This window comes from Chryseobacterium pennae, assembly GCF_003385515.1.
In the GTDB taxonomy this organism is placed as follows: domain Bacteria; phylum Bacteroidota; class Bacteroidia; order Flavobacteriales; family Weeksellaceae; genus Chryseobacterium; species Chryseobacterium pennae.
In genome coordinates this window covers 115,203-172,873 of sequence record NZ_QNVT01000001.1, presented here as the reverse complement: position 1 = coordinate 172,873, position 57,671 = coordinate 115,203, and the positions used below count along the sequence as shown (strand labels likewise).

General features: G+C 36.1%; 46 protein-coding genes and 1 riboswitch (2 of these 47 cut by a window edge). Of the genes, 21 read left to right on the top strand and 25 right to left on the bottom strand.

The features are described 5' to 3' along the window. The 21 genes from DRF65_RS00800 to DRF65_RS00700 form a co-directional block, all read right to left on the bottom strand. Window positions 1-248, bottom strand: the 5' portion of a protein-coding gene (locus DRF65_RS00800; protein WP_115968061.1) for a glycosyltransferase family 2 protein. Its footprint begins 688 nt before the window's first position; only the first 248 of its 936 coding nucleotides appear in the window; its start codon is at window positions 246-248; its stop codon lies off the left edge, out of view. A 2-nt stretch (window positions 249-250) separates the two neighbouring features. Next, the gene (locus DRF65_RS00795; RefSeq protein WP_115968059.1) at window positions 251-1,189 is read right to left on the bottom strand and encodes a glycosyltransferase family 2 protein; all 939 of its coding nucleotides are present in this window, start codon (window positions 1,187-1,189) and stop codon (window positions 251-253) included. Then, window positions 1,189-2,985, bottom strand: a complete 1,797-nt coding sequence (gene asnB, locus DRF65_RS00790) for an asparagine synthase (glutamine-hydrolyzing) (RefSeq protein WP_115968057.1) — start codon at window positions 2,983-2,985, stop codon at window positions 1,189-1,191. The genes DRF65_RS00795 and asnB overlap by 1 nt, the downstream gene beginning before the upstream one ends. 46 nt (window positions 2,986-3,031) lie before the next feature. After that, the gene (locus DRF65_RS00785; protein WP_115968055.1) at window positions 3,032-3,955 is read right to left on the bottom strand and encodes a glycosyltransferase family 2 protein; all 924 of its coding nucleotides are present in this window, start codon (window positions 3,953-3,955) and stop codon (window positions 3,032-3,034) included. A 226-nt stretch (window positions 3,956-4,181) separates the two neighbouring features. Then, complete coding sequence (locus DRF65_RS00780; RefSeq protein ID WP_115968054.1) at window positions 4,182-5,144, bottom strand: glycosyltransferase family protein; 963 nt, start codon at window positions 5,142-5,144, stop codon at window positions 4,182-4,184. 10 nt (window positions 5,145-5,154) lie between these two features. Next, window positions 5,155-5,943, bottom strand: a complete 789-nt coding sequence (locus DRF65_RS00775) for a glycosyltransferase family 2 protein (protein ID WP_123947250.1) — start codon at window positions 5,941-5,943, stop codon at window positions 5,155-5,157. A 4-nt stretch (window positions 5,944-5,947) separates the two neighbouring features. Next, window positions 5,948-7,102 carry a glycosyltransferase family protein gene (locus DRF65_RS00770; RefSeq protein ID WP_115968050.1) on the bottom strand — a complete coding sequence of 385 codons (1,155 nt, stop codon included), beginning with the start codon at window positions 7,100-7,102 and terminating at the stop codon, window positions 5,948-5,950. A gap of 10 nt (window positions 7,103-7,112) precedes the next feature. Then, a complete protein-coding gene (locus DRF65_RS00765) occupies window positions 7,113-8,054 on the bottom strand; it encodes a glycosyltransferase family 2 protein (protein ID WP_115968048.1) in 942 nt (313 codons plus the stop codon). 1 nt (window position 8,055) lies between these two features. Further along, entirely contained in the window at window positions 8,056-8,724 is a 669-nt protein-coding gene (locus tag DRF65_RS00760) for an NAD-dependent epimerase/dehydratase family protein (RefSeq protein ID WP_115968047.1), read from the bottom strand. A gap of 135 nt (window positions 8,725-8,859) precedes the next feature. After that, a complete protein-coding gene (locus DRF65_RS00755) occupies window positions 8,860-9,666 on the bottom strand; it encodes a glycosyltransferase family 2 protein (protein ID WP_115968045.1) in 807 nt (268 codons plus the stop codon). 3 nt (window positions 9,667-9,669) lie between these two features. Next, a complete protein-coding gene (locus DRF65_RS00750) occupies window positions 9,670-10,566 on the bottom strand; it encodes a glycosyltransferase family 2 protein (RefSeq protein ID WP_115968044.1) in 897 nt (298 codons plus the stop codon). Further along, window positions 10,567-11,667: a DegT/DnrJ/EryC1/StrS family aminotransferase gene (locus DRF65_RS00745; protein WP_115968042.1), complete on the bottom strand. Its 1,101-nt coding sequence runs from the start codon at window positions 11,665-11,667 to the stop codon at window positions 10,567-10,569. After that, window positions 11,651-12,121, bottom strand: coding sequence for an acyltransferase (locus DRF65_RS00740; RefSeq protein WP_115968041.1), 471 nt, complete (start codon window positions 12,119-12,121; stop codon window positions 11,651-11,653). The genes DRF65_RS00745 and DRF65_RS00740 overlap by 17 nt, the downstream gene beginning before the upstream one ends. Next, complete coding sequence (locus DRF65_RS00735) at window positions 12,118-12,516, bottom strand: sugar 3,4-ketoisomerase (RefSeq protein ID WP_115968039.1); 399 nt, start codon at window positions 12,514-12,516, stop codon at window positions 12,118-12,120. Before DRF65_RS00735 ends, DRF65_RS00740 begins: the two co-directional genes overlap by 4 nt. A 22-nt stretch (window positions 12,517-12,538) precedes the next feature. Further along, window positions 12,539-13,516, bottom strand: coding sequence for a hypothetical protein (locus DRF65_RS00730; RefSeq protein ID WP_115968038.1), 978 nt, complete (start codon window positions 13,514-13,516; stop codon window positions 12,539-12,541). A gap of 33 nt (window positions 13,517-13,549) precedes the next feature. Next, window positions 13,550-14,800, bottom strand: coding sequence for an ABC transporter ATP-binding protein (locus DRF65_RS00725; protein ID WP_115968036.1), 1,251 nt, complete (start codon window positions 14,798-14,800; stop codon window positions 13,550-13,552). 38 nt (window positions 14,801-14,838) lie between these two features. Then, entirely contained in the window at window positions 14,839-15,687 is an 849-nt protein-coding gene (locus DRF65_RS00720; protein ID WP_115968034.1) for an ABC transporter permease, read from the bottom strand. A 175-nt stretch (window positions 15,688-15,862) separates the two neighbouring features. Then, complete coding sequence (rfbA, locus tag DRF65_RS00715; RefSeq protein WP_115968032.1) at window positions 15,863-16,723, bottom strand: glucose-1-phosphate thymidylyltransferase RfbA; 861 nt, start codon at window positions 16,721-16,723, stop codon at window positions 15,863-15,865. A 1-nt stretch (window position 16,724) separates the two neighbouring features. Beyond that, complete coding sequence (locus DRF65_RS00710) at window positions 16,725-17,186, bottom strand: DUF2059 domain-containing protein (RefSeq protein WP_115968030.1); 462 nt, start codon at window positions 17,184-17,186, stop codon at window positions 16,725-16,727. A gap of 1 nt (window position 17,187) precedes the next feature. Next, on the bottom strand, window positions 17,188-18,267 hold the full coding sequence (rfbB, locus tag DRF65_RS00705) for a dTDP-glucose 4,6-dehydratase (RefSeq protein ID WP_115968029.1): 1,080 nt from the start codon (window positions 18,265-18,267) through the stop codon (window positions 17,188-17,190). A gap of 4 nt (window positions 18,268-18,271) precedes the next feature. Next, window positions 18,272-19,585 carry a UDP-glucose dehydrogenase family protein gene (locus tag DRF65_RS00700; RefSeq protein ID WP_115968027.1) on the bottom strand — a complete coding sequence of 438 codons (1,314 nt, stop codon included), beginning with the start codon at window positions 19,583-19,585 and terminating at the stop codon, window positions 18,272-18,274. A 215-nt stretch (window positions 19,586-19,800) separates the two neighbouring features. On the opposite strand from DRF65_RS00700, the gene rimP reads away from it, so the two are divergent. The 11 genes from rimP (at window position 19,801) to pckA (ending at window position 38,431) form a co-directional block, all read left to right on the top strand. Beyond that, a complete protein-coding gene (rimP, locus tag DRF65_RS00695; protein ID WP_115968026.1) occupies window positions 19,801-20,268 on the top strand; it encodes a ribosome assembly cofactor RimP in 468 nt (155 codons plus the stop codon). 17 nt (window positions 20,269-20,285) lie between these two features. Continuing rightward, a complete protein-coding gene (gene nusA, locus DRF65_RS00690; protein ID WP_089734773.1) occupies window positions 20,286-21,521 on the top strand; it encodes a transcription termination factor NusA in 1,236 nt (411 codons plus the stop codon). Between the two features lie 77 nt (window positions 21,522-21,598). Then, window positions 21,599-24,559 carry a translation initiation factor IF-2 gene (infB, locus tag DRF65_RS00685; protein WP_115968024.1) on the top strand — a complete coding sequence of 987 codons (2,961 nt, stop codon included), beginning with the start codon at window positions 21,599-21,601 and terminating at the stop codon, window positions 24,557-24,559. Window positions 24,560-25,138: 579 nt separating this feature from the next. After that, the gene (locus tag DRF65_RS00680; RefSeq protein ID WP_115968023.1) at window positions 25,139-28,003 is read left to right on the top strand and encodes a SusC/RagA family TonB-linked outer membrane protein; all 2,865 of its coding nucleotides are present in this window, start codon (window positions 25,139-25,141) and stop codon (window positions 28,001-28,003) included. Between the two features lie 11 nt (window positions 28,004-28,014). Then, entirely contained in the window at window positions 28,015-29,202 is a 1,188-nt protein-coding gene (locus tag DRF65_RS00675; RefSeq protein WP_115968021.1) for a RagB/SusD family nutrient uptake outer membrane protein, read from the top strand. 105 nt (window positions 29,203-29,307) lie between these two features. Next, window positions 29,308-31,245, top strand: coding sequence for a putative porin (locus tag DRF65_RS00670; protein ID WP_115968020.1), 1,938 nt, complete (start codon window positions 29,308-29,310; stop codon window positions 31,243-31,245). 12 nt (window positions 31,246-31,257) lie between these two features. Further along, window positions 31,258-32,844, top strand: coding sequence for a bacillithiol biosynthesis cysteine-adding enzyme BshC (gene bshC / locus DRF65_RS00665; protein WP_115968018.1), 1,587 nt, complete (start codon window positions 31,258-31,260; stop codon window positions 32,842-32,844). 38 nt (window positions 32,845-32,882) lie between these two features. Further along, window positions 32,883-34,823, top strand: coding sequence for a LysM peptidoglycan-binding domain-containing protein (locus DRF65_RS00660; protein WP_228438424.1), 1,941 nt, complete (start codon window positions 32,883-32,885; stop codon window positions 34,821-34,823). A 71-nt stretch (window positions 34,824-34,894) separates the two neighbouring features. Further along, entirely contained in the window at window positions 34,895-35,770 is an 876-nt protein-coding gene (fabD, locus tag DRF65_RS00655) for an ACP S-malonyltransferase (RefSeq protein ID WP_115968015.1), read from the top strand. Window positions 35,771-35,781: 11 nt separating this feature from the next. Next, window positions 35,782-36,687: a GYDIA family GHMP kinase gene (locus DRF65_RS00650; RefSeq protein ID WP_115968014.1), complete on the top strand. Its 906-nt coding sequence runs from the start codon at window positions 35,782-35,784 to the stop codon at window positions 36,685-36,687. Between the two features lie 127 nt (window positions 36,688-36,814). Beyond that, on the top strand, window positions 36,815-38,431 hold the full coding sequence (gene pckA / locus DRF65_RS00645; RefSeq protein WP_115968012.1) for a phosphoenolpyruvate carboxykinase (ATP): 1,617 nt from the start codon (window positions 36,815-36,817) through the stop codon (window positions 38,429-38,431). A gap of 45 nt (window positions 38,432-38,476) precedes the next feature. Here the strand turns inward: pckA and DRF65_RS00640 are convergent, their stop codons facing one another. Together DRF65_RS00640 and DRF65_RS00635 are read right to left on the bottom strand one after the other, a co-directional pair. Continuing rightward, on the bottom strand, window positions 38,477-38,917 hold the full coding sequence (locus tag DRF65_RS00640) for a hypothetical protein (protein WP_123947249.1): 441 nt from the start codon (window positions 38,915-38,917) through the stop codon (window positions 38,477-38,479). 19 nt (window positions 38,918-38,936) lie between these two features. Beyond that, window positions 38,937-39,344, bottom strand: a complete 408-nt coding sequence (locus tag DRF65_RS00635) for a type II 3-dehydroquinate dehydratase (protein ID WP_115968009.1) — start codon at window positions 39,342-39,344, stop codon at window positions 38,937-38,939. Window positions 39,345-39,643: 299 nt separating this feature from the next. Between DRF65_RS00635 and DRF65_RS00630 the strand changes: the two genes are divergently transcribed. From DRF65_RS00630 to DRF65_RS00620, 3 genes are all read left to right on the top strand, one after another. Next, window positions 39,644-41,056, top strand: coding sequence for a hypothetical protein (locus DRF65_RS00630; RefSeq protein WP_115968007.1), 1,413 nt, complete (start codon window positions 39,644-39,646; stop codon window positions 41,054-41,056). Between the two features lie 610 nt (window positions 41,057-41,666). Then, a riboswitch (SAM riboswitch) is annotated at window positions 41,667-41,763 on the top strand. 83 nt (window positions 41,764-41,846) lie between these two features. After that, a complete protein-coding gene (locus DRF65_RS00625) occupies window positions 41,847-44,783 on the top strand; it encodes a SusC/RagA family TonB-linked outer membrane protein (protein WP_115968006.1) in 2,937 nt (978 codons plus the stop codon). Window positions 44,784-44,801: 18 nt separating this feature from the next. After that, on the top strand, window positions 44,802-46,295 hold the full coding sequence (locus DRF65_RS00620; RefSeq protein WP_115968004.1) for a RagB/SusD family nutrient uptake outer membrane protein: 1,494 nt from the start codon (window positions 44,802-44,804) through the stop codon (window positions 46,293-46,295). A 134-nt stretch (window positions 46,296-46,429) separates the two neighbouring features. Here DRF65_RS00620 and DRF65_RS00615 read toward each other — a convergent pair whose 3' ends face one another. Both DRF65_RS00615 and DRF65_RS00610 read right to left on the bottom strand, forming a co-directional pair. Then, complete coding sequence (locus DRF65_RS00615; protein ID WP_115968002.1) at window positions 46,430-46,867, bottom strand: hypothetical protein; 438 nt, start codon at window positions 46,865-46,867, stop codon at window positions 46,430-46,432. A 59-nt stretch (window positions 46,868-46,926) separates the two neighbouring features. Then, the gene (locus DRF65_RS00610; protein WP_123947248.1) at window positions 46,927-47,283 is read right to left on the bottom strand and encodes a hypothetical protein; all 357 of its coding nucleotides are present in this window, start codon (window positions 47,281-47,283) and stop codon (window positions 46,927-46,929) included. Window positions 47,284-47,607: 324 nt separating this feature from the next. Between DRF65_RS00610 and DRF65_RS00605 the strand changes: the two genes are divergently transcribed. The 7 genes from DRF65_RS00605 to DRF65_RS00575 form a co-directional block, all read left to right on the top strand. After that, window positions 47,608-47,931: a DUF6660 family protein gene (locus DRF65_RS00605; protein ID WP_115967998.1), complete on the top strand. Its 324-nt coding sequence runs from the start codon at window positions 47,608-47,610 to the stop codon at window positions 47,929-47,931. A 137-nt stretch (window positions 47,932-48,068) separates the two neighbouring features. Then, complete coding sequence (locus DRF65_RS00600; protein WP_115967996.1) at window positions 48,069-52,430, top strand: CusA/CzcA family heavy metal efflux RND transporter; 4,362 nt, start codon at window positions 48,069-48,071, stop codon at window positions 52,428-52,430. A gap of 91 nt (window positions 52,431-52,521) precedes the next feature. After that, entirely contained in the window at window positions 52,522-53,760 is a 1,239-nt protein-coding gene (locus DRF65_RS00595) for an efflux RND transporter periplasmic adaptor subunit (protein WP_115968633.1), read from the top strand. A 141-nt stretch (window positions 53,761-53,901) separates the two neighbouring features. Further along, window positions 53,902-54,783 carry a bestrophin family protein gene (locus DRF65_RS00590; RefSeq protein WP_115967994.1) on the top strand — a complete coding sequence of 294 codons (882 nt, stop codon included), beginning with the start codon at window positions 53,902-53,904 and terminating at the stop codon, window positions 54,781-54,783. 18 nt (window positions 54,784-54,801) lie between these two features. Then, window positions 54,802-55,707: a cation diffusion facilitator family transporter gene (locus DRF65_RS00585; protein WP_115967992.1), complete on the top strand. Its 906-nt coding sequence runs from the start codon at window positions 54,802-54,804 to the stop codon at window positions 55,705-55,707. 18 nt (window positions 55,708-55,725) lie between these two features. Continuing rightward, window positions 55,726-56,145 (top strand): Fur family transcriptional regulator, encoded by a 420-nt coding sequence (locus DRF65_RS00580; RefSeq protein ID WP_115967991.1) that lies wholly within the window; start codon window positions 55,726-55,728, stop codon window positions 56,143-56,145. 44 nt (window positions 56,146-56,189) lie between these two features. Continuing rightward, window positions 56,190-57,671: the 5' portion of a heavy metal translocating P-type ATPase gene (locus DRF65_RS00575; protein ID WP_115967989.1), read on the top strand. It continues 513 nt past the right edge of the window; the window shows 1,482 of its 1,995 coding nt (coding positions 1-1,482); the start codon lies at window positions 56,190-56,192; the stop codon falls past the right edge of the window.

Below are 57,671 nucleotides of genomic sequence, written 5' to 3'. Positions count from 1 at the left end.
CCGGTTGCTTTTTCTATACCCAGATTTCTGCTGGCTCCTGCACCATGATTGCCCAAGTCAGGATGTTGGAAAAGCTTTACCCGCTCATCTTTTTGAACTAACTCATGACAGACCTGAAGCGCGTTATCCGGAGATTGATCTTCCACCAAAATGACTTCATAGACATCACTAAGCTGTAAAGCTGATTCTACGGCTTTTGATACATATTTCTCTGCATTGTATACAGGTATAATTACTGAAATCTTCATGTTCATCTATTGTAGTAAGTGAAACGGTATTTAGTTTTTAATATTTCCGGGTTTTTAAGGACTTCTCCTAAAATAGTACAGTATTTGATAAAACCTTTCTTTAAAGACAGATCAAATGATTTATACATTAGATAGATTCTTTTTCTGGGTTCTGCGGGAATCTGATTGGAAATAGCCCATTGATTAAGAGATTGCCATAAAAGAAACTGTCTCTGATTATATTGTGGTGAATATTTTACAATTTTAGTGATCCTGTTATTATCATGAACACCTCTCATAGCAACAGCTTCTGTGATGTTCCCTGTTTTTAAGTGACAGTGATAAGCCAGTTTAATGATAAAGTCTGAATCCTGATGCACACGAAGCTCTTTATTGAATCGTATTTGATGAGGTTCCAGAGAAGCTTTTCTAATAGTAAGTGAATTGAGATGAAAAGATGTACCGAAGGTTTTAGTTGAAAGACTCAGCAGTCCTTTAAACACTTCTTCACCCTCAGCAGGGTAATTAACTGTGCTCAGAGAGATTTCTTTAAATTTAGACTGAAACTCTTCTTTCCCTTTTTCTGTTAAATATTCTGTGCCAATAGCATTAAACACTCCGTCTATTTTTGGATCTTTGAAAAGTTTCTTTTCAGCATCAAACCTGTTAGGCAGATAGTGATCATCGGCATCCAGAAATGCAATAAAGCTTCCGGCTGCTTTTTCTATTCCAAGGTTTCTTGATGCTCCGGCTCCATGATTGCCTTTATCCGGATGTTGAAATAATTTTACTTTTGGAATTTCAGTACTCAATTGCTCACAAATTTCCAATGAGTTGTCTGTAGACAGATCCTCAATTAAAATAATTTCTTTTACTTCTTCAAACTGAACAGCAGACTGAACAGCTTTTTCAAGGAATTCAGCAGCATTGTAAACGGGAATGATAACGGATATTTCCAGCATTACAAATAGGATTTATTATTATCCGCCCATAAAGCAAGCTGTAAAAGATTCCAATGTCTTTCATCCTTATCAAGGAAATTCTGAGCTGCTTTAAAATCAATAAAATTAAATACCTTATGATTAGGATCTTTTAGCAGATCATTTGAAAAATTCATCAGATTCTCCTCAGCAAACCAGCTTTTTACTCCAAGGCCAAACCCTTGTTTATGACGTTTCCTGATAGTTTCTGTCCAATAAGAGCCCATGGCTTCACGAAGGATAATTTTATCATTATTGTCATTGAGTTTCAACTGATCCGGTAATTGAATACAGAATTCTGCAAAGTCCAGATCCAGGAATGGGGTTCTTACTTCCAAAGAATTAGCCATGGCCATTCTGTCGGATTTTACCATCATATTGGCCGGGACATAATTTTCAAGATCTACTCTCATAATATCATTCAGAGAATCTGCATCAGGAGTAAAACTATAAGTCTGCAGATAATCGGAAGAAACCCCGAGAAGGTCACGTTCTTTCTTATTGAAGGCATTTCTTACATCATTCAGGTGGAAATCCATAATAGATGAAAACTCTATATTTTTCCTTGTAAGGAATGAAGTTGGTTTTATTTGCTGATATAGTTTTAACCCAAACTGAGCAATGATGTTCTTATAACTGAAATGTTTCTTTAATTTATTTTCAACGGTATAGAAGTGGTATCCCCCAAACAATTCATCTCCTACATCTCCGGATAATACAACCGTAAGATTCTTTTTTGCCGCTCTGCATATCTCATAATGAGGGATAAAAGAGGCATCTGCAAAAGGTTCATCAAAAAACGGGGATATTTTTAAAAGTGAGGTAACGAGATCAGATTTCTTCTCGTGAACCTCAATGTGATTGGTTTTATATTTGTCGGCAATTTCCTTTGCATATTTAAGCTCGTTGTCTTTATGATCATATCCGAAGCTGATAGTAGTCTGATGAGGCAAAAATTCATCTACCAGAGCTACAACAGAGGAAGAGTCTAAACCTCCACTCAGAAAACTTCCTACTTCTACATCTGCTATAAGCTGCTTTTTAACTGCATTTTTCAACAGATGAAGAAATTCTTCCTTAGCATCAGAAAGGCTTATAACCCTGTCTTTTGCCGGTAAACTGTAATAGCGTGAAATTGTAAATTTTCCGTCTTTCCAGATTAGTTGATGGGCGGGTGGAAGTGTATAAATATTACTGTAAATACTCTGATGAGAACTTACATATCCATATTGAAGATAATGGGAGAGTGCCTGTGAACTTACCTTAGGCTGAATAAGCCCTGAAGCTAATATTGCTTTGATTTCTGAAGCAAAAATAAATTCATTGTTTTTACCGATAGCATAATAAAAGGGTTTCTCTCCAAAGCGGTCTCTTGCACAGAATAGCTGTTGTTTTTGTTCATCCCAAATGGCAAATGCAAACATTCCGGGAAGATCATGAATGAGGTTTTCCTGTTTTCTCTGATACATGGCAAGAATGACTTCTGTATCAGAACCTCCGTGATAAGGATATTCTGCATAGTGTTTTTTGATATCCTGATAACCGTAGATTTCACCATTGAGAACAATACATTCATTTTTGGTATTGGAGAACATAGGCTGCTTCCCATTGTCAGAAAGATCTATGATAGAAAGCCGGCGGTGGCCTAATGCGGCATTTTCATAAAATTCATAGTGAGAAGAATCCGGACCACGGTGGACCAATGAATCTGTCATTTTTCGGATTTCTTCCTGGTAATTTCTGGCATTACTGCTTATAATTCCCGCTATTCCACACATAATATTTTATTTTTCATCATTAATTTTCACTTTTTGTACAGCTAATTTACGATAGATTCAGAAAACTGGAACCTGGTTGTGTCAATTGATTTCGTAAGCTGTTTATCTTTTCACTATCTCTGTTTATTTTTTTATACTTCAGAGACAATTCTTTGTACTTGCTGATGTTTCCTGTTATCAGGTTTTTAAGCATACTTTGTTTTAATGCTTTTTTCTCCTGGTTCAAACCGTTGGGAAGGCCCGGATTCAGCGTATTGATTTCGATACGAACATCTTCGTATTTGGTAAAATCTATTTTGTGAAGCAGCTGTACACCATCATGAACTACTTTACTGCGGGGAACCAGCAGGACTTTCTTTTGATGGAAATGAACCCTGTTCACATATTCATCATCTTCTCCGTAATGGAAAAAATAAGGGTTGAAACCTCCTATCGTTTCTATGGTTTTCTTTGGCAGCAACCAGTGTGCGGCATTTACAAAGTGAATTTCGTAATAGGGTTTTAAAGTCTGGAAATACAGATCCGAGATCATCCTGGTTTTTTCGTAATTCTTGGCGATATACTGATCTAGGAAGATGTCAAGGTATTTTTCAGAACCATCCACATGAATAGGGCTTATAATGCCAATTTCATCTTTGTTGGGGTAGCTGTTATATACTTCAAGCATTTTTTCCATGCTGTTTTCATAAAGCCATGCATCCTGATTCATCAGGTAGAAAAAATCGGCACCATTTTTATAAGCTTTTTCAATACCGATATTATTGGCTTTCCCAAATCCAAGATTGGAATCGGATTGAGTGAGATCTACTTCCGGAAAATGAGTTTTTATATATTCCTGGGTTCCGTCCGTAGATCCGTTGTCTATTACAAAGCACTTTACTGGAACAGAAGATTTTCTCAGGCTGGTAAAGCACCGTTCTGCCCATTTCATGGCGTTATAGGTAACAATGATAATATGAATCTCAGACATTTTTTATTTTAATATTATTTGAGGACTGATGAAGCGCGCATATTTTACAGCAAATTCGTGATTCTAAAATACAAAAAATAGTAGAGTTGTTTATGAAACTTGTCAAACAGCAGGAAAAGTTAACATTCCAAATACAATATATTCAAGCTTAATATGAGTAAGTTTATTGAGGGTTGCACATAAGGTTGCCAAGAGCTCTCTTCGTTTGAATCCTCTATCCTGATAATTAATCAATAAATACTTTTTTAAAAGTATCCATCACCGGATGGGGAAGGAACTTTTCATAAAGTTCTTTTGCGGATAAGGTGAGGTCTGCATCCAGAATAATATCCTGCAGTTCTTTACTGTCATTATAATAATAAGCCTGATCCTGTAAATGTGTGATATGAGCTTTTTCCGGAGGGTTGGCAAAAGCGATCACAGGTTTTCCCATAATGACAAACTCAGCTACGGTAATTCCGAAGGTTTCCCCTCTTTCACGGGCATGAAGTAAAGCATTACAGGTATTGATGAATTTCTGCTTCATGATAATATCTGAACTTGGCGGAAGAAATATAATGTTTGAAGGAACGGATTTCCACCACTTCTTTTTAATGAACGGATCTACGCCCATAAAAATGAAATAGATATCCTTATATTTTGATGCAATTTTTTCAATGGTCTTTTGGGCAAAAAGAATATTAAAGCTGATATGACCGCCATAATATCCAAAAACTTTTGCATTTGGAGGAATATTGAATTCTGCTCTCAAATCTTCATTGGTTTGGGAATCAAAATTTACCATATGAGGGACATAAGGATATTTTGAACCCGTCATTTCCTGGCTCAGCCATTCAGACACATAAGCATAGACATTACCATGAGGTTCAAAATGTTTGAAAACACTGTGTATTACAGATTTACATTCCTTGGTATCTATACCATCGATATTACCGTTTTTAATAGCATAAAAAAGGTCTATATTCTGTTCACGGATCAGCTGGTCTACCTCGCTGAAGTCTGAATAGCCGTGTACGCGGAACCTTTTTTCAAATTTTTCAACACCCAGCGGATGGTTGGTCTTTGAGTTTTTATTGTATACAATGATAGACTCATTTCCCAGATATCTCTCATTGAAATCTGCGTAATCATATACTGCTATGGAAGTCCCCCTGTAATTGAGTTCATCCTCATGGAAAAGAATTTTCATCTTGCTTGTGTTATTTAAATATTTTTTTCAATCTCCCTATTATTTTCTGAATAATCGTTTTCTTCGGATATTTGGTAAGATCATTATGTTTAAAAAGTCCTTCTCCCTGTGCAATCCTGAAGCTCTGCTTTACCCACCATGCCGCAATATTTCTTTCCAGTGAAGCTGTTTCTCCTGAGAAAGGAATAATGGTCTCAAGCAAGAAACTTTTTCTTACAAGGTAAGGATTATTAGTCCAATTTGCCCATCGAGAGGTGGTCACAAAATATTCTCCCTGCTTTTGTATCTTGTCCGGAAATTCTGAGGCCGGATCAAGCCAGTGCAGAGATTCCAGAAGATGAGGTGAAGTACACTCATGCCAGTCATCATAGTAATCAAGCTCATTTCCTTTATGTCTGATTGAAATAAGAGGATAACCTGGTGTATTCCTGCTTCGGTAGCGAACTACATCAAAACCATTGTCTAGCATCTCCAGTCCACTTTTGAGACGTGAAAATGCGGTTTCCTTATTTTCAACAAGTTCAAAATCATGCTCCAGAAAAAGAATATTTTCACAAACTGCATTTTCTGCCAGTGTTTTCATCCCTTTTCCAATCCCGATATTATCTTTTAATCCTATATATCTGATATTGTACTGATCTGCCAGCTTTTTGTCAGATTCACTTATTTCCTGAAAAAGAATGACAATATCATCAACCATGTTCAGAAGGCCATACTTCTGATAGGATTTCAATGTGTTTCTCAATGTTTTCCCTGTTTTCCAGGAAAGAATGCAAATGCTGATAGGGAGTGATTTCAAAGGATTAATTTTTATTTACTACATTATTCATCAGTTCGATTACTTTCTTTGTATAACTTTCCCACGTTTGATCTTTTACCAGTTCATGTGCTCTTAAACATAGTTTCGTATACCCGTCATCGTTCATCATAAGAATTGTTCGGATACTGTCTACAATATCATTTACTTCAGTGTTTTGAAGATAGATGCCGAAATCATTTTTCTTTCCATAATCTAAAGCAAAAGCTTCATAAGGTTTTATAATGATAGGGGTGTAGTAAAACATACATTCAATTGTACTGGAGTAGGCAGCCCAAATTTCGGATGGATTTACCAAAATTTTTGCATTCGTAATAAGATCATAGTATTGGATATTCTGTTCCGGATCTCCCTTATCCAAATATTCATAACAAATTATATTTCGATCTGTATCTTGTAACAACAATCTATCTTTAGGAATATTAATAATATTTAAAGTTAAATTGGGGAAATCTTTCTGTAAAATTCTAACTGCTTCTACCAACTTTCTTGCCCCTAATAAATATTTCATCGATCCGATAAGCAGCAGTTGTTCTGAATTTTTTTTCTTATTTAGAATTTCTTGAACAGTAGGTTTATTAAAGTTGATATCATTAACAACATTACTGCCGAGGTGATGTACTTGTTTACCATGGCGCTCAGAAATTATTTTTTGTGCATCTTTAAAAAGTGAAACTACTAATTCGGAATTGTTGAATGCTTCATGTTGATATTTGATAAACCATTTTTCAAAGAAGTAGGGTTTCCTCTTTAAGCGATCTAAGATCACCATGTCATAACTCCAATCGTGAAATAATAGCGAAGGTGTGTTGTTGAACTTATTATAAAAATCGAAAGTCAATAAAATAACAAAATAAAGATCCGGATTGTTTTTTACAACCTTCTTGATTTTTTTATAAGCTAATATCCTTGCAATAGGAGTTTTAATAAATTCATATTGATGATTCGGAAAAAATCGGGATAAAATTCTTCCCGGGTATTTATTCCATAATGTTTCGTATTTCGTTGAGGGTGATAGATCTACACGCAGGAGTTCATATCCCTGCATTTTTAAATTTTCAGAAAAAAGGAATGGCACATTAGACCAGGCTTTTGGAGAATTTGAATCTCCGTAACAAACAAAAAGAATTTTTTTACTCATTTAGAAATTTTTAGATATTTAAAAATGGGTGTGAAGAGTTGATGATTTTTTGGCGATGCTCATGAATTTCCTGTAAGCGAGGTAAAAAATAGTTATTCATTTCACGTTGCTCAATACGTTCTTTTGTATAACCTTTTAATGCGAATTTATAAAAATCCCATAATAACTGCTTTTTTATTTTTATTGGATCAAATTCAAGGGCAGGATTCATAAATTCGGTTTGTTTTTGTAACCTCAATGAAAGCCATTTTTCTTTATAAGCGTCTTCGGGATTTTGAAAAACTTTATGCTGTTTAGTATCATGAACTACAAGGCTATCCGGACAAATTATAACTTTCTTTTTATTATAAACAACACGGTTTAAATAGTCATAGTCTTCACCATAATGGAAATAAAACGGATTAAACCCACCAACGGTTTCAATGGTAGACTTAGGTAATAACCAATGTGCAGCGTTTACAAAATCTATTTCGTACCATTTACTTAGCTGTTTTAAAAATAGGTCAGAAATTAAGCGGTTTGTTTTGGCATATTTTCCCAGATAATTTTCAAAATGGGAATCTAATTTTTTTTCACTTCCGTCTAAATGCATCGGACTTAAGATACCAAGTTGCTCTTTGTTGGGATAATCACGATAAACTTCCAGCAATTTTTCAATACTGTCCGGGAAAATCCATGCATCCTGATTCATCAGATAAAAAAAATCGGCTCCTTCTTTATAAGCTTTTTCAATACCAATATTATTGGCTTTACCAAAACCTAGATTTTCCGAAGACTGAATAAAATCAACTTCAGGAAAGTTTATTTTAATATAGCCCTGAGTACCATCCGTAGAACCGTTATCAATAACGATTGTCTGTACGGGAATATTGGACTTTCGTAAACTGGTAAAACATCTTTCTGCCCATTTCATGGCATTGTAAGTAACAATAATTACATAAAAATTAGCCATCTTAAATATACTTTCTGGTTAATGTTTCTAAATAGCTTTCCGGGGTTTTACCGGAGAAAAAAGTCGTGATATCTTCATCAAAATCCACTTTATAGAAATCACCTTCATCAGCTTCGTTATAAAGTCCTTTTTTATCTGTTTCTTTTTCAATAGCACTGATGATTTCCTTTAAATCATAATAATAGGGAAAGGAGAAATTGATAGTTTTATTATGGGAATGCAGACCATGAGATTCTACAAATCTGGAGATATCTTCAATGTCTAAAAGAAGTCTTCTGGCTTTCAGATGCAGGGTAAATTCATTATGGTTTGTAATCTGAGTCTTCAGAAAGTTGAAAAGTGTGTTGGGATTTCCGCCCTTTCCTACAATATTGCCTATTCGCAGGATGAGGTAATGGTCAACATTATTTTCTATATACGCTTCAATTTCTTTTTTATGAATGACATAGGGGCTGTTCTGCTTTGACTGATCGTGGATGCTGAGGGTAGAAAAATAGATGAGTTTCTTTTCTCTGTTATCTCCATACACCGTTTTTAAAAGAGAAAATTCTCTTTCAAATTCTGATGCGCTTGTCTCCAGGGAATTGGATACTCCTGAAGCAAAAAAAACTATATCTTGTCTGTCATAAGATTTTACAGCATTTGCTATAATACCGTTGCCAATAATCATACCTTAGTTGTTTCATTAATTGTGTTATAGGGGAACAATATTCCATATCTGAAAAAAAATCATTTCATTCAGATACTCAAATATATGAATAGTATTTCATTTTGTTGAGGTAACCGGTCTTCTCTCCCTTTTTTCTCATCGGTTGAAAAGATTAAAAATTTTATTTGCCCAAACATATCTCTTACTGTTGAGGATGTTTTTTAAATGCTGGTTATTATCGTAGAGCTTCTCAAAACTACCGAGTTCCTTTGTGAAGAACTCAATGTGTTTTTTGTATACAATATTGTGGGTTACCATTTTTTTCATGTCTCCGTTGTCTGAGATCATGTCTTTTATCATAGAGTTTTCTTTGATCCTGTAATAGAAGCAAATTTCTTTGATTTTATACACTTTACCTCCGTTTTTAAGAATGGAGATCCAGAACTCCCAATCTTCCAGACCATAGATGAGGCTGGTGTCATATCCGCCGGCTTTTTCCCAATCTGTTCTTTTAAAAAATGCAGTACAAAAAATAACATTTCTTACCGCTAAAGCCTGTGGGGTATATTCGGGCAGAATCCATTTTCCGGTTTCTGTACCAAATTTTTCAGCTTCACAGTAAATGACACTGTATCCATTGCTGAATTCTTTCTCAGCCAGTTCCAGATAGGCCGGAGATATTTTATCATCTGAGTCTAATGGTAAAATCCATTCTCCTTTTGCAACAGCTATTCCTGCATTTCTTGCGGAAGATAAACCGCCGTTTTCCTTATCAACATAATGGAAACGGGTATCCTTTTCTACCCATTTTCTGGCAAAATCTTCAGTATTGTCCGGAGAACCGTCATTGACAATAATACATTCCCAGTTCTGATAGGTTTGCTGAAGTACAGATTCAAGACATTCATCAAGATAAACAGCCTGATTGTAGCAAGGAACAATGATGGAGATTAAAGGATTCATTTTTTAGATAATTTTCTTTAAAACCTTATACAGAGAAACAGGAAGCTTCTTTTTTACAGCAAAGTCCAGTTTTTTTGAACGGAACGGATAGACATGATAGGCATTGACATATTCTTCAGGAAGTTGAGTGCCTGATTGGTATAGTTTCTGAGTAATGTAATTGATACTTCCTCTTGATACTCCTTTTTTATCAAACATCATCTGAAGCATGGCTGCTTCCATTTCAATTCTGTCAGCTTTTACTTTAGAAATATTATCGGTATGCAGTCTGTAATAAGCTAGCTTTTCCGGAATATAGGCAATTAAATACTTCTGGCTGACTTTTAGCCAACGGTAATAATCTTCGATAATAAACTGCGCATCATATTGGCCGGTTTCTCTTACGACATCAGTTCTTAATAGCACCGTTAAAGCCGCAATTCTATTTCCTTTTAAAAGTTCTTCTCTGAAAACATAAGGATCTATATTTCCCAATGCATCGTAGTCTGCAATATCCTCAATGATCTCGCTGTCGTTATTTACAGCATGAGTATGAGAAAAAGACATTCCATATTCATTTCCTGATTTTTCAAGGATGGAAACTGATTTTTCGATAGATTCGGGATGCAGAAAATCATCGGCTGCAATGATTTTGATATACTTTCCTTTGGCCAGCTCAAGGCATTCATTAAGCATGGTTGGCAGGCCTGTGTTTTGAGTATGGAAGTTTTTTTCTGCAGGGTAATTATTTTCCTGCAACCACTGTTCAAAAACTTTTACGGAATGATCCGGGGAAGCATCATCACCTACAATTAACTGAATGTTTTTGTAGGTCTGGTTTTTTATGCTGTCAAGGTTTTCTTTGATAAACTGTGAATGGTTGTAGGATACTACTACCACTGTTACTAATGGTTGTTCCATTTAAAATTCGTTTACCGCTTTAATAATTGTCTGTACTTCTTCTTCTTCCAAAACCAAGGAGATCGGAAGACTTAGAACTTCTGCATGAATTTTTTCACTGATCGGGAAAGACAGATCATTCCACTCTTTGTAAGCTTCCTGCCTGTGAGGCGGAATAGGGTAGTGAATGATGGTCTGTATGCCATGCTCTGTAAGATATGCCTGAAGCTCATCTCTTCTATGGGTTCTGATAACGAAAACATGCCATACATGCTCATTTTCATTTTCAGGATATTCAGGAAGGATGATATCAGGATGGGTGATTTCACTGATGAATCTTTTGGCAATAATTCTTCTTGCATTATTTTCATCATCAATATACTTCAGCTTGATATCTAAAACAGCAGACTGCAGCTCATCAAGTCTGGAATTTAACCCCTGATAAATGTTTACATATTTTTGGTTGGAGCCGTAGTTGGCCAATGCTCTGATTGCCTTTGCAAGCTCATCATCATTGGTGGTTACAGCCCCTGCATCTCCTAAAGCTCCCAGATTTTTTCCAGGATAAAAGCTGAATCCTGCAGCATCTCCAAGGTTTCCTGATTTTATGCCGTTCCATTCTGCTCCGATAGCCTGGGCATTGTCTTCGATGATCTTTAAATCATGTTTCTGAGCAATTTCTTTAAGCTGATCCGAGAAAACGATTCTTCCCTGAAGGTGAACAACAAGAATACCTTTGGTTTTTGGAGTGATTTTTTCTTCAATTTTAGCAATATCGATATTGTAGGTATTGATCTCCGGTTCTACCAGAACAGGAACCAATCCGTTATCAGAAACGGCCAGTATAGATGCGATATAGGTATTGGAAGGAACAAGAATTTCATCACCTTTTTTCATGATTCCCAATTCGATGTAAGCACGAAGGATCAGACGCAGTGCATCCAGTCCGTTGGCTACCCCAATCGCGTGTTTTGTTCCTATATATTGAGCTAAATGAGTTTCGAAACCTTTGGTTTTTTCTCCCAAAAGATACCATCCGGATCTGAAGGTCTGCAACAGCGCATCTTCTATTTCCTGTTGGTATTTGAGATTAACTTTTTGTAAATCAAGAAACTTTATCATTGTTATTATTCTTTAAAAATTTTGCAGGGTTTCCTACCCATATTTCATTATCAGGAACACTTTTGGTAACCACGCTTCCGGCTCCGATTAATGCATTTTCACCAATGGTAATTCCTGCTAAAACAGTAGCATTGGCACCAATAGAAGCTCCTTTTTTTACCAGTGTTTTTTCCAGTTTGAAATCTTTATTTTTAGATTTTGGGAAAAGGTCGTTGGTAAAAGTTACATTAGGCCCGATGAATACATTGTCTTCAAGGCTTACTCCATCCCAGATCTGAACACCTGGTTTTATCGTGACATTGTTTCCAATGACCACATCGTTTTCTATAAGTACCTGGCAGTTGATATTGCATCCGCTGCCAATTTCAGCCCCTTTTAAAATGACACAGAACTGCCATACGGAAGTTCCTTCCCCGATGTTTTGAGACTGTACGTCAGCTAAAGGATGTATCATTTCCTGTAGTTTTTAAAATCTTCGAAATCTCTGAAATAATCATCTTCGTCATAGAGTTCAGAAGCAAGACATAAAAGAACAGCATTGTGGCTGAATTTAATATCTCTCCAGATTAATTCCGGAATATAAAGTCCCTTGGATGGAGTATCTAAAATGAAGCTCGCCTCATTACCATCCAGATCCTGAGTGTTGAATTCTATAGTTCCCGAAACTGCAAAGATAACCTGCTGCAGCTTCTTATGCGCATGTCCTCCACGGATTACATCTTGAGGTGTAAAATAAGTCCAGTAAACTCTGTTGATGGAAAAAGGCACATTTTTCTGAGCTTCAGCCACAGTAATGTATCCCAGTTCCGGAGATCCGATCTTTAAAAAATCTATAATATGCGGAGTCATAATCATTTAATTTATATATCTATTAGGACTCGTTTTTGGTCCCTTCAATTCCATACGAATTTTGTATTTTCTTTCCATCTTCATCTAAAGCATACAGAAGTACTTTCTGGTCTCCTTTTACTACACTTACTTCAAATGGAACAATATTAACCACATCAATATGATCGGGAAGTCCAAGGTGAAGGGTATATCCTTCGATGAATTTTTCATTTAGTTCATCAACGCTGATGTTGATAGTTGGGTTAAAGGTCTCCACAGAAACCCTGTTTAAAGTAGTTCCCACCAGTTTGGTTTGCAGCGGGCTCATTCCTTTTCTGAAGAGTTTATGCTGTAATGCATGTCTGAACACGTTTTCTTCCAGCGTAATTGGGTTATGATAAGGTATTTTTTCTAAAACCTTTAACAGATGCTTGGTATTATATATTGTTCCGTCTACTGAAAAAGGATAAGACCAGTGTGTGATATTCTTATCGGCATAATAGTCCCATTCGTAATGATCGCCCTTTTTCTGAATATAATCAGGGAAACCTTCAATATTGTCACCTACATACATCCTGTAAGATGAATTTTCGGGATCTTTTTTAAATTCAGAAAGCACTTCTTCATCCAGAGATACATCTCTATAAAAAACACCATCATCGGTATTAAACATGATCAGTTCATGTTTGGTCTTTCTTAATAAATCCTGAAGCAGCCCTTTGAAGTTATCGCCCTGCTTATTCTTTAAATTTTTCTCCAGAAAGAATTTTAAATTTTTTCTGTTGGTAAGTGTTTTAAAAAAAGCAGTATCAAACCATATTTCCTTTCTTTCTTCAAAACGGATATTGGAGTGATTTTTATATTTTTCAATTAATTTTTTGTAGCCTAAATGATGATTCCCTGTGGTATGGTACAAAATCACAGTTTCATAATCATCTATTTTAATTCTTTTTAAAATAGTACTCAGCAGGTAATCTACTTGCATGGCACGGTTATATGAAAAGATTATATTTAAAAGCATGACGAATTATTTTGAAGGATGAGCACTGAAAAGTTATAACTTTTTGATTTCCGAAACAATAGCAGGAGAAATTACACCCGGTGATTTTTTGATGTCTCCAAACTGATTTCTTATTCCATTGATCTCAAAACCAAATGATTGTGTTTTGAATGCGATCTCAGAACGGTTCATTCCCCAAAACATATCAAAATAATAAGAATCCTCATTAAGTATATTGGCCGGAATATCAAAGCTGATAGAGTAACCTCCCGGTTCTCCATTTTCACTGATCATAAAGCCGTTACTCATGACAATCACTTCATGAGAGTTTTTGATATAGAAAGAAAGATCTACAGTAGCATTTTGAATCGTGCTTATAAAATCAACCTTTATTCTTACTCCTGAATTGATATTCAGTACATTTCCCTGTATAGGTGTTGCTGAATAGGCCTGAACTTTAATTCTGTCATTTCCGATTTCAAAACCATCCTTTGAGACTTCATAATGAGAGATATAGGAATTCTTACGCTGGTATTCAATAATACATTTATCTTTGTCTCCCTGCATGGCCACGGAGCCTTGATCTAATAAAATAGCACTGTTGCAAAGCTCATTAATCGCAGCCATATTGTGGCTTACAAAAAGAACTGTTCTTCCCTGTCCCTTCGTGACATCACCCATTTTTCCAAGGCATTTTTTCTGAAACTCAGAATCTCCTACTGCAAGTACTTCATCTACGATCAAAATCTCAGACTCAAGGTGTGCTGCTACAGCAAATGCCAGACGGACGTACATTCCGGAAGAATATCTTTTTACCGGAGTATCTATATATCTTTCAACTCCTGAAAAGTCTACAATTTCATCAAATTTTCGGGTAATTTCCTTTCTGGTCATCCCAAGAATAGCTCCGTTAAGATATACATTCTCACGACCTGTCATTTCAGGGTGAAAACCTGTTCCTACTTCCAGCAGGGATGCAATTCTTCCCTGAGTATAAATCTTCCCGGTTGTTGGTTTGGTTACCTTACTCAGTAATTTAAGCAAAGTAGATTTACCCGCTCCGTTTCTTCCTATGATTCCAACGGCATCTCCCTGTTCTATCTCAAAATTGATATCGCGTAAAGACCATACATATTCAGAATCTCCTTTTGTTGTTCTGTCATTGGTTTCCCCAATTTTCAAATAAGGATCTTCTTTTCCCCTTACCTTATGCCAGAATCTGTTCAGGTCATGAGATAAAGTTCCGGTACCCACCTGTCCGAGGCGGTATTGTTTTGATATATTTTCTGCTTTTAAAGCCAGCATGTTTTGATTGATTTTAAGTTAATGATAACAGTTAAATCTTATACGGTATCCATAAAGGTTTTTTCAACCTTATTAAAGATCAGTATTCCTAATACCAATAGGATAAGAATAATAACCGTACTGATTCCCAGCATTAATGGTGAGAAGTCGCCTACACCAAGCCAGGCATATTTAAAACATTCGAAAATCCCTGTAAGCGGATTATAGTATGCCAGTTTTTTGAATCCTGCCGGAAGAGAGGATACCGGATAGATCACCGGAGTGGCATACATATATAAACTGACTCCAAAGCCCAATAACATACTCAAATCTTTATATTTTGTAGTAAGAGCCGAGAATATCATTCCTACTCCTAATGCAAAAAAGGCCATCAAGATGATAAGAAAAGGAGTTGCGAGAATCCAGATATTAGGCTGCACCTTTCCCTGGCTCAGATAATAAGCCCATGCAAGAAGGAATAAGAGAAATTGCACCCCAAAACGCATCAGGTTTGAGATGACAACTGAAATTGGCGTTACCAGTCTTGGGAAATATACTTTCCCGAAAATGGTTGAATTCCCTACAAAGGTACTGGAAGTAGTCAGTAATGAAGCTGAAAAGTAATTCCAGAGAGTTACACCAGACAGATAAAATAAAATAGGGGGTGCACCATCTGTAGGAAGTTTGGCAATCGCTCCAAAAACAACCAGATAGACTATTGTTGTTAAAACCGGGTTAATAAAAAACCAGATTGGCCCCAAAATGGTTTGCTTGAAACTCGATATGAAGTCTCTTTTTACAAACATGTAAACAAGATCCTTATACCGCCATACTTCTTTGAGCTTTAAATCAAATAAAGAATGATTCGCTTCAATTGTTTCTGTCCACTTTTGCTGTGGTTCATTCATCTGTGTAAGTTTTTGCAAATTTATAATAATTAATTCTTACCGGATTTCTTAGTCTGTAAATTATTGTTTACATAAAACTAAAAAATAACAACTAATATATTGATATTTGTTATTATGTACAAAAACTATTGACTATAAAGCCAATAGTTTGCGAGGTTTATAAATGATAGGGGTATTAACGAACAAGTTGTTTTAAATACTGGCCATAACCACTTTTACCATATTTTGCAGCTGTTTCCAGTAATTTTTCTTCACTAATGAATTTATTTCTGAAAGCAATCTCTTCGATACATCCAATCTTGAAGCCTTGTCTCTTTTCAATAACACTTACAAATTCCGAAGCATCATGAAGAGAATCAAAAGTTCCCGTATCCAGCCATGCTGTACCTCTGTCCAGAACACCTACTTCAAGTTTTTCATTTTTCAGATAAACATTGTTTACGTCAGTAATTTCCAGTTCTCCTCGTGCAGAAGGTTTTATATTTTTAGCAATTTCTACTACATTATTGTCATAAAAATAAAGACCGGGTACAGCGTAGTTTGACTTTGGCTTTAAAGGTTTTTCTTCAATAGAAACGGCCTTGAAGTTGTCGTCAAATTCTACAACCCCATATCTTTCAGGGTCTGCGACATGATAAGCAAAAACGACGCCTCCATTAGGATTGGTTTTATTTTTTAACAAATTTCCCATTTCAGAACCGTAGAAGATGTTGTCTCCTAAAACAAGTGCTGCAGGATCATTGCCTATAAACTGGTCTCCCAGAATAAAGGCCTGTGCCAGACCGTCCGGACTTGGCTGTACAACGTATTCTATATTACAGCCGATCTGAGATCCATCTCCTAGTAATTTGATGAATCCTGCCTGGTCGTGTGGGGTGGTAATGATCAGAATATCCTTAATTCCTGCCAATAGCAATGTAGATAGAGGATAGTAGATCATAGGTTTGTCATAAACAGGCATCAGCTGCTTGCTTACGGCGATGGTTAGAGGGTAAAGTCTTGTTCCGGATCCTCCGGCTAATATTATTCCTTTCATTTTATTTTGTGGATTTGTCTTTTAAGATCTTATTTACTTCAATGCTGATTTCATTGTCTAGATTATGAATGATAATATCTGATGAAAATAAATACTGACTGGATTTTAAATTCGGATTTTCATCGTAAAATTTGATGAGGTTTTTCAAATTTTCTTCAGATAAATTCATGAAATCAAAATAGAGTTTGTCTTTTCTTGAGTAATTATTTCTTATTTTATCAAGGATGGTTCTCTTTTCTTCTGTATTTAAAACTTCAAAACTTTTCCCATTTTCATGGCGAATAGACTTTCGAAATAGTAATAAATTAGCTGTTTGCATTAATGAATTATTATATCCGCTAATTTCAATGAGTTCATCGATAAGTTTTTTCTGCGCTTCAGTTGGAAACTTTGTCTGAATCACAGATTGAGCATATGATGCGACAGAGAAAATGATGAAAAATAAAAAGAAATATTTTTTCATCCTAAGAATACTGGTTTTCGTAGTATTTTTGGTAATCTCCGCTAGTCACATTTTCCAGCCATTCCTTATTTTCTAGGTACCAGTCTATGGTTTTACCCAGTCCTTCTTCAAAAGTTACGGATGGTTTCCAGCCTAGATCTTTATTTAATTTATTGGCATCAATAGCATAACGTTTATCATGACCAGGTCTGTCTTTTACAAAAGTGATCAGTTTTTCAGAGTAGCCTTCAGATCTTCCCAGTTTAGCATCCATCTGCTTGATCAATTCTTTAACTAGGTCAATATTTTGCCATTCGTTGAACCCACCGATGTTATAGGTTTCTCCAGTTTTAGCGTCATTAAATATCTGATGGATAGCTCTTGCGTGATCAATTACAAATAGCCAATCTCTTGTATACTTTCCATCACCATAAATAGGTAAAGGTCTTTCGTTAATGATATTAGAGATGCAAAGCGGGATTAATTTTTCCGGGAAATGGTTCGGTCCGTAATTATTAGAACAGTTAGATACAATAAACGGCATTCCATATGTATTTCCATAGGCTCTTACTAAATGGTCAGAGGCTGCTTTTGATGCAGAATATGGAGATTGAGGATCATAAGAAGTCGTTTCAAGGAAGAATCCGGTTTCACCTAAACTTCCATATACTTCATCTGTTGAAACGTGATAGAATAGGTTTGTTCTTTTTTCATCAGGGAATCTTCCATGGGTATGGTCGGGATTCAAAGTCCAGAACTCTTTACAAAGGTTAAGAAGATTGGCTGTCCCGTTTACATTGGTATTAATAAAAGCCATAGGATCAGTGATACTTCTGTCAACATGGCTTTCTGCCGCTAAATGTACAACGGCGTCAGGATTATATTTTTCAAAAACTTCTCTTAGCTCTTCAGGTTTTGTAATATCTGCTTTTTCGAAAACATAATTAGGTTCATTTTCAATGTCCTTCAGGTTTTCCAAATTTCCGGCATACGTTAGTGCATCGAGGTTGATGATTGTAATATCCGGATTATTTTTTACAAATTCTCTTACAACATGAGAACCGATAAACCCGGCTCCCCCTGTAATGATTACATTTTTCATTTATTTATTTTGTGATTGTCTTTCTACCTATACTCTTATAATAAAATCCGTTTTGTTCAGGGATTTCAAGTGGGTACATATTCCTTCCGTCAAAAATAACTTTATTTTTCATTTTCTTTGCCATAAGGTCAAAATTAGGATTTTTGAATTCCGGCCATTCTGTAGCAATAAATAAAGCGTCTACATCTTCCAGTGCGTCATACATTCCTTTGGCATATTGGATTTTATCTCCCAGTAATTTTTGAACATTAGTTTCTGCAACTGTATCATAGGCTACAATTATTGCGCCTTTTTTTAATAAGAGGGCAATGTTGTCTAAAGAAGATGCTTCTCTGATATCATCAGTATTGGCTTTGAAGGCAAGGCCCCACATAGCGATCTTTTTACCTGCTATATTTCCGCCAAAGTATTTTTCAATTTCAGCAACAAGAATTACCTTCTGAGAAGTATTGACATTCTCTGTAGCTTCCAGAATCTGAAAATTGAAATTTTCCTGTTTCCCGGATTTAATAAGAGCTTTTACATCTTTAGGAAAACAGCTTCCTCCATATCCAATGCCTGGAAAAAGGAACCTTTGTCCAATTCTGTCATCACTTCCCATTCCTAGTCTTACCTTATCTACGTCAGCCCCTACTTTTTCACAGTAATTGGCAATTTCATTCATAAAGGTGATTTTTACAGCAAGGAATGAATTGGCCGCATATTTTGTCAGTTCAGATGATTTCTCATCCATAAAAATGATCGGAATGCCAGTGTTGGTGAATGGCTGGTAAATTTTAGCCATAATATCTTTTGCCTTATCGGAACTTGCCCCTACAACAACTCTCGAAGGATTCATAGAATCTTCAACAGCAAAACCTTCTCTTAAAAATTCAGGATTGGAAACAACATCAAAGGGAATGTCTGTTTTAGAAGAAATCGTTTCTCTTACCCTGTCTGCGGTACCTACAGGGACAGTGCTTTTGTTAACAATAACCTTATACTCGGTCATCATTTCTCCAATGTCATTCGATACTTTTAATACATAAGAAAGATCAGCTGAGCCATCTTCTCCGGGAGGAGTAGGCAATGCCAGATAAATCACTTCACTTTTATCTAAAGCTTCTTTTAAATTGGTAGTGAAAAATAATCTTTCAGACTGGATGTTTCTAAGAAACATCTCTTCAAGGTTCGGCTCATAGATGGGAACGATGCCGTTTTTCATACCTTCTACCTTTTTTTCATCAATATCAACACAGTATACTGAATTGCCAAGTTCTGCAAGGGTAGTTCCTGTAACTAATCCTACATAACCTGTTCCTACAATCGTTATATTCAAAATGTTTGTTTTTAAAATTCAAAGACAAAAATAATAAAAATACCTTCACATGCTTGTTTAATTTAATGTAAATGATTTTCGTTGTATTTACTTGATAATAAGATAATTTTGCATTTTTGGAAAAAAAGCGTATATTTGCATTGGATTTACGGAAAAAATGGGAAGGCTTCGAAAGAAAGCCTTTTTTCGTACTGTAAATCAAGATAAAAGAATGTATGGAGTTTAAAAAAAGAATTGAAGAATTATTAAATGAATTCCTTGAGACCAGAGAAGATCTTTTTCTTATTGATCTTAAGATCTCTGCAGGGGATGATGTTACAGTGATTTTAGATGGTGATAATGGAGTTTCTTTACAGGATTGTCTTGATGCAAGCCGGGCTATAGAATTCAATATGGATCGTGAAGAGCATGATTTCAGCCTTCAGGTAATGTCTGCTGGATTGAGTGAGCCATTAGTAACACCAAGACAGTTCAATAAAAACATAGGAAGAGAGATAGAAGTGATGCTGGAGGATTCTTCTAAAACTGAAGGAGAATTGTCAAAAGTGGACGATGAAAAGATTACGCTTATTCTGCGTTACCGTAAACCGAAAGATGTTGGTAAAGGGAAAGTAGATGTAGAAGAGGAGAAAGAGATTGCTTACTCTGAGATTAAAAAAGCATTAGTAGTAATTAAATTTTAAAAAAGAAAAAAGAATAGATGGATAATATAGCGTTGATTGAATCCTTTGGTGATTTTAAAGACGAAAAAGGGATCAGTAAGATTGATCTTATGGCAATTATTGAAGATTCACTGAAGACTCTTTTGAGAAAAAGATTCGATTCAGATGACCACTTTGACGTGATTGTAAACCCGGATAAAGGAGATTTTCAGATATTTTTAAATAAAACAATTGTAGAGGACGAAATGTCTGAAGATGATGATTTGGAAATTGAAATTTCTGAAGCGAAGAAGATTGACCCTACCTTCGAAGTAGGTGAGGACTTTACAATGGAAATTCCTGTTGCGCAGTTGGGAAGAAGAAATATTCTTACCCTTAAGCAGATTTTGGCTACAAAACTTCAGGAGCATAATAATGCAATGCTGTACGAACAGTTTAGAGATAAAATTGGTGAAATCGTTGTGGGTGAAATCCACCACATCCGCCACAAGCATGTGATCTTGTTGGATGATGAAGGAAACGAATTCATTTTACCAAAAGAAAACCAGATCCCATCAGATTTCTTTAAAAAGGGTGAGAATATCAGAGCTATTGTTGAGACAGTAGATTTTAAAGGTTCAAAACCGCAGATTATTATTTCCAGAACTGCACCTAAATTCCTTGAGAAATTATTAGAGCTGGAAATTCCTGAAATCCAGGATGGAACAATCATGCTGAAAAAAGTAGTGAGAATTCCTGGTGAAAAGGCGAAGATTGCAGTAGATGCTTATGATGACAGAATTGATCCTGTAGGAGCTTGTGTGGGTGTTAAAGGATCCAGAATTCATGGGGTTGTAAGAGAGTTGAGAAATGAAAACATCGATGTTATTCAGTGGTCTAAAAACCCTGAAATTTTGGTGAAGAGAGCTTTAGGAAATGTTACTGTTAACAAAATTGATATCAATGAAGATGCTAACTATGCACTAGTTTACACTCCTGTTGAAGAGATTTCTAAAGTAATCGGAAAACAAGGACAGAATATTAGACTGGCTTCTTGGTTGTCAGGATATGAAATTGATGTATACAGAGAGTCCAGCGAGGATGACGATGTTGAATTGAGAGAATTTAATGACGATATCGAGCAGTGGATTTTGGATGAGTTTAAGAAAGTAGGACTTACAACTGCAAAATCAGTATTAGATAAAGAAACTGAGAGCCTTTTAAATATGGTTGATCTTGAAGAAGAAACAATTGAAGAGGTTAAACGTATTCTGAGAGAAGAATTTGAAGATTAAGATTTAAAATAAATTTTAATAAACAGTAAAAAGGAAATACTTTAATTTTAAAAATTAAAAAACAGTAAATAATATAGATGCCAAAAATTAGATTAAATAAAGCGGTTAAGGAATTCAATATTTCGATGTCCAGATTAGTAGAGTTTTTACAATCAAAGGGTTTCGAGGTTGAAAGCAATCCTAACGCTCAATTGGAAGAATCGGCATATTCTGCATTGGAAGCTGAGTTTGCCAAAGATGGCGAACAAAGAAAAGCTTCCCATGAGGTGGTGATCACTAAAGTTCCGGAAGAAAAACTGGAAATTGAAGAGAAGAAAACCCCTGAAGTGATAAGAGCTAAAGCAAACAAACCAGAAACTAAGATTTTAGGTAAAATAGATTTAGAACCTGTTAAACCCGAAATTGAAGAAACCCCTGCTGCTCCTGTAGCGACACCGGTTGAAGAAAAGAAAGAAGAAATAGTGAAAGAAGAACCGGAAGTAAAAGCAACTCCCGAAAAGCAGGAATTTAAAGTTTTGGATAAAATTGATTTGTCTCAGATAGAATCTAGAAATAGACCAGTGAAAAAAGACAAACCAAAAATGGAGGAGAAAAAAGAAGAAACAAAACCGGTTGAACCTGTAAAAGAAACTCCAAAACCAGTGGTAGAAGAGAAAAAAATAGAAGCTCCAAAAGTGGAAGCTGAACCTGAAAATCAGGAACCTCAAAAAATTGAAACTGTTTATCAGAAACTGGACGGTCCTAAGATCGTAGGTGAAAAAATTGATTTAACTCAGTTTGCACCAAAACCAGGAGCTGGAGCAAAAAAGAAAAGAAAGAGAATTGAAAAACCAGGTGGAGGTCCAAATAACCAAGGCCAAGGTGGAAACAATCAAAACTCTGGAAATAATAACCAAGGCCAAGGTGGCCAGGGTGGAAACCGTCCGCACAATAATAATAATGGTGGTGGACAAGGTGGAAACCGCCCAGGACAAGGGGGACAAGGAAATCGTCCACAAGGTCAAGGCGGTCAAGGTGGAAACCGTTTCGGAAATAACCAAGGTGGAAACCGTCCAGGTGGCCAAGGAGGAGGTGGCTTCAAAAAAGGAGGTCAAAACAACAGACCTGGTCAAAGAGTTATGCCAGTTGAATTAACTGACGAACAAGTTAAAAACCAGATTAAAGAAACCTTAGAAAAACTTACCAACAAAGGAGGTAAATCTAAATCTGCAAAACACAGAAAGGATAAAAGAACGTACCGAAGAGAGCAGGATGAGCGTCAACAAGAATTTGAAGCACAGGACAGAACACTGAAGGTGACAGAATTTATCACAGTAGGTGAATTAGCAAGTTTAATGAACGTTTCTCCAACTGAAGTGATCTCTGCTTGTTTCTCACTTGGTGTAATGGTTACTATGAACCAAAGATTAGAAGCTGATACCTTGTTATTAGTAGCAGATGAATTTGGGTATAAAATTGAATTCTCAGATGCTGACCTTGAAGAAAGTGATGCTGAAGATGAAATTGATAACGAAGAAGATCTGGTTACTAGAGCTCCAATTGTTACTGTAATGGGACACGTTGACCATGGTAAAACATCATTACTTGATTACATTAGAAAAACAAATGTAATTGCAGGTGAATCTGGAGGAATTACCCAGCATATTGGTGCTTACAATGTTAAACTTGAAAACGGACAGAGAATTACATTCTTAGATACACCAGGTCACGAAGCATTTACAGCAATGAGAGCTAGAGGTGCTCAGATTACCGATATTGCGATTATTGTAATTGCAGCAGACGACGATGTAATGCCTCAAACGAGAGAAGCTATTTCTCACGCACAGGCAGCAGGTGTACCTATGATTATTGCATTGAATAAGGTTGATAGGCCCAATGCAAATCCTGATAATATCCGTCAGCAGCTTTCAGGGATGAATATCCTTGTAGAAGAATGGGGAGGGAATGTTCAGGCTCAGGAAATTTCTGCGAAATTTGGTAATAACATGGATATTCTATTAGAGAAAGTATTACTTCAGGCAGAAATGCTTGATCTAAAAGCTAATCCTGGTAGAAATGCTCAAGGTGTTGTTATTGAAGCTTCATTGGATAAAGGAAGAGGATATGTTGCCACTATGTTGGTGCAGGCAGGAACTCTGAAAGTTGGAGATTACGTAGTTGCTGGTAAAAATCATGGTAAAGTAAAAGCCATGCTTGATGAAAGAGGACGAAATCTTGCGGAAGCAGGGCCATCTATTCCTGTAACAATCTTAGGTTTAGATGGAGCACCTACAGCAGGTGATAAATTCCGGGTATATGCTGACGAAAGTGAGGGTAAAACCATTGCAAATAAGAGAGAACAACTTCAGAGAGAACTTTCTATCAGAACGAAAAAACATACAACGCTTGAAGAATTAGGTAGACGTATTGCTTTAGGAGAATTCAAAGAATTGAATATTATCCTTAAAGGTGACGTGGATGGTTCTGTGGAAGCACTTTCTGATCAGTTACAAAGATTATCAACAGAAGAGATCAGCGTGAAAATCCTTCACTCAGGTGTAGGACAGATCACTGAATCTGATATCAACTTAGCGGCAGCATCTGATGCAATTATCATTGGATTCAACGTAAGAGCTGGTGCTAATGCAAAAGAACTTGCAGATCGTGAGGAAATTGAAATCAGAACTTATTCTGTAATCTATAAAGCAATCGATGAAGTAAAAGAAGCAATGGAAGGAATGCTTTCTCCTGAAATTCAGGAGCAGGTAATTGGTAATGTTGAAATCCGTGAGGTATTCAAGATTTCTAAAGTTGGTTCAATTGCAGGTTGTATGGTTCTTACCGGAAAGGTAACAAGACAGTCTAAAGTACGTTTGTTAAGAGATGGCATTGTGAAATTTGACGGAGAGCTTGAAAGCTTGAAGCGTTTCAAAGACGATGTAAAAGAAGTAACAAAAGGTTACGAATGTGGTCTTAACTTAAAAGGATACAACGATATTGAAATCGGTGATATTCTTGAAGTGTACGAAGAAGTAGCTGTTAAGAAAAAGCTGAAATAATATTCAGATAAATATATAAAATAAGCCGTCTCATTGAGACGGCTTATTTTTGTTTATGTTCACTGTATCTAAATCATATTCCTTTAAACTTAGTTGATTCTTTTCGCAGAGTTTTTTTCAGGTATTTATTTTATTGCTGAATTAAAACTTGAATGTTAAAATTACAATTTTACAGATAGCAGGATTGAACTAAAGAGGAATGTTTATATGTGTTATTTATGAGACAAATAGGTAAAAATGGGTGGAATCATAGTATCTGTATACAACTTTATATGGTGCTGAAATCGATTGATTTTTTTACTTTTAAACAGCTATTTGGTTGAAAATTAGCACCATTGTAATTTAGATTAATTATAGATAATTTTTTTTTCATCGAATTATTGATTGTTAAAATGCTTTTTCAAACTATTATTTTGATTTCTGATCAATAAAAACAGGTTAATATTATGAATCATTATGTTTTGGGGAGTGTTTTCTTGTGGTATTGCAAAGAAAAACAATCTGGACGTACATATGTAATTTGCTAATGTTAATATTTATTAACATATTTGCGACTAAAATATATTAAAATTTGTTAATATGAATGTTAAACTACGTGTATTGAGCGTTGGGGCATTATTCTTTATAGGGAATGCTGTTTCTGCTCAAAAGGTTAAGAAGGATACTGCTGCCAAAGAAACTCAGATCGAAGAGGTTGTGATGGTTGGTTATGGTAAGCAGAAGAAAAGTGATGTATCAGGATCTATTACAACGGTTAAAAGTGATGTTTTACAAGACAAACCGGTTGCATCTGTTGAGTTAGCATTACAAGGAAAAGCACCTGGGGTACAAGTTGCCAACACAGGTGGTAGATCAGGAAATGAAACCAAAATCAGCATCAGGGGAAATGGGTCATTAAGTGCATCCAATAACCCACTTTACATTATTGATGGTGTCCCTCAGGAATCTTTAGGAAACCTTTCTCCAGAAGATATCAGCAGCATGGAAATCCTGAAAGATGCAGCTTCTGCAGCAATCTATGGTTCCAGAGCTTCCAATGGGGTAGTATTGGTTGAAACAAAAGGCGGTAGATATAACGGAAAACCAGCGGTTAGTTTTTCAACATCTTATGGTATTCAGGAGATTATTAAAAGACCAAGGTTGCTTAATGCTCAGCAATATAAGCAGGTACATGATGTTGCAAGACAAAATTACTTGAATGATATTGCAGCAGGTACAGCAGCACCTCCTGCTAATATGGCGACACTTACTCCAATGCCAAATACAGGGATTGATACTGATTGGATGGACTTTGTTCTAAGAACTGGATCTGTAACCAATAACCAAGTAAGTTTTACAGCTGGTGGTGAATCTTCTAAAATGTATTTCTCCGCAGGTCATATCGGACAGGAGGGGATTATCCGTGGTGATGATTTTGAAATTTCGAGAGTAAGATTAAATGTTGAACAAAAGTTCGCAGATAATTTTAAAATTGGAGTAAATTCATATTTTACTTATTCAAGTGCAAAGCCAGTAGCTGACGATAATGATACTTATCAGCCTTATTCTAATGCAATGGCTGCTCCACCAAATTTAGCTCCTTACGCTGCAAATGGTAAAATTAACAGGTTTAATTACAACAATCCATTATGGGGCTTTGAAAGACAAGTAACTGACAAATGGCAGACTGTAGGAGCAAATTTCTTTGCAATTTATAATCCTATTAAAGAAATTACTTTAAAAACGTCCTTAAGTGGAAATATTGCTTCTCGCAGATATAACAGATTTGATGCTCCAAATACAAGGAGAGGTGAGAGAGAAGGACAGCCATGGGGATATGGAGCATATCTTACTGCTAATAACAGAGATTATCTAATAGAAAATACTGCTGCTTACGATAAAGGATTCTTTGACAATAGATTGAAGGTGAATGTAATGGTTGGGCAGTCTTTCCAGAGATGGGACTATGAGGATTCTTCAGTTTATGGAGAAAACTTCGTTTCAAATGACTTACCTTGGTTATCTGCTGCTGGTATTGTTAATAAAGGAGATTCGAATATTTATTCCATGGCATTATACTCTTTCTTTGGAAGAGCTCAGGTTAGCTGGGAAAACAAATACCACTTAATGGTTTCAACAAGATATGATGGTTCTTCTAAATTCAGAGATGGATACAGATGGGGTAGCTTCCCTGCTGCGTCATTAGGATGGACAGTGTCTAACGAAGAGTTTTTCAAAGTTCCTTTCATTAATGAATTTAAGTTAAGAGCGTCTTACGGTCTTACAGGTAACCAAACTGGTATCCCTTATTCTGCAGGTATGCAGCTAATTTCTTCAGGAGAGAACCAAAACCAGGAGCCAGGTATGGCTGTTTTAACATTAAACAGCGAAACTTTAAAGTGGGAAAAAGGAAAGTCTTTTGATGCAGGTTTAGACTTGTCAATGTTCAACAAAAGAGTAAACTTAACTGTTGACTACTATAATAAAACAACTAGTGATTTGTTATATAGACTTCCAATTGGACAGGAGTCAGGATTTAGCAATAGGTTAAGTAACATTGGAACAATCAATAATAAAGGGATTGAAATCAGTGTAGATACAAAAATCATCAGAGGAGAAAAATTCAAATGGGATTTTGGAGCGAACTTCTCTTACAACAAAAACGTTGTTGAGAAAATTGGTACTAAATCAGGCCAGTTTACAACAGGATTTGTTTCTATCGTAAAAGAAGGAGAGGCTTTAGGTTCGTTCTATTTATATGATGCAGTTGGAATTGCTCAAGAACGTTACGAATATAAAGATCAGGCTGGTAATGTAACAAAAGTGGTTCAGGCTGGTGATATGATCTATAGAGATGTTAACGGAGATGGAAAAATTGATACTAATGACAGAGTCGTATTCAATGGTGGTATTGCTCCAATGTATGGAGGTCTTTCTACAACATTCACATATGATAAGTTAGATTTATCTATCAACGCACAATATTCTATTGGGAAGAAAATTTATGCTATGTACAAGCAAAAGCAGGAAGCAGGGGCTCCTACAGGATACCCTTCTTACTCTCCAAACATGGTTGCTGATCAAATGAATTATTGGACTCCTGATAATAGAGATACTAATGTACCTCGTCCTCATATGGCATCCGCTGTTGCTGCTTGGAACAATGAGCAGTCAACAAGATTCTTGGAAAATGCTGATTATTTAAGAATTACTGATATCACAATAGGATATAACTTCGATAAAACTAACCTGAAATTCATTAAATCAATGAGACTTTACGCTCAGGTAAGAAATCCATTCACATTCACTAAGTATTCAGGTGTTGACCCGGAAGCTTATTACTATGACAGATCACTTAAAGTTAACCAAAGTTTTGCTGATACTTCTAAAATTTCATCAGGAGTAGATACTAATGGTATTCCAAACGTAAAAGTGTATAGCATAGGAATGAATATTAATTTTTAATTAGAATTACAATGAAAAAGATAAGCATATTACTATTAGCACTTGGATTAACATTAAGTTCTTGTGATAACGCATTAGATATAAAATCTGAGATTGCATTGGATGCAAACTCTCCATTATCTTCAGATGATGTTGATAAATTATTGATAGGTTCATACAGTGTTGTTATGAATCCTAACACTTACGGATATTTTGCGATTATGGCTTCGGAAATTATGGCAAGAGATAACTATGATCCTGTTAAATTTCAATTCTTTCAGATTCAGTATCTTTATGATCATGCAACACCTCCGGGGGATGTAATGTTGAGTTATTTCTATAAAGATTTTTATAAGGCTATCAGTAGAGCAAATACTATTTTGAAAGTTCCTACAGCTTCTAATGCTCAAAAAGGAAAAGCAAGATATGTAAGAGCTTTAACTTACCTAAGATTATATGATTTATATGAAGGAGTTCCTTTGGTTGACGAGAACTATGATTTTAATCCAATCAAAGCTTCCTCTCCTAAAGAAGTATTAAACTTCATTATCAATGACCTGAAATATGCAAAAGATAATGTAGAATCTGCAAGTGCAACTGATATTAAAACAAGACTTAAGCCTACAAAAGAAGCTGCTATGGCTCTTCTTGCAAGAGTTTATAGAATGAATGGTGATATTGCAAGTGCAGGTGCAGAAGCAGAAGCTTTGATTAAGAGTGGTAAATTCAGTATTTCTGCCAATCCAAAGAACAATGATTCAGAAGTTATCTATAAGCTTGCAGGAAATTTAGCTGAAGGTAACGGAGTTTGGGGATGGATTATGAGCTATGATGCTAACACATGGAACTGCTTTGCTGCGTCAAAGAATCTGGTAGCGCTTTTAGGGCCAACAGATACAAGAAAGTCATTATTTGATATAGCTGAAGCTCCATCAACAGGGAATTTTATTTTCTCAAATAAATATACCAGAGCTGAAGATTCAGATCTTTTAATCTCAAGAATTCCTGAAATGTACCTTATTTCTGCAGAAGCAGGAAATACTAACAGGCTTACTGAGTTCCAGGCAGCTAGAAAATCTAGTCTTTCTCTGGATGATGAAAGAAGAGTAGAATTATCTTTCGAGTGGGTAAGATGGTCTGATCTTAAGCTTAAAGGTGAAAAGTATAAACTGCCTTTCCCTCAGGGAGCTGTAGATGCTAATGAGTTTTTAACTAACTAATCTATAGATTATATTAATATTTAACATATTATATAGAGAACCCCTGCTCACAGCAGGGGTTTTTATTTACTATTATTTCTTATTTTTGCTGAACAATAATGAATAATGAAGTATATCCTTTTCATAATCACTTTCCTCGGTTTTATTGCCAATGCACAGGTTGCTAAGGCAGAAAATACCCAACAAGATAAAAAGCCGGAAGACACTCTGGTCATAGACTCCGGGAAGAAAGATTCCTTGAAAATTTTTAAACCTACCATCAACGATTATCAGTACCAGACCCAGTTTTCAGGAAAAAAAGTTTTTGATACTGTAATGACTTTTGATAAGACTTATATCTTTTCACAATATAATAATAGAGACAACTTCGGAAGAATACAACCTGCCAATATTGGATCAGGATTTAATCCGTTGGTATTTGAGGTGAATGCTGAACAGAACTTATCTTTACTGCCTTCCAACAAAGCTTACATGATTCTTGGTGCTAACGATGTAAAATACTATGATGTAAAAACACCTACTGCAACATTTATCTATCATAATGCGATGAGAAATGGGGCAGCACTAAACTCTACCTATACTCAAAATATCGGGAAAAGATTCAATTTTGCCATTGAATATATGGGGCTTCGCTCACAAGGGCTTTACAGAAACTCCCTTGCTGCAAACAACAATACCATATTCTCCGGACATTATGTTTCCAAGAGCGGAAACTATGAACTTTTCGCTCACTACCTTCATCAGAATATCAACAATCAGGAAAGTGGAGGAATTACCGAAGACAATCTGTTTCAAAGTGGAGACAGTAATTATAAGAACAGACAAAATGCTCAGGTTAATTTAGCTTCAACCAGCTCACAATATGCCTACAGAAGATATTATCTGAGTCATCAGTTTACGCCGTTCAATGCTGAAAAATTTCCCTTCAGTATCAGACATACCATTTCCCATCAGGGTAACAAATATTATTATAACCAAAATGCTTTGGAAGAATATTGGTATAAGGCCCCTACAGATTTAGTCAATGAATTTCCTTTAACAACGAAAAAGTATTCCAGCAATCTGAGTAATGCTTTAAGCTTGGTTTTCAATAATGAAAAGTTCAGATTAGATGCCGGTGTACGTTATCAGATGATTAAACTTGGGATAAGAGATATAGTAGCTCTTAATGGGGTTCCTTTTCCTGGGGAGCTTAAAGAAAACAGAATCGGAGCTGTTGGAAACCTGCAGGTGAAACTTTGGGATAAAGTACAATTGAACTCATTCCTTGAATTCTCAAACGGAAGCCAGTTCAAAAGTTATCTGAGAACAACAAACAATCTGAAGTTTGAGCCCATAAAAGATTACTTTGTCAATGCAAAAGTAAACTTCCAAAGCGCTTATCCGTCATTCAACTATTTATTGAATACTTCGGTATATAATAATTTCAATTATTATCTTGAAAATGCCAAGAATCAATCTGTAATGGAACTTGGAGGAAGTATTAATCTGAAATGGTTTAAAACAGAACTTTTTGCCAATTACTTCAGAATCGACAATTATACCTATTTTGATAATAATGCAGCTCCAAAACAGAGTGAAAGTTCTTTGAATATTTCTCAGATCGGAGGAGATGCCACTTTCAGTTATGGTAAATTCCATTTGAATACAAGACTGCATTTCCAGAATACATTAACCAATAAGAATTTGCTTCCAATGCCAGGTTTTGTAGGGAGAGCAAACTTCTTCTATCAGACTCAGGCATTTAAAAAAGCAGCAGAAATTCAGGCAGGACTTAAGGTGTATTACTTCTCTAAATTTAATTCCAGAGAGTATTTCCCTGTTCTTAATGAGTATGTTCTTCCCGGTACAAATTCATTCTCCATTGGAGGGCAGCCTATTGCTGATCTATATATTAATATGAAGGTAAAGAAAATGTTCTTTTTCATAGAAGGACAACAAATTGGAACCTTTATTTCAAATAACAAAGCTTATGCATTTCCACATTATCCGGTATATGATTTCAGACTGAATATCGGAATTCTGTGGTATTTGTTCAACTAAAAACGATACAGGTTGAAAACAATTAATAAAATATCATTTAATGATATAGAAAGCATACCTCAATTAGTAAAAGACTTTTTGAATCAGAAGATTGAGGGTTTTGAAAACAAAACATTTTCTGTGGAGCATTTCAGCCAGCAGATCCATTTAAAAAAAGATTCCTTTTCTTCGGAACAGAGGAATATATTATCTAATGTGTTTGAAAAACAGTTGTCGGATCTCACTCTTTCTTCAAAACAGAAAGAAAATCTTGAAAATCTGAAACTACCCAATACTTTTACCATTACAACAGGACATCAGCTGAATCTGTTTTCAGGGCCGGTTTTCTTTATCTATAAAATTTTACAGACCATAAAGACCTGTACTTATCTTAAAGAATCTTTTCCGGATTTTAATTTTGTTCCGGTGTATTGGATGGCCTCTGAAGATCATGATTTTGCTGAGATCAATCATTTTAAAACAGAGAATAGTTATTATGAAACCAATGAAAAATCTGGGGGCCCTGTAGGGAGAATTCAGATTAATGATACCTATTTTATCTCTGAGTTTGAAAAAGAATTTAAGGATTCTGTTTTTGGGACAGAGTTGATCTTAATGCTCAAAGAAGCTTATAAGGAGGGAAATACTTTGACAAAAGCTATCCAGATCCTGGTAAACCGTCTTTTTTCCAATTTTGGATTATTAATGTTGGATGGAGGTTCAAAGGAATTAAAAGAGCAGATCAAAGAGGTTTTTAAAGATGAGCTGCTTCATTTCAGTTTACAGAAAACTTCGAGAGATAAAGTAGAGTTCCTGACTGAGAAATATGGAAAGGTACAGGTAAATCCCCGTGAGATTAATCTTTTTTATCTTTCCGAAACCAGAGACAGGATAGATTTTAACGGGCAGAAATATTTTGTTGTAGATACAAATATTCAGTTTACCGAAGAAGAGATCATTGCTGAACTTGAAAATCATCCGGAAAAATTCAGCCCGAATGCTTTAATGCGTCCGGTATATCAGGAAAAAGTACTTCCGAATCTGGCTTATATCGGAGGAAATGCCGAAATCATGTATTGGCTGGAACTGAAAGATTATTTCTCAAAAGTAAATATTCCTTTCCCCATCCTGATCCCAAGAAACTCTATGCTTTTCCTGAAGGAGAAAACAGTAGGAAAAATTGAAAAACTGGATCTTAAAATAGAAGATTTTTTCCAGAATTTTACAGTGATTACCAATCATAAGATTTTAAACGATAATCCTATTTTAGCATTACTGAATAAAGAAGAAGAGACTCTGGCCAACAACTTTGCAGAGCTGAAAGCTTCTGCTGAAACTACAGATAAATCCTTTGGAAATATGGTGAAAGCAGAAGAAGTGAGGCAGCTGAAATCATTTAAAAGAATGAAGAAACGTCTTCTACATGCAGAAAAAATAAAGCAGAACGAATTATTGGAAAGACTTGAAAATCTGTTTTTAGAGGTACACCCTTCTAAAACATGGCAGGAAAGAGTTTTTAACTTTAGCGTATTCTTTTCCGATGAAGGCTATCCATGGCTTGAAAATTGTTTGGAAGAGATGGTGGTTCAAGATTCCAAATTAATAATTGTTGCCATTTAATTTTAAAGAAGTATTTTTGTAAATTATAATTATCGAATATGATAAAGAGGTTTTTTATTCTATCCAGTTTATGTATGGTTTTGGGAGTTTCAGCCCAGAAATCGCACACCGTTGTACAAGGTGATAATCCTTACAACATTGCAAAGAAGTATGGAATGACTGTAGATGAATTGCTGAAACTAAACCCTAAACATAAAGATGGCAAGCTGGCTATCGGAGATGTTTTAGCCGTAAAAACAGAAAAGGCCGTAACTTCGGTTGCTCCCAAAACTGCTGTACCTGAAAAAGTAGGTACTATTGCGGGAACTTCGGTGGGTAAAATTATTTTACAGCCTAAGCAAACCATCTATGGAATTACAAAACAATACAGAATCTCTGAAACTGATTTAAGAAAACTGAATCCTGAATTGGATTCTAACATGAAAATCGGTGATGAAATCACATTACCTCTTGCCAGCATTAAAAAATATGGCGGTGATCAGCCAACAGTAACGGCAACAAAGCCTGTAGAAGCTCCTGTTGAAAAAACAGTGACAGCTACACCAACTACACCTGCTGTAGAAGGAGAAAGCTATGTGATACAGGCAAAAGATAATTATTACAGAATTACAAAACAGTTTGGAATCAGCCAACAGGACCTTTATACTTTAAATCCTGGATTGGAGGAAAAGGGATTAAAGCCTGGTGAAACCATCAAAATAAAAAGATCAAACACAGAACCTGTAGCTGAAACAACCAACCCAAAAACAAAAATGGACTCTGGGAATGAAAAATCATCAACAGCTTCCAGTAATGTGGTGGTGAGTGATGACTATGTTACCTATACAGTTCAGCAGGGAGATACCGTATTCTCCATTGTCAATAAGTTTGGAGTAAGTATTGATGAATTGATCGCTCTTAACCCGGATTTGTCAAAAGGATTAAAATCCGGAATGGTCCTGAAAATCAAAAAACAGGATCCTGTATACGTTAAGAAAAGCGGTGATGCATTAAGTGTTGTAATGATGCTTCCTTTCGGATATAGTACCAACGAAACTCAATACAGAGGAATGGCCCTTGATTTCTTAACGGGAGCTAAGCTTGCTATTGAAAGAAATGCTAGAGGAGGTCAGAAACTGGATATCAAAATTGTAGACTCTGGAAATGAAGCCTCTTTTAAAAACTCTCTTACGCAGATCAATCCTGAAAATACAGATCTTATCATCGGACCATTCTTTAAGTCCAATGTAATTGATGTGTTGGATTTTACTAAAAATCAAAAAATTCCTGTAGTAGCACCATTTGCCAACACACCGGAATTATATAATTATAACAATCTGATCATTGTTGAAACAAACAATCAGACATATGCAGATAAGATTGTAGAAGAAGTAAAAGCTGTATATTCAGATCAAAAAATATACGTAGTGGCAGATGGTAAGAAAGAAAATGCCAATTACATCAAATCAGGTCTTGAAAAAGCAGTGAAAAATCCTAATATTGTTATTGTAAACTCTCCGGCAGATATTCAGCTGGATCAGAATATGATGACAGGTCAGTCTGCTCCGGTTATTGCTGTTTTAGCGAATGATGATATGGGAGAAGCTTTCGCTAATAAAATGATTGCTCTTTCTAAAGAAGTACAGGGAGTAAAAGCTTTCAGTATGTTCTATTCTCCTGTCTTCGAAAAGAAAGTAGATGATCTGAGCCAGGCAAGTCTGGTCTATCTGATGGACAGAAAAATCAATACCGATGGTAACTTTGAAAAAGAGATTCTTGCAGCTTACAAAAGCAAATATTGCAAGACTCCTCCAAAATATGCGATCGTAGGTTTTGACGTGGTAAATGATATGTTGACAAGAGAAAATAAAAAAGGAGAAATTTTCAAACAAATGAATAAGGTGCAGACTCAGCTTGCAACAAAATTTGAGTTTGTAAAATCTAAGGCAAACGGAGCTTATGTAAACACAGGTTACAGAGTCATCAGATTAGTACCTTAGATGATATTTATCTTTGTGTAAAAGATATTGTTAACATTATAGTTATATTTGCATAATATTTAATTCAATACATGAAAGCACTTGTATTTCCAGGGCAGGGTTCTCAGTTCATAGGAATGGGAAAAGAATTGTATGATTCTAGAAAAGATATTAAAGATCTGATGGAATCTGCCAATGAAATTTTAGGTTTCGATATTCTTTCCATTATGTTTAACGGAACGGATGCGGATCTTAAGAAAACAGAGGTTACCCAGCCTTCAATTTTTATACATTCAGTAGCAGCATTAAAAGCAGTAAACGGGCTTGGAGCTGAAATGGTGGCAGGACACTCTTTAGGAGAGTTCTCAGCATTAGTAGCTAACGGCGTTTTATCTTTTGATGATGGTTTGAAATTGGTTTCAGAGAGAGCTAAGGCTATGCAGGATGCTTGTGATGCTAATCCAAGTTCAATGGCAGCTATTTTAGGTCTTGAAGATGCTAAAGTTGAAGAAATCTGTGCACAGATCAGTGGAATCGTAGTTCCGGCAAACTATAACTGCCCGGGACAGCTGGTAATTTCAGGAGAAACTTCTGCAGTAGAAGAAGCTTGTATAAAGCTGAAAGAAGCAGGGGCAAAAAGAGCTTTATTGTTACCGGTAAACGGAGCTTTCCATTCACCATTGATGCAGCCGGCTCAGGAAAGATTAGCAGCAGCTATCGAAAATACGAAATTCAGAAAAGCGACTATTCCCGTATATCAGAATATTACCACTACAGCAGTGACGAACCCTGATGAGATCAAGCAAAACCTTATTGCTCAGCTTACAGGACCTGTAAAATGGACTCAGTCTGTACAGAATATGATTAAAGACGGTGCGTCTAACTTTATAGAAGTAGGACCGGGAAAAACCCTTCAGGGATTGATCAAAAAAATTGACGGATCTGTAGAATCTAATTCTGCGATCTAATTATTAAAAATATGAGTGCGATATTTTCACCGGGCAAGCTTATGCTTACTTCAGAATATTTCGCAATCGACGGAGCTCTTGTCTTAGCGGTACCTACCAGGCTGGGACAAGAGTTTTTCTTTGAAGAAAAAGATGATAATCAGTCTTTGATACTTTGGGAAGCACTCCATCAGAATCAACCTTGGTTAAAAGCTGTCATCAATTATAAAAATTGGCAGATTCTTGAAACCAATATTCCATCAAGCGCTGAATTTATTTTAAAAACATTAAAGAATGTTCAGCAGCTTTCTGCTACAAAATTCAAAAACGACTTTACTTATCACTTAAAAACCAACCTCCAGTTCCCTGCTGATTTTGGCCTTGGAAGCAGTTCAACCTTAATGAATAACCTTTCGGAGTGGGCAGAAATAGATCCTTTTTATTTAAATACAATCAGTTTAGGCGGAAGTGGATATGATATTGCTGTTGCAAAAGAAAAATCTGCAGTACTTTTTCAGAGCAAACCTGAGATCAGATATGAGAAAGTAGATTTTAATCCTTCTTTTAAAAATGAACTGATCTTTATCCATTTAAATCAGAAGCAGGATAGCCGTGAAGCAATCAGTCTTTATAAGTCAAAAACAAAGTCTCAGGAATTAGTAAATGAATTTTCAGATATCACAAAGAAAATTTTATTATGCAATGAATTGGAAAATTTTTCTGAATTAATGATGATTCATGAGGGTAAAATTTCCAATTTTATTGAAATTCCTACAGTTAAAGAAAAATTATTCTCAGATTGCCCCGTATTTATAAAAAGTTTGGGCGCATGGGGCGGAGATTTTGTCCTGAGTGCCAAATTTGGGGGCTTTAAAGACTATTTTTGGGAGAAAGGTTTCACCACTATTTTTGAATGGAAAAATTTAATTAATTTATAATCAGTATTTTACGTTCGGGTTTTTTTATTTGTCATTCTGACTTATATCAGTATATTTAAACCACCTTTAACAAATAATTAATATTATTTTTGTTGAAGTCAATAAAGAAATAGAAAATATAAGTAAAATGAAAAACACTAAAATCATCCAGGATTTAGAGAAATTAGGGATTAAAGGAAACTATGAAGTAGTGTATAACCCTTCTTATGAAGAATTGTACCAGGCTGAAGTTTCTCCTGAAAATCAGGGGTTTGAGAAAGCGGAACTTACGGAATCGGGCGCGGTATCAGTAAAAACAGGAATTTTCACAGGTCGTTCACCTAAAGACAGATATATTGTTCAGGATGATGTTACAAGAGATACTATTTTCTGGGATGGTAAAGTAAACTTACCTACTAATGCAGAAATTTTCGGGTCTTGTAAAGAACTAGTGCTGAACCAGCTTGCTGAATCTAAAAAGATTTATGTAGTAGATACATTCTGCGGAACGAATGCAGATACGAGACTTAAAGTAAGATTTATCGTTGAAGTAGCATGGCAGGCGCATTTTGTTACTAATATGTTTATTCGTCCTTCTCACTATGAGCTTGAAAACTTTGGAGAGCCAGATTTCACAGTAATCAACGGTTCTAAAACAACAAACCCTAACTGGGAAGCTCAAGGATTAAATTCTGAAAACTTTATCATGTTCAACCTTACTGAAAAACTACAGATTATTGGTGGTACTTGGTATGGAGGTGAAATGAAAAAAGGAATGTTCGCTATGATGAACTATTACCTTCCATTAAAAGGTATGGCTTCAATGCACTGTTCTGCTAACGTAGGAGAAAAAGGTGATGTAGCTTTATTCTTTGGTCTTTCAGGAACAGGGAAAACTACCTTGTCTGCAGATCCGAAAAGATATCTTATTGGTGATGATGAACATGGTTGGGATAACAATGGAGTATTTAACTATGAAGGTGGATGCTATGCTAAAGTTATCGATTTATCTGAAGAAAAAGAACCGGATATCTTCGCTGCAATAAAGAGAGATGCACTTCTTGAAAACGTTGTTGTTAACAATGGAGTAGCAGATTATACAGACGGATCTATCACTGAGAACACAAGAGTTTCTTACCCAATTTATCATATCAACAAGATTGTATTGCCATCTAAGGCTGGCCATGCTAAAAAGATTGTTTATCTTTCTGCGGATGCATTCGGAGTACTTCCTCCGGTTTCTATCCTGAACGAAGATCAGGCTCAGTACCACTTCCTTTGCGGTTATACGTCTAAATTAGCAGGAACTGAAAGAGGAATTACTGAACCTCAGCCATCTTTTTCACCGGCATTTGGTGAAGCGTTCCTTACATTACACCCAACAATGTATTCTAAAACATTGATCGGAAAAATGAAAGAGCACGGAGCTAAAGCATATTTAGTGAACACTGGCTGGAATGGTACAGGTAAGAGAATTTCTTTAAAAGATACAAGAGCGATCATTGATGCGATCATTGACGGATCTATTGATAACGCTCCTAAAACTCAGGTTCCAATCATGAACCTTGAAATTCCTACTGAACTTTCAAACGTTTCTGCAGGTATTTTAGATCCTAGAGATACTTATGAGAATGCTTCAGAATGGGAAGAGAAAGCAAAAGATCTTGCTTCAAGATATATCAAAAACTTCGAACAGTATTGTGATACTGAAGAAGGTAAGAGATTGATTGCTTCAGGTCCTCAATTACAGGAACAAACTATCTAATCAGATATAGTACAAATAAAAAGCCTCATCACTGATGAGGCTTTTTTATTGATATTTTCTGCAATTTTCGATTAATTCATTTTGTTCGTCCAGTTTATAAATTGCTGATCGAATTGATTGTTCATTAATCTTTTTGACAATAATATATTTAGATACTAAGTAAAAAGATTCTTCATTCAATGCTTCATTTAAATACTTTGGGGTAGTAAAGACTACCCAATATTTATTGTGGTTTGAGAAGGTAATGGTTACTTCTACAGTATCAGATTCTTCATACAGTATTTCATCATCTATATGAATTGATACTATTTCAGGTTCATTATTTAAACTGAAATTAAATTTTGAGTACCATTTAAGTTTATTCTCATCATTCCAGATTCTGACATTATCAGAGCTTATTTCTTCAATGATATATGATTTTCTCTTGGTGAGCTGATTGGGATAAACCGAAATTTTATTACAATAAATTTTACCTTTTATTTTCATAAAATCTATCATTTTGAACTTACTTTAGGCTCAGTAAAGCTAATCTGTATCCATCCATTCCAAAGCCGGATAATACAGCATCAGTACACGCTGCGGTTACGGATTTCTGTCTGAACTCCTCTCTTTTATAAATATTACTGATATGCACTTCTATCTTTGGTTTCCGGATGTTCTTCAGGCAGTCAGCAATAGCATAGGAATAGTGAGTGAAAGCTCCCGGGTTAATCACTACTGCATCAAAATCATCTTCCTGAAGCCTGTTGATAAGCTCTCCTTCAATATTGGACTGATAATATTTCAGCTCATGAGTTTGAAACTCAGACTTTAGGTTTTTCAAATAAGCTTCCATGGAAACAGTACCATAGATTTCCGGTTCTCTGGTGCCTAAAAGATTGAGGTTAGGCCCATTAATAATTAATACTTTCATAAAATGAATTTACCCAAAGATAAATATTTTCCAGCCATTATTGATGGAGATAATTTTCAGATTTTGCTGGATATATCTGAAGAAGTGATTAGGGTTGATTTTTTTGTAAAATGATGGATATCTACTATTTACTCATTATGGCTTTGGGAGTACTTTTGTTGCAGGAATTCAAAATCTATTCTTTTTTATTAAGAATATGATGGATATTGTTAACCAGATGAATGTATGAACTTAATATAAAATTAAATTTTTTTATGAAACAGAGTATTTAATAGAAAAACAACTTAAAAACAACAATAATGAGAAAAAAAATAATATTATTTCTCTGTATTTTTTTGTTATCAAAATTATACAGTCAAGGAGGAAAAATAGGAATAGATACATCTAATCCTCATCAAAAAACAGTTTTAGATATTGTTTCTAAAGGAAATAATACCGGAGTATTATTCCCTAGGCTTAAAACGTCCGATGTTACTTCAATTGGTCCTGCCATGGGGGATGCTCTTGTAGATGGCTTATGGGTTTATAATACAGATACAAAATGTTATAACTATTGGGCTGCTGCTCCTCAGAATCAATGGCTGCAGATTTGTGGAACACCAATTACCGGTGTTTCTACAGGCTCTGCTGTATTAAATTGTGCAGGAGCCACCTCCACAGGTAATTTGGTAAATGGGCAGGCTGCAAGCGGAGTATCCTTTACGATCCCATATACTGCGGGTAACGGAGGTCCTTATGCGGCACAAAGTATTGCTTCTACAGGGGTAACAGGCCTTACAGCTACTATTGCTGCCGGGAACTTGAATAATGGATCGGGAAGCCTTACCTATACAGTAAGCGGGACACCTGCATCAGCAGGAACAGCAAGCTTTGCAGTTACCATAGGAGGTTCTACATGTACGGTAAACTTTACCGTAAATGCAGGGTATGATTTGTCTAAGTTGAAAATACTTTCTGTAGGAGCCTCGCCTTTTGGGGTAGATGGTGCTGCTAGCGGGTTAGGTGCTGTAATGAATAATCCATTTATTTTCAGTTCTTATTATCCTGGTGGAAGTAATCCTGCTGCGATGATCCAAACAACCGGACAATGGAGTGTGACAAGACGTGTTGTGGGTAGTGGCGGTATTAACGACTTAAATATTGGCGGGTATAAATTACTATTGGTATCCTATACTTATGATCTTACAAGTGCTGCGGAAGTAAGTGCTGTACAGACGTTTGTAAATAACGGAGGTACTGTTATATGGTATAGTGAAACAACTGCTTCGAATACCCTAAACATGATCAGGGCCTACGCGGGAGCTGGTGCAACTCAAGGAACCTGGAGTGATTGTTTTGCCTATAACATTCCTTCATCTTCTGCATTGAATGGTGATTTTGGAGATGCACGGAACACTTTATTAGGGAATGATGCCTGTACTTCAAGAGATTTAAGCAATTATGATTCCTCTTTAATTGAGGCTATGTCAGTATCTCAAACTACAGGAAATGTTGTAGCATTTAAATCTAAAACTAAAGAATTCTATTGGTTTGGTGACGGCGGAGTAACCAGGTATAGTGGAACTGTACCTCCGGTAAGTGGTAATACATCTCCTTGGTTACTAGACGGTAATAAGAAGCCTGTCATTGGACAATGGAACGGACAAGGTAATGTTGCTAACTCCATTGTAATGATGAATATCATTGTAAAAGCTCTGAAAGCAGCTCAATAAGTAGGATAGATTTAATTTTATATAATAAAGAGACAGTTGATTAGCTGTCTCTTTTTATGGGTCTATGAAGTTTAATTCCAGGTTTAAAACGGTTCCTGAAGTTTTTCGGTGAATGTTAATTCATATTCCCAAATGCATATTTTATGATGTAATTGATGGATTTCTACTATTTCCGGTAATTTATTATACGGCTAAATTTGTTGTAAAGCATTTCATAAAAAGAATGAACCTTATGATCGAATTTTTAATGCTCATGATCAGATTTTATTTATAATTAAAAATATACATACAATGTTTGGTGATTAATGGCTTGCGGACCGATTGTTGAATTGCTTTATGGAAGAGGTTTTCATTGATTGTACGCAGGCTGTTTTTTTGAGATTTGATTTGGATGATGGCACGCAAGTGCCATTTTTTTTGTTTCCATATTATTTTGAATTATCGATAATGATTTTTGTCATGTTTGAAAAAGTGATAATCTTTGTAATTCCTTTTTACTATGGCTTTTAATAAAAACTTATGTTAATTTTTGAAAATTTATCATGAAAAAATAATAAGTCTACTTGTTTTATAGACTAAAAGTTTATAGCTTTGTAACCATATTTCGATCGGCTTATAAAGAAAGATGGAGGGAACTGACCCAATGATATCTTGACAACCTGCATTATGTAAGGTGTTACATTCAGCCTTTAAAGGAAAAATAAGCATTTGGTTTATCGTATTTATCGATGCTCTTTGCTGTCTTTTCAGTAAAGGGTAAAATTTTAATATATGGTAAATAAAATTGATTATGATTAATAAAAATTTATTCAATTCTAAAATTTGGATTCCACCGGTTGCTGCATTTTTCTTAGGTGTGGTAAGTGTAAGCGGGCAGAATTCCAAACCGAAAAAAGATACACTTAAAGAAAAGGAAATTGATGAAGTGGTTGTCGTAGCTTACGGAAAAGCAAAACGAAACAGCTATACCGGTTCAGTGGCAACGATTTCCAGTGATAAAATAAATAACAGACCTGTAACCAATGTTACAAAAGCGCTGGAAGGAATGGTGCCCGGAGTTCAGGTTACGGGAGCTTCAGGGCAACCCGGAGCAACATCTGCGATCAGGATCCGTGGGATTGGCTCCGTAAGTGCTTCCAGTGATCCGTTATACGTTGTAGACGGAATTCCTTTTGATGGAAACCTGAATGCTATCAGCCCGAATGATATAGAATCTATCAGTGTGCTGAAAGATGCTACGGCAAGTGCATTGTACGGTTCAAGAGGAGCGAACGGGATCATTATCGTTACTACAAAGTCCGGTAAAAAAGGGGAAGCCAGAGTAAATCTTAATATCAGTCAGGGATTCTCAGGCAGAGCCGTAAAAGATTATGAACAGGTAAATACGGATCAGTACTTTCAATTATATTGGGAGGCAATGAGAAACGGATATCAATCTGGTTCAATCTCTGCACAACAGGCCGCACAGATGGCAACAGATAATATTATTTCTAATCTGGGAATTAATCCTTATGGCGGCAATTATCCAAAACCAATAGGAACTGACGGGAAATTATTACCGGGAGCAAGAGCTTTATGGAATGATGACTGGAGAGACGTTTTGCAAAGGGTAGCTTCCAGAAATCAGGTGGATCTGGATATCAGTGGCGGAAGTGAAAAAAGTAACTATTTCTTCTCATTAGGATATCTGGATGATAAAGGAATGGCAATTGAATCTGGATTTAAGAGATATAATACAAGATTAAAGATCAATTCTGAAGTGAAAAGCTGGTTAAATGTTGGGGCTAATTTAAGTTATACCAACAGTATTCAGCAGGCTCCAAGTTCCTCGGATTCTAAAGCAAGTAATATTATTCAGGCAGCGAGAGCAATACCGTCTTTCTATCCTTATTATGAAAGAAATCCTGACGGATCTTATGTATTGGATGCTGAAGGAAACAGAGTGTATGATTTTGGAAAATACAGACCTACTGCAGCCCTTCAGAATCAAAACCAGGCAGCAAGCTTACCATTAGATAAGAATGAAAATAAGATCGATAACTTTTCGGGAAAAGGATTTATGGAATTGACTTTCCTTCCGGAGCTGAAGTTCAGATCAAGCTTTTCATTGGATCTTGTGAGTTATAATGAACACTATTATACGAATCCACTTCTTGGACAAAGTAAAGAGACCGGAGGATCTGTATCAAAAGCGAATAACAGAACCCTTTCTTATACAACCAGTAATATCCTGACCTATGATAAAAGGTTTGGAAGACATCATATTAATGTGTTGGGAGGTCATGAATTTTATAAATATGACTACCAAACCATTTCCGGTAGCAGACAAGGCTTCTCATTACCTAACTATTATGAGCCGGATGCTGCCTCTTTACTGGTAGATTTTACAGGAAACAGTGATAAATTAAGCTTATTGAGTTTTCTTGGAAAAGTAGAATATGATTTTGATAACAAATACTTCTTATCCGCTTCAGGAAGGGCGGACAGTTCTTCAAGATTTTTGAAAGAAAACAGGTGGGGGAGATTCTGGTCAGTAGGAGGGTCCTGGAAACTTTCGAACGAAGAGTTTATTAAAAACTTGAATTTTTTCAATCAGCTTACACTGCGTGCTAGTTATGGAGGACAGGGAAATGATAAACTACTGAAGCCAAACGGACAGCCACTGTATTATGCTTATCCGGAATTATATAAAGACTTTAGCCTGGCCGGAGAACCAGGAAAGACACTGGAAAAAGTAGGGACGCCTAATCTGAAGTGGGAAACCAACCTTAATCTGAACATAGGTCTGGAGTTTGCGATTTTGAACAACAGAATCAAAGGAAATGTGGAATATTTTGAGCGAAAAAGTAAGGACCTTCTGTTTAATGTCCCGGTTGCCCCATCTTTGGGAATCAGTGATTATCCTGCCAATATAGGAACCATAAAGAATACAGGTTTTGAATTTTCATTGTTCACAACCCCTGTTAAAACCAACGATTTCCAGTGGAATGTTGATGTTAACCTGAGTACTCTCAATAACAAAATAACAAAATTGCCGGGCGGACCTTTCGCGATAGGATCTACCAAACAGCTGAATGTAGGAGGTTCTGTATATGATTTTTATATCCAGGAATGGGTTGGAGTAGATCCAAGTAACGGAAAACCATTGTGGAAAACCATTACGAAAGATGCCAATGGAAATAATGTGGAAGGAACAACCTCAGAGTATGCTAAGGCCAATAAAATATTGCAGGGTTCTGCTTTGCCTAAACTAACAGGAGGAATAAGTACAAGTATTACCTATAAGAATTTTGACTTTTCAGGGTTGGTTACATTTAAAATTGGGGGAAAAATTCTTGATACAGATTATACCTCGATCTTACACAGTGGAAATTCAGGTGGACGTGCATGGAGCGCAGAAATGTTGAACAGATGGACTCCGGAAAACCCTTATACGGATGTTCCTGCTTTAAGCACAAAAACGAATAACTGGAATTCCATATCTACAAGATTCCTTTATTCAGGAACGTATGCAAGGATTAAGAATGTAAGTTTAGGATATACGCTTCCGTCAGATTATTTTGAAGCGCTGGGACTGAAGAAATTCAGAATTTATATCCAGGGAGAGAATCTTCTGACCTTCTATAAACATAAAGGGATGGATCCTGAGCAGGCGATAGATGGAACTACCTATTACAGGTATCCGGCAATGAGAACAATCACTTTTGGCCTTCAGGCAACGTTTTAACTTTTAAAATTTGAAACAATGAAAAAATTAAAATATATATCTTTTGCTTTAATCGGATTATGGTCGCTCACAAGCTGCGAAAGTGAAATGGATACTGCTCCTACAGATCAGGCTACCAGCGTAGAGGTTTTCAAAACTGCTGAAAGTGCGGAAACGGTAATCAACGGAACCTGGGCAAAATTTAATAATGACGGAACTACGTTTGCCAATATCGGATATTCAACTGTTTTAAGAGCAAGTGATGCGATGGGAAGCGATGTTGCTGTACTAACGAATAAATATGGGTTCTCATCCACCTACGATTTTACGGAAATGGTCAACAGTACTGTATCCCGTCCTTTATTTATCTGGACGATGCTTTATTCTACGATCAATAATATGAATAATGTTATTGCTAAAATCGATGCTGCAGAAGGAAGCCAGACCAAAAAAGATCAGGTAAAAGGCCAGGCAAAGGCATTGCGTGCATTCTGTTATCTCAATATTGCCAGTTTTTATCAGTTCAGTTACCTTAAAGATAAAACAGCATTAGCTGCACCAATCTATACGGAACCCTCAACAACAAGTTCTGTTACAAAGAAAAAATCCAGTCTGGAAGATATTTATACTTTGATTAAAAGTGATCTTACGGATGCTGATAATTTGCTAAAGAACTATACAAGAAATACCAAGGATAAGATCAACCGTAATGTAGTAAACGGTATCCTGGCAAGAGTTTATCTGAATACCGGGGAATGGAGTAAAGCTGCTGTTGCTGCAAAAACGGCAAGAGAAGGTTTTCCTCTGATGGCTCCGGAAAAGTATAAAGATGGCTTCAATGATATTAATAACGAGGAATGGATCTGGGGAAGCAGACAGACTCAGGAGCAGTCAGATGGAAGTTATGCCTTCCATTATCTGGATGTATCTTCATCAGGGAGCTATTACTACAGTTTTATGGCAGACCCTTATTTTCAAAAATTGTTTGATACCAATGATATCAGAGCTCAATTATTCTCATGGGATAATCTTACGTCAAGAGAAGGATTGCTGCGATATGCTAAATTTAAATTTAAGTCAACGCTTATTGCAGATATTGTCTATATGAGAGCAGCAGAAATGCATCTGATCGAAGCCGAAGCCGAAGCAAGAATCGGAAATACAGCACAGGCAGTAACGGCTTTAAATCAATTGAGAGCTGCAAGAAAGGCTAACGCTTATACAGGTTCATTAGCACAGAATGATGTAGTAAATGAAATCCTGATTGAAAGAAGAAAAGAATTGTTTGGAGAAGGCTTCTCTCTGTCAGATATTATCAGAACTCAGGGGACAGTGGTCAGAAGACCATTTGTAGATACAGAAGGAAAACCAGTTAAAGTTCAGATAACAATGCCTAACGGAACAGTAAAAACAGTTGATGGGAAAGGACATACCGTATTTGATTTTCCAAACAAAACTCCATTTGTACCGAACAGTAATTATTATTTATTCAGTATTCCGCTGAAGGAGATTGAAAATAATCCCAATTTATAATATACAGTCCAATAATTAGATTTGATTTTTTAGCCACCGCTTTTGCGGTGGTTTTTTATATAAAATAAGTGCCTCAAAAATAAGGCGGCCATTTATCATTGTGTCAATAAAAATATTCTGTTTGTATTGAATTTTTATACACTTTGACAAAAGGTAATACAAACACCACTTTCGTCGAACATTCCATTTTCTGATAAAGTAAAATCAAAATCTTTATCTGGGAATAGATAGTTAAGCCTCATCTTCCAAAATTCCAGAACATATAATCCTATTTTCTTCTGAGCTTCCGGTTCGTGAGATTTGATGTCTTCAGAAAAATAAAAAACATCGGAGATAGAAAGATTATTTATATACTTTTCCCTTCCTTGCGGGGTATTATCAAATCTATTTTCTTCGTTCTCGCCATAACCCTTAAAATGGGAAAGTAAGTATATATTATCATTGATTTGAATAAAATCAGGACTCATCGCTTTCATAACAAATAGTATTTGTTCGATGGTTAAAGTATATCCTATGTAGGCTAAATCAAACTCTAAATCATTTCCTTCTATAGTCCCTTTGTGTATTTTCATAATCCAAAAGAGTCTCTTAATATCTTAATAATTGCAGCGTGGAGCGGCCAGCTTTGTTTTTAGCGTTGTATGAGGTTGAATTTTATTTTTTGATCTCCCAGCTTCACAAATATAGGATCGCCTACCATATTTCTATAAAAATTATAATCACCAACTCTTAAATTAAAAATAAAAGCTTTTCTATCCTCATTATATACCATTTGATAGGATTTTCCCTTATTTAACATGAGGTAAATCTTCTCCTGATTATCTTCAGTTCCAATAAGTATAAACTCCTTATGCTTCAACGAAGAGATTACGCTTAACTCAACTTTATCTTTATGGTCATTCACTATTTCAAAATAATCCATCTTAGTGGCACATGAGTAAAGCATTAATAAGAAAATAAAGAATGTAATTAATTTGTATTTTTTCATCAATTTGTATTTTTGAACATTTATATTTTTCGTAATAAGGAGTTGTTTGTGGTATCTGTTTAAGAATAATAATAAATCTGTAAAGATAGTAAATGACTATTGGAAAGTAAATTTTATCCTTTATTAATCGGGCTTTACACGTATGTTATTTATATCTGTAATAAAGATCATGCTTAATGGCATTTATTTTGAAAGATACTTGAAAGGTTGTGCAAAAATCTGATTTTCAATGATGTATTATGTAAGTAAGTATTTTGCTTTTTATTATCTATTTAAAATTCCGATGATTCACCCATTTTATAAAAAAACTTTACCTTTGTAACAATGAACCTCTTAAGATGGATACTTGCAATTTATTTCATGGCGTTATCACTGATGCCATGTGAAGACGTATCTCATCCGGTGGATTCAGGAAATAAGAAGATTTCATTAAGCATTCATGGGGCACATTCTTCTGAGAAAGGAGATGTCTGCTCACCGCTGTGTGCCTGCAGCTGTTGTCAGATGACGGTTTCAGCATTTAAAATGGATCCTATACTGGAAATTCCTGAGCAGATTCCTGCTTATTTTTCAAAGAAAATCTTATTTCATAAAAACGACTTCGCTTACCAGATATACGATCCAATCTGGCAGCCTCCTAAAATTTAATTTTATTGACTGTTAGAAAGTTATGCTTTCTAAATCTGCTTGAAACTTTGCAATATCATTGCAGAGGTTTTCATGATATTTTTGCTGCAGTATTCTATACTGTACGCCTATATTTTCAATAAAATTAAATAAAAATCGTGTTAGATAAAATAATAAAATTTAGTATCAAAAATAAGATGATCATTGGTCTTATGACCTTAGTATGGATCATCTGGGGAGTTTGGAGTGCCACCAAGCTTCCGGTAGATGCTGTGCCGGATATTACCAACAACCAGGTACAGATCATTACTGTATGTCCTACATTGGCAGGGCAGGAAGTGGAGCAGCTGGTAACCTTCCCGATAGAACAAAGTATTGCCAATGTTCCTGGCATTCAGGAGACAAGAAGTATCTCAAGATTCGGACTTTCTGTAATTACCGTAGTATTTAAAGAAGAGGTCAACGTGTATTTCGCAAGACAGTTGATCAGTGAGCAACTAAAAAGCGCAGTAGAAGAAATCCCTAAAGGAGTGGGAACTCCTGAGCTGGCTCCTGTAAGTACAGGGCTGGGAGAGGTCTATCAGTATATTCTTCACCCTAAAAAAGGAAGTGAAAAAAAATACAATGCTAAAGAACTACGAACCATGCAGGACTGGATTGTCAGAAGACAACTTAACGGAACACCGGGGGTTGCTGAGATCAACAGTTTCGGGGGAGAGTTAAAGCAATATGAAGTTGCCATAGATCCCAACCGTTTGAAAGCGATGGGAATCAGTATTAGCGACTTATTCACGGCACTTGAAAAAAATAATCAAAATACCGGAGGGGCCTATATTGATAAAAAGCCTAATGCTTACTTTATCCGGGGTATCGGATTGGTGTCATCTCTGGAAGATATAAAAAATATAGCCGTAAAAAATGAAACAGGAAGTGTTCCTATTTTTGTAAAAGACGTTGCAGATGTACGTCTGGGAAGCGCAGTTCGATACGGAGCATTAACGTACAATGGGAAAGTAGATGCTGTTGGGGGAGTGGTCATGATGTTGAAGGGAGCCAACAGTAATGAGGTTGTGGAAAGTGTTAAAGCAAAGATTCCTACCATTCAGAAATCTCTTCCGGATGACGTGGTGATTGAGCCATTCCTTGATAGAACAGATCTGGTAAGCAGAGCGATCAGCACGGTAGAAAAGAACCTGATGGAAGGAGCTTTAATCGTTATTTTCGTACTGGTTGTCTTTCTTGGGAACCTGAGAGCAGGACTTATCGTAGCCTCCGCCATTCCACTTTCCTTGTTATTTGCATTGGGAATGATGAATGTTTTCGGGGTAAGTGCCAACCTGATGAGTTTAGGAGCCATAGACTTTGGACTTATTGTTGATGGGGCTGTAATTATCGTTGAAGCCACACTTCATTTATTACACAATAAAAATAAAGGAGTGCTCACCCAGATTCAAATGGATCAGGAAGTAGGAAGTGCAGCTTCCAAAATGATGAACAGTGCCATATTCGGGCAGATTATCATCCTGATTGTATATGTTCCGATTCTTACACTGGCAGGTGTGGAAGGAAAAATGTTTACTCCAATGGCTAAAACAGTAGGTTTTGCCATCATTGGAGCCACCATATTGTCTATCACGTATATTCCGATGATGAGTGCATTGTTTCTATCTAAAAAGATTTCCCATAAAGAGACACTTTCAGATAAAATGATGAATGCAATCCAGAAGGTATATCAGCCTTTATTACAGAAAGCTATTAAAATAAAATATATTATTGTTTCAGCAACTGTTGCCATTTTTGTCATTGCAGCTTTCATCTTTAAAGGGATGGGTGGAGAGTTTATTCCACAGTTGCAGGAAGGTGACTTTGCGTTCCACTGCATTCTTCCTCAGGGAAGCTCTCTGAGCCAGAGTATAGAAACCTCAATGCAGGCTTCCAGAATTATCAAACAATTTGATGAGGTAAAAATGGTAGTAGGAAAAACAGGTTCAGCTGAGGTTCCTACAGATCCGATGCCACCTGAGGCTACCGATATGATCGTAGTATTGAAGCCGCAAAGTGAATGGAAAACCAAAAAATCCTACAATGAACTGGGAGATGAAATCAGTGAAAAATTAGAAGCTATTCCGGGTGTGTTTTTTGAGAAGAATCAACCTATCCAGATGCGTTTCAATGAATTGATGACAGGGATCAGACAGGATGTTGCCGTGAAGATTTTTGGAGAAAATCTTGATTCACTGGCGGTATATGCTGACAAAGTAGGAAGAGTGATTCAGTCTGTTGATGGTGCTACTGCCCCTCAGATTGAAAGAGTAAGTGGTTTACCTCAAATCAATGTGCAATATGACAGAACAAGAATTGCCAACTACGGATTAAATATTGAAGACGTTAACAATGCGGTAAGTACTGCCTTCGCAGGAAAAGCTGCCGGACAGGTATTTGAAAATGAAAGACGTTTTGATTTGGTAGTTCGTTTGGACAGCCTTCACAGATCCGATATTGCAGATGTTAATAATTTAATGATTACCACCGCTACAGGAGCTCAGATTCCGTTATCACAGGTTGCTAATGTCAGCTATAAACTGGGCCCTGCTCAAATAAGCCGTGAACAGGGAAAACGTAGAATTGTTATTGGATTTAATGTAAAAGGCCGTGACGTAGAAAGTGTGGTGAAAGATATTCAGGCAAAATTGGATAAAGAGATCAAGCTGCCTTCCGGATATTACTTTACGTATGGGGGAGCATTTGAAAATTTACAGGAAGCCAGCAAACGTTTGATGATTGCTGTTCCGGTATCTTTACTCCTGATATTTATGCTGTTGTATTTCACATTCCGCTCATTAAAACAGGCAGGATTGATCTTTACAGCAATCCCAATGAGTGCTATCGGGGGCGTATTTGCCCTTCTTCTGAGAGATATGCCTTTCAGTATCAGTGCCGGAATCGGGTTTATCGCGCTCTTTGGAGTAGCTGTACTGAATGGAATCGTTTTGATAGGAACTTTCAACCAACTTGAAAAAGATGGAGAGACCGATCTTTTGAAACGGGTATATGAAGGGACAAAAAGTAGATTAAGACCTGTTTTAATGACTGCTACAGTAGCTTCATTAGGATTTTTGCCGATGGCAATTTCCACAGGAGCGGGAGCAGAAGTTCAGAAGCCTTTGGCAACAGTGGTAATTGGTGGACTGGTATCCGCAACCTTTCTTACCTTGTTTGTACTGCCGATGCTGTATATTATTTTTAACACAAAGATTTTGAAAAGAAAAAACAATAATACGGGAACTCTTACGGTCGTTCTTGTTTTAGGATTAATGATGATGGGGCAGACTTTTAAAGCTCAATCCAGACAGATGTCCGCAGAACAGGCAGTACAGATGGCCATAGATAATAATTTAGTTTTAAAATCAAAAGATTTAAGTATAAAATCAGCCGAAGCATTAAGACCAACATCTAAGGAACTTCCAAAGCTAAATGTAGAAGCTCAGTTGGGACAATACAACAGCCGGAATTTTGATCAGTCATTTGCCATTTCTCAAAGTATTCCTTTTCCAACACTCTTTAAAGCAAAAAAGGATTTGATCAATGAGAATATTAAAAGTAAGCAGATTGATAAAGAGATAACAGCAAATGAACTGATCAGACAGGTGCGTACTTATTATTATCAGATTGAATATCTTCAGTTTAATAAAGCACAGCTGACAAGTCTTGACAAGGTGTATGATGATTTTATCAGAATTGCAACCGTAAGATTTAAAGCAGGTGATATTAAAAAAATCGAAATAAATACAGCAGAAACACAAAAAGGAGAAATTGATCTGTTGCTAAGACAGAATGAGGTATATTTAAATAACGCTTATAAGAGTTTAAAAACCATTTTAAATACTTCAGAAGACTTTGAGGTTCCTTTCAATCAAAACTATGAACCTCTGAAAGTAGACAATGTTTTGGATAGTGCAGTGGTAGCTAACAATCCTTCTGTAAGAGCTTTTTACCAGGATATGGAAATTGCGGAGAAGAATAAAAAGGTTGAAAAATCTTTAGGACTGCCTGATTTCAGCTTAAGATATACGAATCAGTCCTTAATTGGTTTTCAGACAGTCAATGGGCAGGAAAGGTATTATGGAAGTTCAAATCGCTTCAATGCAGCGACAATAGGAGTAGGTATTCCTTTGACGTTTGGAGCTACCAAAGCAAGGATTCAGGCACTGGAATATGAAAAACAGGTGGCTGAAACGAATGCAAAAATGCAGCAAAAGCAGCTTGCCACACAGTTGGAAAATGCATTCAGTCAGTATCAGCAGGATATTCAGCAGTATGATTATTATACCAATCAGGCGATACCCAATGCTGAAAAGATTGTAAATGCAGCGCAATTAGGATATAAAACGGGAGAAATATCTTACGTGGAATATCTTTTTGCTTTGCAAACTGCAACCAATATTCAGTTAAAATATCTGGAGTCAATCCAACAAGTTAATCAAGCTGTAGTAACCATTAATTCAATCATTAATAAATAATATGAAATCGCTATTCACAACATTTTCCGGTAGACCAATCCCTATGAAAGTAACGCTGGTATACGATCTTATAAAAAATAAATATGCGCATATGAAACTCAAATATAATATCATAGCTCTTGTTCTTATTTCCCTGTTCATCATAAGTTGTGGAAAGAAAGAATCTTCAACTGAAAAAAATGCTGAAAAAGCTCCCGAAAAGACAGAACAGAAGACCAATCAGAAAGAAGAAGCTCCTGCAACCATTGCGGCACTCACTGAAGAACAAATGAAATCAGTTGGAGTGGCCATTGGATCTGTAGAAATGAAAGAGCTTACTTCCACCATCAAAGCAAACGGACTATTAAGTGTCCCGAACAGTAATAAAGCGACAATTACCTCTTTATATGGTGGGATTATTAAAACAATAAATATCCAGGTAGGAAGTATTGTAAAAAAAGGACAAGTAATTGCTACGATTGCCAATCCGGAATATGTTCGTCTTCAGGAAGATTATCTGACAACAAACAGCAGAATAACCTATGCCGAGCAGGAATACAGAAGGCAAAAAGAACTTTTTAATAATGACGCAGGGGCAAAGAAAAATTTACAAAGTGCCGATGCTGAATTGAATACCTTAAGAACTAAAAAAGCTTCTCTTCTAAAACAACTTCAGATGATGGGAATAAACCCGGAAAGTGTCAATAACGGAAATATGAGATCAGGTTTGGTGATCACCGCTCCTATCAGTGGAACCATCAGTGGAATTACAGCACAGATCGGAAGTTATGTAGATATTTCTTCTCCTGTGGCTACTGTGATTGATAATGGCTCTATTCACCTGGATCTTCAGATTTTTGAAAAAGACCTTCCGAAAATGAGGGTAGGACAGATTGTTCACTTTAATCTGACTAACAATCCGGAAACGGAATACGATGCAAGAATCTACAGTATAGGATCTTCATTTGAAAATGAGAGTAAAACTATTTCTATGCATTGCGAGGTGATCGGAAATAAAGCAGGGTTAATTGACGGAATGAATATTACGGGTATCGTAAGTCTTGATAAAAGTACAACACCGGCTGTTCCTACCTCAGCGATTGTAGAAGCAGACAGCAAATATTATGTTTTCGTTCAAACCGATAAAAAACCGGAAGAAGAACATGAAGAAAAAGGAAAGCCTCATCCTAAAACAATCAATTTTGAAAAAATAGAAGTGATGAAAGGAACATCAGATATGGGATATACGGCGATTACTCCTATCGGTCAAATTCCTGCTGACGCCAAAATTGTAGTCAAAGGAGCCTTCTTTGTAAATGCTAAACTTGTGAATTCAGGAGAGCATGAATAAGTAGTAATGAATGTGGTAGGAATCAGCTGAATATCAATTTTTATGCTTATATTAGAACTGTTTACGAAATAGTTGATGGAAGTATAAAAAGCTGGTAGGAAGTAAAGATCATCTTACAGTATTTTAATAAATGATTCTACTATGCTATTAAACAAAAGAATATCAATCGGATATTTCCTTCGCGGAATCCAAAATCAGATTCTGTTCATCGGTATATTTGCAGTCACTATAGGGCTTTTGGATATGCTTCCATGGTTCAGGAAAATTTCCCTTCCATTAAACATTCCTGCATTGTTGGGTACTGCAGTATCATTGCTCCTTGCTTTCCGGATTTCCCAATCATATGAAAGATGGTGGGAAGCCAGAACAGTTTGGGGAGCCATCGTTAATGATTCCCGATCTTTGGTAAGGCTGATTATCCAATTTATGCCTGCTGGAGAAGATAAAATCATTAAAGACTTTGCAGAAAGACAGATTATTTGGACCTATGCCCTGGGAGAATCGTTGAGAAAGCAACCCCTTTCTGAAAGAGTACAACAGTATCTTAAAGAAAATAATATCAGCGCTCTCAATATCCCCAATGCTCTTTTGGATGCGCATTCCAGACAATTGAAAGAAGTGGCGGCTGCTAAAGGGATCACAGATTTTCAACAGATGCAGCTGAACGATATGATCACCAGGCTGTGCGACAGCATGGGGAAATGTGAAAGACTTAAAAATACGGTATTTCCAAGATCTTACAGTGTTTTAGTTCATATTTTGATCTATGTATTTGCTGCAATACTTCCTTTTGGATTGGATGACTCGCAGTTAGCAGTAGAAATAGGAATTACTTTTCTGATTCCGATTGTATTCATTACCATTGAAAAAACATCAATTATTATGCAGGATCCATTTGAAAATACACCGGTGGATACTCCTATGACTTCTTTGGCTCAAACCATTGAGATCAATATCAGGCAAATGATTGGTGAACAAGACGTTCCTTTAAAAAAAGAAAATACATCCTATTATGAAATGTAGTTAAAAACCGTACTTACAATGATGGAAGAAACAAAAACACAGATACAAACAACCTCCGCAGCCAGTAAGCATAAAAAGAACCTGCTGATTGTACTTGCTTTAAGCGGTACTTACCTTATTGCTGAAGTAATAGGAGGAATTGTTACCAATAGCCTTGCTTTATTAGCAGATGCAGCACACATGCTGACAGACGTGGTAGGATTGCTTTTGGCCTTTATTGCCATAAAAATTGGAGAGAGAAAAGCAGATCCCTCCAAAACATACGGATATTATCGCACTGAAATATTAGCAGCGGTCATTAATGCTGTTGTTTTATTGGGAATATCAATATATGTTTTAATTGAAGCTTACAAACGTTTTCAGGATCCACCGGAAGTACAAAGTACATCCATGCTGATTGTGGCCGGAATCGGATTATTGGTTAATGTTGTTGGTTTAATGATTTTAAGAAAAGATTCGGAAGCCAGTCTGAATATGAAAGGTGCTTATTTCGAAGTGCTTTCAGATATGCTTACTTCCGTTGGTGTAATGATAGCCGGAGTTATTATGTTGACAACAGGTTGGTATTATGCTGACCCTTTGATTTCTGCTGCTATTGGATTATTGATTTTTCCAAGAACATGGAAATTACTGATGGAAGCCGTTCATATTTTGCTGGAAGGGACTCCAAAAGATGTAGACATTCAGGAGCTGCGTACATCGCTGGAGCAGACCCAGGGGGTAAAAAATGTTCATGATCTCCATGTATGGTCTCTTACCTCAAGTGTGAATGCTATGAGTGCCCACATTGTAAAAGATGAAGAGGCTAGCCAGAATCAGCTGTTGAAAACATTAACGGATAAAACGACTCAAAATTTTAAAATCAGTCACACTACTTTTCAGATTGAAGAAGAAGGATACGAAGAAAATGAAGTCCATCTGTAAAAAATTAAATTGTTACCAATGAAAAAAGATATAGAGAGTAAACTCATCGATAAAAATACCAAACCTACCAGTATGAGGATTTTGGTGTATGATTTTTTGAGTTCTCAGGATGCAGCATTGTCTCTTTCAGAAATAGAAAATCATTTTGATAATGCTGATAGAATTACCATTTACAGAACATTAAAAACGTTTGAAGAAAAAGGAATCGTTCACAGCATCCAGGAAAATACCACTACAAAATACAAATTGTGTGAGGATGATTGTGATGAAAAAACACATAAAGACTGGCATCTCCATTTCTATTGTAAAATATGCAAACAGACGACCTGTAAAGAAGATATTTCCTTTCCGGAAAACATCCAAACGAATTTCCGTATCGATGAAATAAGACTCTTTGCTAAAGGAATCTGCGAAAACTGTCTTGAAAGTTTGCAATAGCATTGCATCAGTCTCACTATTAAATTTGTATAAAAATATCAGTTATGGAAAAATGCTGTAGTACAACCCAAGAAAAACCAAATACAAAAGGACATCCTCATAATCATTCAGAAGGAGATGGGCATAACCATGACCGCGATCATGATGACCATGGTCATTCTCACGATACCGGAGATCAGACGATCTTTCAGATGTTTCTTCCGGCGATTATATCTTTTGTAATCTTATTATTAGGAATTGCTTTTGATAATTATATAAAACCCGCATGGTTTACAGGATGGGTACGGTTAGTCTGGTTTTTGGCGGCCTATATCCCAGTAGGATTTCCAGTATTGAAGGATGCTTATAAAAGTATTATCAAAGGAGATGTTTTTTCAGAATTCTTTCTGATGAGTATTGCGACTATTGGAGCATTTGCCATCGGAGAATATCCTGAAGGGGTTGCCGTAATGCTTTTTTATGCAGTAGGAGAGGTATTCCAGTCTATGGCGGTAACCAGAGCAAAAGGAAACATCAAAGCTTTATTAGATCAGCGGCCTGATGAGGTAACGATTATGGAAAATAATCAGCCTAAAACGATAAAAGCTAAAGAAACCAAAGTAGGTGATGTTATCCAACTGAAGCCTGGTGAAAAACTGGCATTAGACGGAGAATTGCTTTCAGATTCTGCATCATTCAATACAGCAGCTTTAACCGGTGAAAGTAAACCGGATACTAAAAATAGAGGCGAAGTAGTATTAGCAGGGATGATTAATATGAACAGTATTGCCCTTGTGAAAGTAAATACCGCTTATGAAGACAGTAAATTAAGCAAGATATTGGAGCTGGTTCAGAATGCAACCGCCCAAAAAGCTCCTACTGAATTATTCATCAGAAAATTTGCGAAGGTATACACCCCAATTGTTGTATTTCTGGCCATAGGAATTACTTTCTTACCTTATTTCTTTGTTGGTGATTACCAGTTTAGAGATTGGTTGTACAGAGCATTAATCTTCCTTGTGATTTCATGTCCTTGTGCATTGGTGATCTCTATTCCGCTAGGATACTTTGGAGGAATCGGAGCTGCCAGCAGAAACGGGATTTTGTTTAAAGGAAGTAACTTCCTGGATAGCATTGCAGAAATTCAGAATGTAGTGATGGATAAAACGGGAACCATGACGGAAGGAGTTTTCAAAGTTCAGGAAGTAAGTATTAATTCGGAATTTAATAAGGACGAAATCATGCAGCTGGTTAACCTGTTGGAAAGTAAAAGTACACACCCTGTAGCCACTGCCATACACAATTATGTAGGAGATATTAATTATTCCATTCCAATGGAGAATGTAGAAGAAATTGCCGGACATGGATTAAAGGCGACAGTGAATGGTAAAGAACTTCTGGTAGGGAATTTCAAATTAATGGATAAATTCAATATCAGCTATGATATCAACCATGCTAATATTGTGTATACCCTTATTGCTGTTGCGTATGATAAAAAATTTGCAGGGTATATCACTATCGCAGACAGTATTAAAGCAGACGCAAAA

Excerpts from the sequence above, each read along its gene's own strand:
- DRF65_RS00795 (WP_115968059.1), bottom strand. The coding sequence starts at position 1,189 with ATGCTGGAAATATCCGTTATCATTCCCGTTTACAATGCTGCTGAATTC.
- asnB (WP_115968057.1), bottom strand. The coding sequence starts at position 2,985 with ATGTGTGGAATAGCGGGAATTATAAGCAGTAATGCCAGAAATTACCAG.
- DRF65_RS00785 (WP_115968055.1), bottom strand. The coding sequence starts at position 3,955 with ATGTCTGAGATTCATATTATCATTGTTACCTATAACGCCATGAAATGG.
- DRF65_RS00780 (WP_115968054.1), bottom strand. The coding sequence starts at position 5,144 with ATGAAAATTCTTTTCCATGAGGATGAACTCAATTACAGGGGGACTTCC.
- DRF65_RS00770 (WP_115968050.1), bottom strand. The coding sequence starts at position 7,102 with ATGAGTAAAAAAATTCTTTTTGTTTGTTACGGAGATTCAAATTCTCCA.
- DRF65_RS00765 (WP_115968048.1), bottom strand. The coding sequence starts at position 8,054 with ATGGCTAATTTTTATGTAATTATTGTTACTTACAATGCCATGAAATGG.
- DRF65_RS00760 (WP_115968047.1), bottom strand. The coding sequence starts at position 8,724 with ATGATTATTGGCAACGGTATTATAGCAAATGCTGTAAAATCTTATGAC.
- DRF65_RS00755 (WP_115968045.1), bottom strand. The coding sequence starts at position 9,666 with ATGAATCCTTTAATCTCCATCATTGTTCCTTGCTACAATCAGGCTGTT.
- DRF65_RS00750 (WP_115968044.1), bottom strand. The coding sequence starts at position 10,566 with ATGGAACAACCATTAGTAACAGTGGTAGTAGTATCCTACAACCATTCA.
- DRF65_RS00745 (WP_115968042.1), bottom strand. The coding sequence starts at position 11,667 with ATGATAAAGTTTCTTGATTTACAAAAAGTTAATCTCAAATACCAACAG.
- DRF65_RS00740 (WP_115968041.1), bottom strand. The coding sequence starts at position 12,121 with ATGATACATCCTTTAGCTGACGTACAGTCTCAAAACATCGGGGAAGGA.
- DRF65_RS00735 (WP_115968039.1), bottom strand. The coding sequence starts at position 12,516 with ATGACTCCGCATATTATAGATTTTTTAAAGATCGGATCTCCGGAACTG.
- DRF65_RS00730 (WP_115968038.1), bottom strand. The coding sequence starts at position 13,516 with ATGCTTTTAAATATAATCTTTTCATATAACCGTGCCATGCAAGTAGAT.
- DRF65_RS00725 (WP_115968036.1), bottom strand. The coding sequence starts at position 14,800 with ATGCTGGCTTTAAAAGCAGAAAATATATCAAAACAATACCGCCTCGGA.
- DRF65_RS00720 (WP_115968034.1), bottom strand. The coding sequence starts at position 15,687 with ATGAATGAACCACAGCAAAAGTGGACAGAAACAATTGAAGCGAATCAT.
- rfbA (WP_115968032.1), bottom strand. The coding sequence starts at position 16,723 with ATGAAAGGAATAATATTAGCCGGAGGATCCGGAACAAGACTTTACCCT.
- DRF65_RS00710 (WP_115968030.1), bottom strand. The coding sequence starts at position 17,186 with ATGAAAAAATATTTCTTTTTATTTTTCATCATTTTCTCTGTCGCATCA.
- rfbB (WP_115968029.1), bottom strand. The coding sequence starts at position 18,267 with ATGAAAAATGTAATCATTACAGGGGGAGCCGGGTTTATCGGTTCTCAT.
- rimP (WP_115968026.1), top strand. The coding sequence starts at position 19,801 with ATGGAGTTTAAAAAAAGAATTGAAGAATTATTAAATGAATTCCTTGAG.
- nusA (WP_089734773.1), top strand. The coding sequence starts at position 20,286 with ATGGATAATATAGCGTTGATTGAATCCTTTGGTGATTTTAAAGACGAA.
- infB (WP_115968024.1), top strand. The coding sequence starts at position 21,599 with ATGCCAAAAATTAGATTAAATAAAGCGGTTAAGGAATTCAATATTTCG.
- DRF65_RS00680 (WP_115968023.1), top strand. The coding sequence starts at position 25,139 with ATGAATGTTAAACTACGTGTATTGAGCGTTGGGGCATTATTCTTTATA.
- DRF65_RS00675 (WP_115968021.1), top strand. The coding sequence starts at position 28,015 with ATGAAAAAGATAAGCATATTACTATTAGCACTTGGATTAACATTAAGT.
- DRF65_RS00670 (WP_115968020.1), top strand. The coding sequence starts at position 29,308 with ATGAAGTATATCCTTTTCATAATCACTTTCCTCGGTTTTATTGCCAAT.
- DRF65_RS00660 (WP_228438424.1), top strand. The coding sequence starts at position 32,883 with ATGATAAAGAGGTTTTTTATTCTATCCAGTTTATGTATGGTTTTGGGA.
- fabD (WP_115968015.1), top strand. The coding sequence starts at position 34,895 with ATGAAAGCACTTGTATTTCCAGGGCAGGGTTCTCAGTTCATAGGAATG.
- DRF65_RS00650 (WP_115968014.1), top strand. The coding sequence starts at position 35,782 with ATGAGTGCGATATTTTCACCGGGCAAGCTTATGCTTACTTCAGAATAT.
- pckA (WP_115968012.1), top strand. The coding sequence starts at position 36,815 with ATGAAAAACACTAAAATCATCCAGGATTTAGAGAAATTAGGGATTAAA.
- DRF65_RS00640 (WP_123947249.1), bottom strand. The coding sequence starts at position 38,917 with ATGAAAATAAAAGGTAAAATTTATTGTAATAAAATTTCGGTTTATCCC.
- DRF65_RS00635 (WP_115968009.1), bottom strand. The coding sequence starts at position 39,344 with ATGAAAGTATTAATTATTAATGGGCCTAACCTCAATCTTTTAGGCACC.
- DRF65_RS00630 (WP_115968007.1), top strand. The coding sequence starts at position 39,644 with ATGAGAAAAAAAATAATATTATTTCTCTGTATTTTTTTGTTATCAAAA.
- DRF65_RS00625 (WP_115968006.1), top strand. The coding sequence starts at position 41,847 with ATGATTAATAAAAATTTATTCAATTCTAAAATTTGGATTCCACCGGTT.
- DRF65_RS00620 (WP_115968004.1), top strand. The coding sequence starts at position 44,802 with ATGAAAAAATTAAAATATATATCTTTTGCTTTAATCGGATTATGGTCG.
- DRF65_RS00615 (WP_115968002.1), bottom strand. The coding sequence starts at position 46,867 with ATGAAAATACACAAAGGGACTATAGAAGGAAATGATTTAGAGTTTGAT.
- DRF65_RS00610 (WP_123947248.1), bottom strand. The coding sequence starts at position 47,283 with ATGAAAAAATACAAATTAATTACATTCTTTATTTTCTTATTAATGCTT.
- DRF65_RS00605 (WP_115967998.1), top strand. The coding sequence starts at position 47,608 with ATGAACCTCTTAAGATGGATACTTGCAATTTATTTCATGGCGTTATCA.
- DRF65_RS00595 (WP_115968633.1), top strand. The coding sequence starts at position 52,522 with ATGAAACTCAAATATAATATCATAGCTCTTGTTCTTATTTCCCTGTTC.
- DRF65_RS00590 (WP_115967994.1), top strand. The coding sequence starts at position 53,902 with ATGCTATTAAACAAAAGAATATCAATCGGATATTTCCTTCGCGGAATC.
- DRF65_RS00585 (WP_115967992.1), top strand. The coding sequence starts at position 54,802 with ATGATGGAAGAAACAAAAACACAGATACAAACAACCTCCGCAGCCAGT.
- DRF65_RS00580 (WP_115967991.1), top strand. The coding sequence starts at position 55,726 with ATGAAAAAAGATATAGAGAGTAAACTCATCGATAAAAATACCAAACCT.